This is a genomic window from Rhizobium sp. R711, assembly GCF_002211365.1.
In the GTDB taxonomy this organism is placed as follows: Bacteria; Pseudomonadota; Alphaproteobacteria; order Rhizobiales; family Rhizobiaceae; genus Rhizobium.
The window spans coordinates 1-57266 of record NZ_LOKZ01000007.1 but is presented as its reverse complement, the minus strand read 5'-3'; the positions used below and the strand labels follow the sequence as shown (position 1 = coordinate 57266).

Here is a 57266-nt window from a genome sequence, read left to right as displayed (position 1 = left end):
TTGTTGAGCGGCCACCATTTCGAGCGGGTGCTGCAATGCAAGGCAGCAGTCGCCGTCCAGCAGGACCCGCTGCTCATCGACATTGCAAGACATTATCTCGGCGGCGAGGCGAAACTGATTACCACGCGAACCTGGTGGAGCTTTCCGACCAAGTCGGCTTCGGAAGCCGACCTCAGCCGCGCCTCGTTCAAGTTTCATTTCGATCTCGATGACTGGCGCATGCTGAAGTTCTTCTTCTACCTGTCAGACGTCGATGCGGATGCCGGCCCCCACGTCTATGTCAAAGGCAGTCACAACCGCCGGCGGCTGAAGCACCAATTGACATTGCTCGTCGGACATTCAGCCGAGGAGGTGCTGGGCTTTTATGGCGAGCAGAATGCCGTCACGATGACCGGAAAGGCGGGCACGGGCTTTGTCGAGGACCCCTTCGGATTCCATATGGGAACGCTCGCAAAGCATACACCGCGTCTTATGATGGAAGTCGGATTCGGCGTGTCGAAACCCTCAAAGCGCCGCTATCATGGTGAGCCAGTGATCCGGTAACCGGCTTTAAGCGCCGGATGAGATCATCCTTACGGCCCGATAACTCCGCCCTGCAAGGCTTGTTGGCTGGTGTAGGGCAAAGAGGCCCGACGAGATTGCGCCATGCCTCGCGCCGCCAGGGCTAGCGCGGGGTTGTCCTCACGCGGATGTCGGCCGAGCCGATCTCAAAAAGGCGACCACCTGTGTCTCCTGCAGGTTTTTGACGATCGCTGGAACGCTCGTGCGACAGCCGGCCAGCGCGCGCCGCAAACACGGTGAGATTTACGTCCTGCCCGTTGAGGTGTACAAGCATCAGTAGCATCATGGATGTTGCAACCGCCTCACGTTAACAAGTTGGCCAGAGCAGCTGTTGATCTGAGATCAATGTGCGAGCGAATTCGATGAGCCTGTTCCCGATAACAATTCTGACGGATTTCCTGGATGCTTCCGATGGAACGGTCGATAGAGGCCAGTTGATGGCTGCCGTTGAGGGAGCAACGCGCCAGCTTGGCGTGGAGCACTTTGCGGCCGCATTCCTGCCGCTCGCCCATGAGAGGCTCGACTCCTACTTCATTGGGGAGAACTGGCCGAGCCCCTGGTTTGAACGCTATCTGAAACTCAACTATTTCCACGCCGACCCGGTCGTGCGTTTTGTTCGGCTGTCCGGACGCCCGATGGTTTGGTCGAAATCGCTGAAGTTGCAGAACCTGTCCTCGAAGTCGAGGCGGATCATGGACGAAGCGAGCGATTTTGGTCTCGTCGACGGGGTAACCATCCCACTTCACTCGCAGCACGGCATGGCTGGCGTCTTTTCGGTTGCAGGCAGGCGCCCGAAACTCACGCCTCAAGAGGTCACGCTGTTGGAGTTCGTCGCGACGCACGCACACCGTCGTCTGCTCGCCCTTGCCGCGTTGCCTGTCCGACCACTGGAAGATCTCGCAGTCACGAAAACCGAGAGCGAATGCCTGACATGGTGCGCCTCAGGCAAGACCGATCGCGAAATCGGGGCCATGTCCGGTCGGTCTCCCCGCACGATCCAGGCCCACATCCGTAACCTTCAGCGCAAGCTTGGCGCCGCCAACCGCGCCGAACTCATGGCGGAAGCGTTTCGCAGAGGCTTGCTGCGCTGAAAAATACGACATTTTACGAATAGATTTTGATTATCCGCGGTTGCATCCTCATCAGGTGCACGCGGAGGCTTTGCAATGTTGAGAATTATTCGTGAGGCAGACGACCCGGAGCTGATGGAGCGCGTCTGGCTTTTCCGGCACCGAAGGTTCGTGGAGCAACTGGGTTGGGAAGAGCTTCGCAGACAAGATGGCCGCGAACGGGATCAATATGACAGGGCCGATGCCATTCATGCCGTTCTCGTTCACGGCGACAGAATTATTGGATATTCAAGGTTGCTTCCAACGACACGCCCGCATTTCGCGAGAAGCCTGAGCCGCCATTTGTCGGCCAGACTGCTGCCCTCGGGGTCCCTCATATTCGAGTGGAGCCGCTGCGCAACGGCACTCGATGCGCCCTCGGCAGGCGGTCATTCTGCCGCTGACCTCTTGATGACGGGCGTCCTCGAATGCCTTGTGCACCTTAACGCCAGCGAAATTGTCTTCGTCACCTACACGCCTCTTGTCGACATGATGCAGCGGCGCGGATATCCCGTAAAACGTCTGAGTACCGTTGCGCTCGGCAATGGTGACCGGGTTGAGATCGTCTCCTCAAGCATACCGCCGGACCTTCTTTCGCAGCATCAGCAAACACACGGTATCAGGCAATCCCTGTTGGTTTGGGGGCGTGACGGCAGTGCCACTGCGCAGCGTCCCCCGACCGCTGCGTAGCGTTGGTGCCGCGCGGTGGTCCGTCGCAGGAAATCCCTGCTGGATGACGGCGACGCCCGACGCTTCGCGATCGCGACCGTTCATGAGGAGACTGCGCAACTGCTGAGAATCATCGACGAGATCTGTCTTCGGTATCCCCCGAACGACGACCTGCATTTCGTTCGCTATCTGCTGCGCATGATTGTCGAGGAGACGAAACGGACGATGCGTTCAGACGAACCCTGACGACCCGACAGATCGGTCGGCCAATACATGCGCTAATGTTAGGACACGCTCCTAAAGTTCTTTGCAAACGTGAATCCTGTTGATAGACTACAACTCAGGCGATGCAATCGCCTTGGGGCGTGGAAACCCCATTCAAGCTTATTGCTCATTGTTAGAGCGTATTCTTCGCGACCAATTCGTCGGGGAGCCTGTGGCGTATGCAAGAGGCGTTCGCGCTAAAGACCACGGGGCCGCCAGCTTGACGGTTTTTCACCTCCCCGGCTTCTGGTTGCCAGCTTGTCTGGCCAGCGGGAGCGCTTTTATGTTGCAGAAACCATTGGCTGATGTCGCATCGACCCCTACCGATGCCACCCGTGAAACAAACGCCCAGAACATTGCCGATATAGAAGTCGGCAAGCGCATCAAGAAGCGCCGGCAGCAACTCAGGTTGTCTCAAACGGCGCTTGGCGCTGCTGTCGGCGTGTCGTTTCAGCAGATCCAGAAGTACGAGCGAGGCGCAAACCGGGTAAGCTCGTCGACCCTTTACGAGATCGCCCATGTTCTCGAGACGCCGATCACCTATTTCTTCGAAAGCCTGGGGCCCCGCTCGACACTTGGCAATTGTGAATTGGACCGGAAGGCGGCCGTCCGGGAAGAGTTCGTCGCCACCGATGAGGGCCAGCGGCTGGTGGACGCCTTTCTCGCGGTCCCGAAAAAGATGCGGCCGAAGTTCATTTCGCTGCTGGCAACGTTTTCAAGTGAGCTCTAAGCTGCGCATATCTGAAATGGCATGACCGTGGCTACTAACGCGCAGCCGTTGCTGCCGGACGCAACCACCGGCAGCCCGACCGCTTGTCATTACAGCTCGCTCGACAAAGGACGCCTAGGAACCCGCGTTCTGAAGCGTAAATATCGAATCCAGGATCGTCGCGACCGTCCGCAAGGTCTCGGGCGGAAGAGCCTGGATCATCTTGGTGATGCGCCGGCGCTCCAGGGCCTCTTCCCTCGTCTGACCCCAAAGATGGGGAGCCGCATCGAAGAGCAGATCATCTGGAAAAATGCCGAGGACTTCGCAAAGGTGTAGCACCTGCGTGGCGTGAAGCTTTGTCACGGCCCGCTCATAACGTCCGTAGACCGCCTCGATCGAACCGATAAGCATGGCGAGCTCGGCCCGCGACAAGTCTTTCTGTTTTCGAAACCTGCTCAACGCCTCAGCGATCGTTTCATCCATCGCCTGCGTGGACGCAATCCCGTCGAACCCGGGGCGGCGATAGACAGGTCGATCCACCTTCGGGTCGGCGGTTGGCTCGAGTCCTGTCTCGGTGATGTAGCTGTCAGTCCTTGCCGTCATGCATGTCCGCTCAAATCGATGGCTTGGTTTATAGCACTCATCCGGCGATTGGCTATGCGCTTTCCGAACACAACCGCGCTCGACGAGCCTTTTTCGGGCCTGTGTATCTTGATGAGGTGAACTGGAAGAAAGGGTAACGATGTGAGAGCTGAACTGTTGAGACGGATCAGGGCACACGAACGTTCTCTATCAATGGTGATCGAAATGAACGGAGGCGTCACCGACGGCAACTCCACACAGTTGGAACGAAACGAGGTGCTTGCAAGCGAAGTTGCGACAAGAAATGACCTCGTCGACTGGGAAGCGCCGACAGCCACTCTTGCCGTCGAGAAACTACTTCACCTTCTCGCGCACGTCCTTGCGGGCCAGATCGCTCTCGATGAACAGGCGCTGGCGAAGATAAGGGCGCAAAGCCGGCGTTTTCAAAGCGGTCTTGAAAATTGACGTCGTGTGCCGGAGCTGGCCTGATAAACCGCGACTATCTCGCGCTTCTGACGATGCTATCGTAGCTTTGCATAATCGGCCCTGGTCACCTTAAGCAAGACAAGAGACCAGACCAGGTGACAGACCCGTCGAGCCGGATCGCAGGGGCCGGCGGCAACTCAGTGCCGCGAAGCGGTTAAGAGACGAACGCATCAGCTCACCCTAACCAGCAGCTTCGCCAATCAGTGCGCCGGCAGGAATATTCCAAGCTTTGCTAAGCTTCCTAATCTGGTCCAGGTTGATCTCTCGCTTTCCGTTCAGAAGATCGGCCGCTCGCGCCTTGGAGCCAATGACAGCCACAAGGTCGGCGCGGCTGTATTTGTTCGCAATCATCACCGACCTGATCACCTCGACCGGACTAGCAGTCGGGATTGGGTAATGCCTGGCTTCATACTGTTCGATCAGAAGGACGAGCGCGTCGAAATGAGCAGCTTCATCGGACCCCTCGTCGGGTTCGATTTCGAAATACCGCCGGACCGCCTTCAACGCTGCATCGTATTCGTTTTCGCTCTGAAGCGTACGAAGCGATTTCAAATTCAACATCTCGATCTCCTTTCACCTCAGAGTTTATTCACGTCGATCGCATCATATTGGGCGTGCGTTCCCACAAAAAGGACGTAAATCCGCTTTGAGCGAAACGCGACCAACCCCACTATACGGTACTTGTTGCCGCCAACATCGAAAATTACCTTGTTGCCACCGACGATATCAGCCGAGTTGAAGGTGTTCCTCAACTCGCTGTGATTGGCCCAACTCGCCTTAGATGCGGTGGCATACCATTCCCTCATCGCAGCTTCAGCAGTTGCTCTGGGTGCCCCTTTGGGCAAGCTACTCCAAAACTTGACCAAGGCGGATTTAGCGATGACGTTCATTGTCACCCCCTACCTAGCGCGTTCCCAACCTGGAAACAAGCCCAAAGTTCCCAATTTGGAAACTTCCGGAATTCCGCAATTCTGACGCGCCCGCCCGTCGCGAAACGGATACGGGTGATCGAGGCACCGTTCAGCGCCTTAAGTCGAAATAGATCCGCGACTGTTTGTCACCCGTCTCATCACCGATATCGAAGTAGTAGGGCTGTTCGCGACGTGGGCGCGCCATGTACTCGGTGTAGGCACAGCTGCGGTTGTCGTGGTAGACGCGGGAGGTGCCATCGCGCCTGACCTCGGTTCGATCATGATCGGCAATGCCACGAGACGCCCACTCACCGCCCCTGCAGTCGTTCACCACTCGCATGCAACGCGACAGTTCAGCGCGAGTGCCAGCGCCCCCGACGCCGCCTTCCGTTGCAGACCACCCTGGGGGACAATTGGAAAAGGGCTCGTAGCCTGGTTTACCAGCACCACCTTCCGGGCAGGTCGGCCAGGAAAAACCTGGGGCTTTCATCGCCGAGATCAGGCGACCCATCGGCGCATGGCATTCGGGCACGCTGTGCCATGACGGGTTCGACGAGGCAGCGCAAAGCAGGACCTCGCACCCCCATTCGTCAGCCGCAGCCAGGCGCGCAGGGACGGAGACGGATAGCACAGATACGACGGCAAGAATAAGCTTCATACTCCCTGGTCTCCGTGGGTGGTCAGCGGTCGGTACGCCTCGGCAGGCCTCTGGCGTCGGCAAAGGGTGGCGAAATTTCCAGGCGCCGGCCGACCAGCAGATTGTAGTCGGCAATGGGATGCCGGCGCAGTGTGCGGTCCACAGCACTTGTCCGCCACTCGTTCATGTCGAGAACATACGTGCCCCAGATTCCATATCGGGCGTCCATGGCGTGCTTTTCGGCCGATTGGTATACACTGCCTGAATGACCGTCGGCGACCTTCGCAAGACCGACCCTCAATAGCTCCAGAGCCAGATCACGACCGTCAACCAGACAGCGCCCGAAAACTGGCCGGCTTGCCCTTTTTACAAGACACCTGACCGAATGGTCCTTAATCGTCCTCTTCAGCCAGGCCCGGGCCAGTGCGCCGCACGGCACGGGCTTCAGTCGATCGCCCGTTTCCGCCTTCGGATCGGCCTCAAAAGACCACTGCGGCAATGCGCAAGCGTCGATACCAAAAAGCTTGACGTCGATCCCCGCTTTTGGAAACCGAAGGGTCCGGCCATCGACGGCAGATGCTCTGCCGTCAATTCCTGATATGGCCGCAGATGACCTGGGCGGGCGAAGCTGATCCTGCGAGCAATCATGCAGGCCGCATTGGACAGCATAAACACGGTCGAGCCGTTTGCCCTCAAGCCGGATATCGTCGGCGACCCGTCTCTGGTCGCAATGCGCTGACATTTCGCGGGTTTCAGCGGCTGCGGCGCTTCCGGCCCAGAGCATGATCGAAAATGCCAAGCACCCGTCCCATCTCATCGCTTTGTCCTCGGATCAGCCCACATGCCATACCCGTGGCGACCGATCTTTTCTTCGTCCGCGAGGTCCGGACGCATCAGCGATCCATCAGGCTTCGTTGCCAGACGAAGTGCACCCACAGCCACCAATTGCTCCTCGAAATTGCTGATGCTGTCGAGCGACCCCGGGAAATAATAGTAGCCGAAGCAGGTTACATCCTGCCTTGGCGCATTCTCCTCAGACAGAAAGGCCCGGCAAAGGATGACCTTGGGGTATTTGAGGAGGGTTTTCAGTTGCTGCTGGGCAAAGTCCTGGCAGGGACCGGCAAAACCTTCCCACCTATTGACCATCTCGCCCTGGCAAGGCTCCACGCCGTAAAGATGCAGGGCGGTCTTGCCATCGATGCTGATTTCGGTCGGCGAAATGGCGCGAAACCCGGTCGCCGAGGCGTATCCCTTGCGCGAAACGACCGTCTTGCTGCCGTCATAATATTCGACGACCAGCACGGTTTTTCCCGGCGCGACGAGAGACTTGATATAGGCCGGCTCGGCCGCCCCAGCGGCAAAGGCGCCAGACGCATGGCCGTGTATCCCTGCGAGCAGCGGGACGATCTTGACCAACAGCCTATGAACGATACGAGTTTGCTTCATCCTCACACCCCTTGACGCTCACTGGCGGAAGATACCGCCTTCAACTACGAACTATATTAGTTTGTTTTTGTGGTTGACAGCAAGCGATTTCTGATGTCGTTTACCCCCATAAAGAAGGCATAGGTGTCCGATGACCAGCAAGAACCGGATGGCATTGATTGCGACGCTTTCGTGCCTGCATTCATTCGCAGCAAAATCACAAGACATTGGAAATCATTCATTATACGGCGTCGGCTTATACGCATTTTCACCACGTTCCATGAAGCAGGAACTGGAACATTTCAATGCCGACATCAGCCGCCAGGGGAACGTTGCCGCTGCGGGAACATCCAACGATGGGCGTCAAAATATGGACTATTTCAGTTCTTTACCTGCTCCGTCTGGAAAAGACGGCTTGAAGGTGGCAGATCTCTCGCGATCGGCGAAATCCCAAACCAAAGCAGTTCGTCCTGGTGCCGACCTCGCCTCGGTTTTGACACCGGCATGTGGTGCCTCGCCCTTGTCGGTTGAGGACATCCAGACATTGGTCGCAGCAACCGCTCGCCGTTATGGTGTGGACCTGGACTTCGCACTGGCGATCGTCTGGACCGAAAGCCGCTTCGACCGGCTCCGCAACAGCCCCAAGGGTGCGCGCGGGCCAATGCAGCTGATGCCTCAGACCGCAAGGCGCTTCGACGTCACTGATGTCTGTGATCCAGCCGACAATATCGACGGCGGCATGCGCTATCTGCGGGCGCTTCTCGACGAATTCAAAAGCCCGATCATCGCGGCTGCGGCCTATAACGCCGGCGAACAGGCAATTTACGACAGCGGCGGCATGCCAGCCTATCCCGAGACCGTCCGTTACGTCGCCTCGGTGATCAACCGGCAGCTTGGGCTCGACTTTCCTGCGAAACCAACAGTCAGCAGCCGCAATCGGTCGACCGTGATCGACAAGACGCTGACGGGCGAGGTCCCGGAGGCGCCAACACCGAAGTTCATCGGTGGCGTCATGCAGTTTTGAACCGAAAGGAGAGGACCATGAAGATAGAACTGTCACATCGTCAAAGGAGATGGGTCTGCAGCGTTGCCGTTCTTGGCGCTCTTGGCCTGATGCAGTTTGCCGCAGCCGACCTTGCCATGGCGCAGGCGACCAATCAGGCCTTTGCTCCCCTGCAGACGGTCGTACAGGCGGTCGTCGATTTCATCACCGGGCCGTTCGGACGCCTCGTCGCCATTATTGCGGTCATCGGTCTCGGGTTTCTTGCCTTCGCTGGTCGCCTCAGCTGGTTCACGGCAGGCGCGGTCGTTTTGGGCATCGGGCTGGTTTTCGGTGCGCCCGCCATCGTCGACCAATTGATATCGACGGTCGGAAACTAAAGCCATGGCCGCGCCGGACGAGGAAGAACCCCACCTGACCCCATTGGTGATCGGCCTCACGCGTTCGCCGACGCTTTGGGGCGTACCCTATATGGCAGTCGTCATCGTCATCGGGCTCACGATCATCGCCTGGCTGATAACCAACGAGCTGTGGGCGCTCGTCACCGCGCCGTGCGCCTACGCCGCTCTTTTTTCACTTTGCAGCTTTGACGCGCGTGTCCTCGATGTCTTGCAGGTCTCCACGCGGTTGACGCCCCGTACGCCGAACAAGCCGTTCTGGGGCGCAAACTCCTATGGGCCATGACCATGCTCCGCGTCATCCGTGAAGAACTCGGCTTCGGATCCGTCCACCATCGCGAACGGCCGATGGCCAGACACATTCCTTACCTGCGTCACGTCGCCGACACCGTCATCAAGCTCGAGAGCGGCGCCCTGATGAGCGTGATCAAACTCGATGGACTGTTCTTTCAGACCGAGGACCAAGCCGAGATCAACATGCGCGCGGTGGTGCAGAATACGTTGATCCGGGCGCTCGGCTCCAGCCGCTTTTCCCTTTGGTCGACGGTGATCCGCCGGCAGGTCGATACCGTCATTGCCGGTGAATTCGACGATCCGTTCTGCGCCGAGCTTGACCGCCGCTACATGAATTCCCTTGGCCGCAAGCGCATGTTCAAAAATGAGCTTTACCTGACGGTATTGCGCTCCGGCATGCGCGGCGCGCTGGCGGCCGGTGATCGGGTCAGACGTCTCCTCGGGCAAGCCTTCAGCCGCAATCCCGAAGGCGATCAACTTGTCGAGGCCATCGGCGAGCTTGAAGAGCTTGTCGGCAATATCGTGCGCGATCTTAGCAAGTACGGCGCGACGGTCCTTGGTATTTCAGGCGTCAACAACGAGCCCTACTCGGAGCCCGCCGCGTTCTTGAACACCATCCTGACCTGCGGCGTACCGCGAAAGATGCGTCTTGCGCGCATGAGCCTTGCCAAGTTCGTCGGGACATCGCGACTTCATTTTGCACGCCGCACCATGCAGTCGCAGGGGCCGGTCAAGGAAGAAGACCGCTTCGCAGCGATGTTGTCGATCAAGGAATATCCGCCGTTCACGGGTCCCGGAATGCTGGATGGCCTCCTGCAGGTCAATCACGAGTTCATTCTCACCCAGTCCTTTACGCTCGCCGACAAACCGATTGCTCAGGAACGGATTTCGAGGCTCAAGCGGCAGATCGGCGCGTCAGACGAAGCCGGCAGCGATGTCGAAAACGATATCGATTTCGCGCTGAACAGCCTCCTCAACCAAGAGGCCGTCTTCGGCTTCCATCATCTTTCGCTGCTTTGCCTGTCGCGCGACCTCGATGGCGTCAACAAGGCGGTTGCAGATCTCGGCGCCTGCCTCACCGACATGAACATCAACTGGCTGCGCGAGGACCTGAACCTTGAGGCAGCGTTCTGGGCGCAACTGCCGGGCAATCACGCCTATATCGCAAGGCGGGCGATGCTTTCGAGCGCCAATTTCTCCGGCCTCTCGTCGATGCACAATTTTGCCGCTGGCCAAAGCGACGGAATGCATTGGGAAAGGCCGGTCACCATTCTGGAAACATCCAGCCAGACACCCTACTGGTTCAACTTCCACCAGCGTGATATCGGCCATTTTCTGGTGACCGGTCCAACCGGATCCGGCAAGACCGTCGCTCTTGCCTTTCTGCTGGCGCAGGCTTTCAGGGTGAAACCTTCGCCGCGTGCCGTCTTCTTCGACAAGGATCGGGGTGGCGAAATCTTCCTGCGGGCAATGAACGGTTCATACGAGATCCTCACCCCGGGGATCCCGACCGGTTTCAATCCCATGCAGATCCAAAACACCGGTGAGAACCGGGAATTTCTGCTCCGCCTGCTCAAGGCAATGCTTAGCACGGACAAGGACGCCACATTCGATCAGGAAGAAGAGGATACGCTTGAACGCGCGATCATTCGGCTCATGGGCGAGCCTGCGGTCGAGCGGACGCTGACCAATCTTGCCGGGCTCCTCACCGGACGCTCACGCGCCGGACCAAACGACCTCCATGCACGGCTGCGCCCCTGGACAGAGGGCGAGAAGGCCTGGCTCTTCAACGCACCGCACGACGTCCTCTCCTTTTGCGAACGGCGCGTCTTCGGCTTCGACATGACCAATATCCTGGACAACGACGATCTGCGCACCCCGGCGCTGATGTACATCTTCCATCGGCTGGACGAGCTCCTCGACGGCAACCCGGTCATGATCTTCATGGACGAGGGCTGGCGCCTTTTGAAGGACCAGACCTTCAGCGACTTCATCGTCGACAAGATGAAGACCATCCGCAAGCTGAACGGCATTGTCGGTTTCGCCACCCAGTCCGCTGCAGATATCGTCCGCTCGCCGGCTGCCCATACGCTGATCGAGCAGTCTGCCACGACGATCCACTTTCCCAATCCGCGCGCCGACGAGGAGAGCTACATCCATCGTTTCGGGCTCACCGCCAAGGAATTCGCCTTCATCCGCAACACGCCGCCGGAAAAGCGATCCTTCCTGATCAAGCACGGTCATGACAGCGTCATTGCCAGGCTCGATCTCGCTTCGATGCCGGATCTGATCAAGGTGCTCTCCGCACGCAAGGAAACCATCGAGGAATGCGCCCTGCTTCGCAAACAGTACGGCGATGATCCCTCCGGCTGGCTGGCAAGGTTCTGCGGTTGGGAGGAAGGCCGGTGACGAGCAACGCAGCGCAAAGGCCGCCATGCACCGCCATCCTCGTCCTCACCGCCTTAGCCATCGGCCTGAGTGCGGAGTTCGCAGGCGCAGAGGTTCCAACCTTCGACAAGAGCAATCTTGATCCGCGTGCCGAGCGCCAAAAGACGACCGCCGCCCTCGAGGACACCGATCACGATCGTTATGCGATCAACACCTCGGTTACCTGTTCGATGTACCGGCCAGGCCGGCGCAATGACCCGATCGGCGCCGCGCAAGGCAATCCCGAAATCTCCGGTCTCGTGCGTCGCGTCGCGCGCGAATATGGCGTCGACGAGAACCAGTTCCTCGCCCTCGTCTATCAGGAGAGCCGCTTCAATCCATGCGCCAAGTCCCCTGCCGGAGCGACCGGGCTTGCCCAGCTGATGCCGGACACGGCCGCTGAGCTTGGTGTCGACGAAAACAATATCGAGGAGAACCTGCGGGGGGGCGCGCGCTATTACAAGCTACAGCTATCCAGTTTCGGCGGTGACGTGAACCTCGCCCTTGCCGCCTATAATTCAGGGGCCGGCACTGTCAGCAAGTATGGCGGCATCCCTCCCTTCAAGGAAACCCAAGGCTATGTCGCCGCGATTACCAGGGACTGGCTGCCGGCCTTTGGTGGATCAGACAAGTCGGGCATTCCCTATAATTTCGGGGGTAGGCAAACAGCCTTTACTGGCATGCGCAGCTCGACCCTGAACGCAATGGCGATCAACGCTTCGACGTCTGCCAGCCTTGGCAACGTCGCAAACTGGTACCAGCAACTCTCCGCGTCGCAGACCGGAACCCTGAAGGACAGCTGGGATCACAATTCGACGGCCCGCAACGCCAATCTCGACATGATGAACAATCTCATCAAGCTTGGCGCTGCTATGGCCGATCTTTTGAACGCGCGCAATGCCATGTCGTCGGCCAATCTTTCCGGCTCCTCCAGGACGACGAACAGCAAGCCAGATCGCCAGGCTGCACCCGACACACCTGAACTCTGCGACCCGAGGCAAAATCTGGTCTGGAGCGCCACCGACCAGGCCTGCATCGAAAAACGCCCCGATATCAACCAGATGCAGCTCATGCTGCAACCGCAATGATGGAGAAGAAGAAAATGAGAACCGACGTCCTTACGATGTCCATCCTGCTTTGCATGCACTCGGCTGTTCTCGCCGACGTGCCGGTCATCGACAAGACCAACTATCAGGTCGCCAAAAAGACCGCCGAAACGACGGAGAGGATCCTCGACACCAACAAGCACATCCTTTCGACGGTCGAGGACACGCTGAAGGCCGTCACCGGAGAGCGTGCCAGCACCACAGCCCCCTTGAACAACCTGGCGATCGGAAAAGGCTTCAGCGTCTCGCAGCTCCCCTCGTTTGAGACCATGCTCAAGGAGGGTGCGCCCAATTTCGGAACAATGAGCGGCGACGTCGCCAGGACAGCGGCCTTGTTCATCAATGGCCTGCAGCTGGTAAAAAGCCTGTCAGGCAAGGACAACAGCAGCTTTTCGGGCGACAGGTCCTATGAGCAGCTGGTCAACACCGTGCTCGGGGTCCAGGCGCTGACGAACGGTTCGCAAAAGGCAGCACAAACGCGCCGCAGCGCCTTCGAAGAAGCCGGTGCCCGGATCGGCACTGCCGAGGATATCAAGGGTTCGATCGATCAGAACAGCCAATTGCAGGTGCAGTCTGGACTGACCCTGAACGAAATGATCGGGGTGATGAACGGAGCGGTTTCGTCGCTGCAGGCCGAAAACCAACGCCGCCTCACCGATATTTCCAACACCCGCAAGACGCTGACCTACGGCAACTAGGATGTTGATCGAAAAAATGCTTGGCATTGCCGCCCTTGCCACCGCTTTGCTCACAGGATGCGGCACCGTCAAGGAGAAGACGGCGCCGTGCAAACGGCCGTTGAGCCTTACGTCATTTGCTAGCGACACGAGGCAGGATTGCGCCGTCATGCGACCCGTCAATGACCCGGCCGCAGCCTTTGCAGCAATCGGCGTCACTCTCCCCGACGAGCAATAAGGATCGAAGCCATGCAGGATTTTCTTGGCGATCTCCTCCAGCGCATCGAAGATTCCGGTTCGAGCTTTTCAAAGCAGGCTTACACGGTGGTCGGCAACGAACTGATGCCGCTCCTGCGGCTGATGTTCATGGTCTACCTCGCCTGGTACGGCCTGCAGCTTGTCATGGGCACGTCCCGGCTTTCGCTCGGCGATATTCTTGCTCGGATCGTCAAAATGATGATCATTCTGGCATTGGTCAGCTCCTGGGCCAACTTCAACACTCTGTTCTATCAATGGCTGAACGATACGCCCGAAGATGTCGGCCGTGCGATCCTGGCTGCCTCTGGAACGGGGATCACCGAGCCGACGAACGGTTTGTCGCAGATATGGATGCGGGCCAACGAGGCCGCCTCGGCCTTTGCTGAGCAGTCCGGCTACTTTTCGATCCTTCCGAGCATGGTCGGCATCCTGATCCTCGTCGGGGCCGGCATCTTCATCGCAGTCGCGCTTGCCGTCCTCATCCTTGCAAAGGTGATGCTCTGGGTACTGATCGGCACCGCGCCGGTCTTCATTGCCTGCATGCTGTTCGATCGCACGCGCGGCTACGGCATGGGCTGGTTCAATCAGGTGCTGACCTATGCGCTCATTCCGCTGTTCGTCTACGTCGTCGCCGCTTTCCTGATTGCAGCTGTCAACCCTGAGCTCAGCAAGATCGATGCGGCAAGCGGGTCGCGGACCCTGACGCTTGCCGACATCGCAAGCTTCCTGCTTCTGTGCATCGCGGGCGGGTTCGTGATGCTCTACATCCAGTCGATCGGACAGGGGATTGCAGGCGGGATTGCCGTCGGCGTCGGAAACGCAGCCGCTGGAATCGCGCGCCGGCTTGGGGTCCAATATCCGTTGGCCGCTGCCAAGGGCGGTGCACGCGCCGGCGTTGCTGCCTATCGTGGTGGTAAATGGCTCTCGAACCGCTTCAGCGGCGCCAACAGTCAGGCCAAGGACGATGCCTCCGCCACGCGCTCGGCCATGCAAACGAAGATTTCCCGCCAGAGCCTGCCCAGCTGACAACCACGAAGGGAAGAGATGATCGATGGCTGACACGAAGGAACTCGAGCTTAGCAGCTATTACCAGAGCGGTGACGCCTGGGAGCAGGAAATCGTCAAGAAGGCCAAGCGGTCCCGGACGCTCGCGTGGTTCGTGACGACGGTTTTTGCCGGCATCACGCTCCTCAGCCTGATCGCCTTGGCGATGCTCGTGCCACTCAAGAGTTTCGAGCCATATATTGTCGAGGTCGACAAGAACACCGGCTATCTCGAGGTGAAGAGTGGCCTGACCCGGCCGGCCAGTCTCACCGACCAACAGGCCGTCACGCAGGCCAATATCGTTCGCTATATCCGGTCGCGGGAGGGATACGACCCTTATGCGATCGAGCAGAACTTTAAAATTGCAGCCCTGCTTTCCACTGGCAATGCGGCCCGCGAGCTACAGGAGCTCTATAGCGCGGCCAACGTTCACAATCCCGTAAAGCTTTACGGAAAGGCCAAGCGGGTGATGACCGAGATCGCCTCCGTGACATTCCCAAACAGTTCAACCGGCATCGTCCGTTTTGCAACAAGCGAGGTCTCCGATACGGATCAAATCACGCGCCATTGGATTGCAGTTGTCCGCTATCGCTATACCGATACGCCCGCGACCAACGAGTGGCGCTTCGAAAATCCGCTGGGATTTCAGGTCTATGATTATCGACGCGATCAGGAGACGGTGACGGAGACAAACCGGTGAGAGGGCGCATTCTGCTGGCGGCGATCGTCGCTTCGGTCTTGCCGGCATCATCGCATGCTGCGAGAACGCCTTTGGCGGGCCGGCTCGATCCGCGGGTGACGAGCGTGGTCTATCAACCGGACGACGTCGTGCGGGTATTTGCCACCTACGGCATTTCGACGATGATCATCTTTGACGAGGACGAGAGGTTCGAGACGATCGCTGTCGGCGACACCGACAGCTGGGACATCGTCCCGACCGACAAGGCAAACATCCTGTTCGTGAAGCCGAAGGCGAAGAATGTCGTCACCAACATGAACGTCGTGACGACCAAACGGATCTACTACCTGGAGCTCAACGATTATGCCCCCGAGGACAACAAAAAGGTCTTCGGCATCCGTTTCGTCTACCCCGACAAGAATTTGAACGCCTCACTCAGGAGGCAAGCCGAAGCCCGGGCGAGCTACCCGAACATCTCCGGCATCGACAAGGCCAACGTCAACATCGACTATTCCTTCTCCGGCGATCAGGCCCTGAAACCGCTGATGATCTTCGATGACGGCAGGAAGACCTTTTTCAAGTTTGGCCAGAAGGTGCCGGCCGTCTTTGCCGTCAACAGCGACTTCACCGAGACACTCTTAAACTTCCGTCGTGAAGGCGATTATATCGTGGTTGACGGAACATCCACGCAGTACACGCTGCGCGACGGCAATCAGTGGACCTGCATCTTCAATTTGAGAAAACCGGATTTCGGTCAGCCGGATCCGGCGCCTTTTGCTCCCGCTTTCGATGAAAAGGCGACAACCCGCAATAGGAGTGGCAATTGATGCAGCGCTCACCCGAGCTCGAAGCCATGCTTGCGGCCGACGAAACGGAAGTGGGCGACAGGCGTGTGCGCAAAAAGCAGCTGCTTGGCGGGGCTGCCTTGCTGCTTGCCGGCGGCGCTCTTGCCTATATCGTCGTCTTTGCACCTCACAAAACGACCCCGGATGTCCTGCAAGGCGATGAGGAGTTTGCGACGACGACCTATAGTCCGCCATCGTTCCTGCGCGAGGAAAAGACGCCTGAACCAAAGCCCGCAGACAAGATTATCCAGGTCCCGGAGCCTCCTCCCGACCAGCCGGAAGCGCCGCCGGACACGACCGAATTCAATGTTCCCCCTCCACCGGAAATCGCCGAACCGGCCGTAACCCCTCGCCCTGAACCGGAGGCGTTTCCCGACCGATATCGCTCGAAGCAGATCGTCGTCGATTCGGCCAGGACGAAAGGTGATACGGGTGCCGTCGGCAGCACCGGTAGCGGGCCGACCGTTGCAGGCGAGGACCGCAACAGCAAATTCCTGGCGACAGCGTCCGCGATCGGTGACCGGTCGGCAAAAGCGCGAAAGATTGACCGGATCGATGCGATGATACCCGAAGGCACGCTGATCCCGGGCATTCTCGAGACCGCCATCAACAGTGATTTGCCGGGGCAGATCCGTGCTATTACCTCTAAGGACGTCTATTCCTTTGATGGTCGCCGCCTGCTCATCCCAACCGGCACGCGGTTGATCGGCGAATACCAATCTGACGTGACGCGCGGGCAGAAGCGGATCTTCGTCATCTGGACCCGGCTGCTGCGCGACGACGGCGTCTCGGTCCGGCTCGATAGCATCGGCGCCGATAGCCTTGGCCGCTCCGGTCTTGCCGGCATCGTCGATACCAAATGGCGCGAGCGGTTCGGCTCGGCCATCCTGCTTTCAGTCGTTGGAGCAAGCTCGTCCTATCTGATCGGCTATGGCAGCAACCAGTATGGTTCTGGCGGCGGCAACAGCGAAACCAACGCCGGTCGAGCTGGCGAACTTGCTCGCGAGACGATCGCAAAAACCTTTTCCGACATGGCCAATCAGGCGCTGTCGGAAAACCTCCGCATTCCCCCGACAATCAACGTGAGCCAAGGCGAGCGGATCTTCGTTTATGTCCGCCAGGATCTCGACTTCTCCGCTATCTATCCGGATCCGGTCGAGGAAGCACTGAAGGAGATCAGGAATGCGCGAGGCCTCGATCAAGGTCGCACCCGGTAGGGACGCCCATTACTTTCTGCGGCGCGCGCTTGCGCCACTTGCCGGTCTGCTTGCGGATCCCAGCGTCATCGAGATTTCTGTGAACCGACCGGGTGAGGTCTTCGTTGAACGCCTGGGCGCCTCCGCCATGGAGTTTCACGCCATCGCCGAGCTGACCGCCAGGGACATCGAGCATATCGGTGAGCGGGTCGCTGCAGCAAGCAACCAGTTCATCAGCCCTGCCAATCCGCTGCTGAGTGCAGCACTTCCAACCGGCGAGCGGATCCAGATCGTTTTGCCGCCAGCAGCGCCCGACGGCGGATCGATCTCCATTCGAAAGCAGGTCGTCAACGACCTCACCCTCGCACAGTATCGCGATTACGGTGGATTCGACAAAGTGTCGGTGACCGTCGAGGGTCTGTCGGAGACCGAAACAAGCCTCAATGCCCTTCTCAAGGCCGGACAGGTGCAGGAATTCATCGAAATGGCCATCCGCGAGCGCGTCTCGATCCTCATCAGCGGCGGCACGTCGACGGGCAAGACCACATTCCTGAATGCTTGCCTGAAAAGCATCGACGAGCGCGAGCGCATCCTGACGCTCGAGGACACCCGGGAACTCTTTCCCCCACATCGCAACACCGTGCATCTGTTGGCGTCGCGGGGAAACCAGGGCACGGCGCATGTGACCGTCGAGACGCTGCTGGAAGCATCGCTGCGCATGCGCCCTGACCGGCTGTTCGTTGGCGAAATTCGTGGCGCTGAGGCATTCGCCTTCCTGCGCGCAATCAACACCGGTCATCCCGGCAGCATGTCGACTGTCCATGCAGACACGCCGATCGGCGCCTATGAGCAGCTCGCGATGATGATGATGCAGACCGGCATGTCATCCGGCTATTCGAAAGGCGACCTCATGGCCTACATCCGCATGGTCATCCCGATCGTCATCCAGCTGCGCCGTGACGGGGGACTGAGAGGCGTTTCCGAAATCTATTACGCGCGGCATAAGCCATGAGCCGCCGATACCTCGCCGTCTACCTGTTCTTTTGCGTGATCATCGCGGTCGCGGTGTGGATGCTCGCCTATGGCCTGATCCTGCAAATCGTCTTCAAGGACGGGCGGGTCCTGCACCTGATGACCACCACCAATCCGCTGGCACCACTGCAGCAGTTTGCGGCCTATTTTGGCAACCGATCGCTGCGGCTGGTGGCGCTGTCAGCGGCCCTTCCCGCGATCGCAGCAGTTGCCTTGGCGGCCGCCTTCGGTCTCAGGCGACACAAAAGTCCGCTTGGCGACGCCGCTTTTGCCGACATGGCCGCATTGCGGCGCGGCGGCTGGTTCGGCAAGCAAGGTCACATATTCGGGCGTTTCGGCACTCGTATCCTTCGACGACAGGACGATCGCCATCATCTCATCGTTGGACCAACGCGCTCAGGCAAAGGCGTCGGCTATGTCATTCCCAATGCGCTGATGTTTCCAGGCTCGATGATCGTCACCGATCTGAAAGGCGAGATCTTCGAACTCACAGCGGGCTATCGGCTGGCGAACGGACACCAGGTCTTCCTGTTTTCTCCGGGCTCGCAGAAAACGCATCGCTGGAATCCCCTCGACTTCGTGCGTGGCGATCGAGGCAGCCGGACGATCGACATTCAAAACATGGCCGCGATCCTCATTCCAGAGGCCACTGGCTCTGAGAACGCCGTCTGGCAGGGACTGGCCCAGCAGGTCATTGCAGGCGTGATCAGCTATGTGCTCGAGAGCCGGCACTACCGCAACCGCCGCAATCTTGGCGAGGTCAATTCATTCTTCAATGCCGGCGTCGACCTTCAATCCATGATGAAGCTGATCAAGGAAAACGAAGTCGATCTCTCCCGCTTCACCATCGAGAGCTTCAACGCATTCATCGCCTTGAACGAACGCGCCGCCCGCTCCGCACTTCTCGATATTCAAAAAGCCCTGGGTCCATTCCGCAACGAACGCGTGCTTGCGGCAACGGCGGTGACCGACATGGCCATTTCCTCGCTGCAACGGCGTCCGGTGACGATCTATCTCGCTCCGAACATCACTGACATGACGGTGCTTCGGCCGTTGCTTACCCTCTTCGTGCAGCAGGTGATGGACTTGCTGACGCGCGAGCACAACCCTGACGCCCTCCCCGTCTACTTTCTCCTCGACGAGTTCCGGCAACTGAAGAAAATGGACGAGGTCCTCAACAAGCTCCCCTATGTCGCCGGTTACAACGTCAAGATGGCCTTCGTCGTTCAGGACCTGAAGAGCATCGACGAAATCTATGGAGAGACCTCCAGGCATTCGCTGCTCGGCAATTGCGGGCTCCAGCTCATCCTCGGCGCCAACGATCAGGTCACGGCAGAATACGCTTCACGCGCGCTTGGAAAGCGAACGATCCGCTATCAGTCAGAAACAAGGACCCTTGAGTTTTTCGGTCGGGCTCGACGCACGAAAGTCGAGCAGATCCGTGAACGCGACCTGATGATGCCGCAGGAAGTCCGGCAAATGCGGGACGACAAGGCAATCCTGTTGGTCGAAGGTCAACGGCCGATCCTCGCCAGCAAGCTTCGCTACCATGCCATCGAGCCGTTCAGGTCCGCCGCTCTTACGTCCCGCCAGAACACGCTACCCGTTCCAGACGTCGAAATGGCTCTTGCCTTGCCGGTGCCTGCAACATTGCCCGACTACGCGGACAATGGACCGTCTCCGAGACCTGGAACGATTGAAAGCAGTCCGCAAGAGGTGGTCGACGATAATGCCATCGAGGGCTCTCCTGACACCCGGCGAGCGGCCCAGACGGGACGATCAGAAAACGTCGATGCTGCTCTCCATGCGAAGGAAAGACTGGTTTTCACCGCACGCAAGTTGAAATCTGTCATCGCGGCGTCCCTGACTGCTGCGGACATGCCGATGAACCAGAGGATCAGTATTCAGGATATTCTTGCCAAGACTATTCCGGATCCAGAAGAGGTTGGCCTGGAATGACAGATGATAGCCATTATCGTCGCTGCGGCGATCGACCCCGGTCGCATTCTGATCCTGCATCGGGCGAACATTAAGACACGATGCGCAGACGACGTCGGCTGAATGATCCGCTCTCTTGCTCGAACGCTCCTTCGACGCGTGTCGTCGAGCGTCGCGGGGCCCGCTGAGAGGCTCAGACGACGAATATCGGAGTGAAGTATGACCAAGCGCGGTGCTGGTGCGGAGACGGGCCGCTGATGAATGACGGTAGCGCCCACATCAGCCACCGAGAACCTTGGGTCGTTACTATAATTGTTTTTGTAAGAACATTATAACTCGGCCCAATCGGTGGGCGAGCGTTGCTATCGACAACCAGGCCGCCCGACCTCACGCAATATAGGCCGAATCCGATAGCTCCCCTTTGCGGTCTGCGATCTGACAAAAAAGGTCATGCACTTTCGTCTCGATTTTCCGGGTTTCTCATCCTGCTGAAGCGGTTGACAAAGAACAGAACCGTTATAATGTTTTTGCAGAAAACTTATAACGAGGACTTGCCACAGGTCAGCGCTCGAAGATAACCGCAAAGGATCGTCTGCAGAGAAGCGGCTTACGAAAGCAAATGACTGAACTGGCGGCCGAGGCCGCGGCATTCTCGACGGGGGCGCAACAAATGAAACAGATCGACCTCGTGTACCGAACGATGCTCGCGGAACTCGCTCAGCGATCTTTCGATGCCCAATTCAAAAGCGACTTTCCCCTTGATGGCCGTTTTGTAACTGTTCCGGTCAAGGGGCGCGATTACTGGTATTTCGATCGCCCGACCCCCGAGGGCAAGGACAAGCGAAGCTATGTTGGCCCGCACGACGATCCCGCGATCACGGCGCGGGTGAACGCCCACAAGGACATCAAGGATGACATCCGCGAGCGTCGGCGCATGGTCGGTGTTCTGCGCCGTAGCGCGGGGCTTGCCGGCCCCGATCCTTTCGCGGGCGACGTCACGAAAGCCCTTGCGGACGCGGGATTGTTCCGCCTGCGGGCCGTCCTCATCGGGTCGGTTGCTTTCAGCTGCTATAGCGGCCTTCTTGGGGTCCGGTTGCCCGCCGCGGCAATGCAGACTGGCGACGCGGATTACGCGCAGGATTTCGCAATTTCCGCCGAGGTCGGAGACAGCTTGCCGCCTATCCTGGATATTATCAAAGCAGTCGAGCCATCCTTCCGAGCGGTCCCGCACCAAGCAGACCAGGCCAAGGTCGTCGCCTTTCAGGACAAGAAGGGCTACCGCGTGGAATTCCTGACGAGCAACAGGGGCTCAGACGGATACACGGGCAAGCCCTCGCCCATGCCCGCCCTCGGCGGCGCGTCGGCGGAAAACCTGCGGTTCCTCGATTTTCTGATCTACGAGCCTGTCCGGGCCGTCCTGCTTCATCGCGAGGGCGTAACCGTCAACATCCCGGCGCCGGAACGGTATGCGGTTCACAAGCTCATTGTGGCTTCGAGGCGGGCCCCAGACACGATGGGGCGCGCAAAGCGCGACAAGGACCTCCTGCAAGCCTCGTTGCTCTTCCAGGCACTCTTGAAGACGCGACAGGCCGATCTGATTGACGACGCCTACCAGGAGGCATGGGATCGCGGGAAATCATGGCAGGAGGCAATTGTGTCGGGCCTCGCCTTGATGCCCGACAATGGCAGGGAGGCACTGGCGAACGCTCTCGATGTGTCAGTGGATCAGCTCGGGTAGGCATACATAGAAACGGAAGCTCCCCGGCCTTTTGCTTGAACCGAAACTCGGCCCTTCCATCGAGCGCGCAATCGCGCGGCTGCTTTACCGCGGCAATCTTTTGCAGCTGAAGGCCGCATCGGCCGGAAGCGTACCCACGCAATTTGATCGGACGGGCATGGTCAATTGTCTGGGCGGCGTAGCGTCAGTGCTTGCGTCGAGCCGGTCGGATGTGCGGCGTGCCGTTTGGAGCCATATCCTTGTCCTCGCATGCATATGGCCCGCCCCCGCGGTCTCGATTGGGCATGTCTGACCGAAAACCGCCTCGCGCGCTCGTCTCGATCGTCTTGCCGCAACGGCCGGCTCGTTTTCTTCCCCTGTCCGCGTCGCGGCCATTCCTCGCGGAGGCAAGAAAGCCTCGGCCCTGGCCGTCCTCCACTTCGTTACGTCCCCAAGGGTGCGGTCCGATCGTTTTCGGTCCTGTCGACAGCCATCGAGGCCGCGATGGGCGCGGCCCCGAGCAACGAAAGGAACAAGACAATGGCAACGATCGGCTCTTTCATCGCATCCGAAAACGGTTTCTCCGGTACCATCAAGACCCTGAACCTCAACGTCAATGCCAAGATCGTCCGCGTCGAACGCTCGTCAGAAGACGCTCCCGACTTCCGAGTTCTGGCAGGCAACGTCGAATTCGGCGCCGGGTGGCAGAAGCAGGCCCGCGAAAGCGAGCGCGATTATATCTCCGTCAAACTCGACGACCCGAGCTTTCCTGCTCCGATCTATGCCACTCTGGCCGAAGTTCAGGGGCAGGAAGGTCTCCAGCTGATCTGGTCGCGCAACTCCCGCCGGTAAGCAAACACGGAAAACCCCGCTCCACAGGCGGGGTTTTCTGCTCTCACGCGTTCCGCTTCCCTTAAGGACCTGGCCGCCTGCACGCTCGGCATCTTCGCGGCCCGCTACGATGATCGTCGAGCCGATCGATGCATTGCGCCCTGCAGCGCACGAGTGACGCTTCGTCACCGGCAACAGCGGCTGCCGCAATCAAGGCGGGCGGTGCCTCGACCGCAGCCTTCCTGCCCCGTGCTCACCACCACGTTTGCAAATCAGGCTCCTGCCTGTCGCCTTGGCAACGCGGCGAACATTGGCCTTGTATTGGCACTACGGACAACCGCACCAGCATGCTTGACGTCGGCGCGGCGTCCTGCGGCAGTGTCGATCAATCGCTTTTTGCGGAAATGCCTCTAGTCGGCGATATCTGGCATCTCGTCCGTGCCGACATGCCAGATCCATGCGGCAAGATCCGGTCTCGCCTCCACCATCTCCTTGAGCCCGGCCTCGAAGTGAGAATCGGCGCCTGGCGGAACGATGTAAAGCGCTAATGGCTGAGGTCGCTCCGGCAAGATTGCCGTCGCATAAGGCCGCGCCCGCGGAAGGTCGAAGCGTAGCCCCTTGACCGTCTTCTCGCGCTTGCGCGTCAGGACCCCCAGCAACCGCTGTTCATAAATGCTTTCCACAGGCAGCCACTGTTCCGTTACCGTCATCAAGGCGAGTTCGTGGGCCATGACGATACCGGATGAATTGCCGCCGATCGTCGCGATGACGATCAGGTGAGCATCGTCGGCGCTCTGCCACAGCATCAGCTCGGTTTCGAAACGTCGCTGCAGACGCCGCCACGTCGCCTCCTCGAGATAGAGCCGGAAGCCCGGCATGTGCTTGATCACGACCTGCTGTCCGGTCCTGACCGGCGCCAGTTCCTTGATCTCGCCGACCAGGATCATCAGCGGCTTTGCCCCCGGCTTGTCTTCGAAAAGCGGCGCCAGGGCAAGGGCGCGCCGCTTTTCGATCGCGGTCTTGTCGTCGGCTCGAAATGGCTCGGGCAAAAAGACCCGTTCTGCGAGGCTCTCGCCCCGGACCGACATCGTCCTCGCTGCCTCGACAAGGTGGCTGTGGACCTGCCGCCAATGACGCTTCCCCGCCCAGCGCGCCGTCCACTCGGTCAGACCACCTTCATGCCAGAAAAAATGCAGAAGCCCGCGAAGCGAGAGCTTTCTGCTGTCGTTTCGGACACTCTCCAAGGTCTCCGTCCCGGCCGGCGTAGATGCACCAGAGCCCCTCTTCGACAAGGAAAAATTCAGTCTGAGGGCTGCCCTGCCATCACCATCCAGTTTGATCGCGTGCCCCATTAGCGCACCAAGCCCCGACAGTTCATAAGGTGGCTCATAAGACGGGCAAGCCGAATGATGCTCGCCACCCGTAAGAGGCATCCGTTTGATGGTCGGCTGATCGCTGATCATTGCAATGTACATCGGGATCCCCGGATTGGCGCACAGGCATATCGGGCGCGAGCGATTGCGATATGCAAGCGCGAGCCGCCTGCCGAAGTCTTGAGCTTCGTCGGAGACTGTTTCGCCATCGAGCAGAAACGCGCGCATCAGTCACGCCGCCCTTGTGCCAGCCGTACTGGAAAGGGTTCGTGCCACACGAGAGCAAAACCTGTCTGCTCAGATCGGCCAATCGTGCCAGACGGCAAAAGCCAGCTCAAGGCCATCGCGGCCCCTCCAATTTTCCCTCCGCTTCGCTTCACTACGCTCCGACAAAATCGGGTCCTCCGCGCGCCGGCTCCGCCGGTCGTAACTACGAGCCTTGACCCGCCTTTTACCGCCCAGCTCACCGAAGTCATCTCTCACATCTCTCAAGGAGACGACGATCATGACCATCGAACAGCACATCGAGGAACTGCGCGCCGAGGCCAGAAACGCAAGGACACTTGAGGAACGTCGGGCAATCGAAGCCGAACTCGCGCTGATGATCGCCGAGCGCGAAGTCATCTGGGCCGAGCTCGACGGCCGCATCGATCCCAAGCCGCCCTTCTAAAGCGACTGATCCTTGCCGCACGCTTCGACGGGTCAGGCGCAGGCCCTGGCTCAATATCCATTGTCCTGCAAATAGGTGTCGATCGCCGCCTGCATGATAATCGTCATGCGGATGTCGTTTTCATGGGAGGCGCGCAAAAGCCTTGCCTTGACGTCCTGTTCAAGCGGCACGTTGACGTAGAACCTGATGTTCCGCTCTTTCACGCGCTTCAGGTTCTTGAGCCTTCGTCTCGTTTCCTGCTGCTCGGCCGCGCGCTTGGCCGAATTGCGCAGTCTTTCTTCTTCGGGAAGCCGCGGCAACAGGGCCTTTGCTTCTGCCGATCGAGGAGGGTCGTCGGCCGCGGCGTTCGAACTATCGCCAGGAGACATGTCTTTCAGCATGTCGCCCTGTTCTGGCTGCTTGCGTCTCGGAGCAAGTGAGAAATCAAGCGTGTTCTTGCTCATGACGTAACCTCCGCCAAAGCCCTTGTCCGCCGAAGCTCGATCTCGTCCACCAGCGCCTTGACTTCCAGACGCGCCTTGCGGACCGGCTCTGTCGGTTCCTGCATTTGCAGTGTTCCGAGGCCATTTTGGATTTCCCGGTAGACGTTTCGCTCATAGAGTTCGGTGTCGAGCAGCATCGTCTGGTAGTTGGCTTCAATCAGCCCCGCCACAAATGGCCTTATGTAGCGATAGGCCTCGAGGCTTCGACCCGTCAGTGTAATACGGGTTCGCACATTCATATGAAGGACGACCAGACCCAGTTGATCGTTGACGTCGTTGACCTCTGCAATCGTCTGGCCGGCCGCCTCGATCTCCTTGATTCCGGGCTGGACCGGCGACAGGACGATGTTCGAGGAGCGGATGATGGTGGTCTGCAAGGCACTGTCGACACCGGGCGCATCGATAATGACGATATCGAACGCCTGTGCATAGGTTCGAAGGACGTCCTCGATAGCCCGCTGGTTGGCGGCAATTGTCACCTCGATATTGGCTGGCACGTTGCCCTTCTTGTGACATAGCTTCCACCAGCCGGCGAGATTTTGCCGGCTGTCGGCGTCGATCATCAGGATGCTCTGTTTGGCCAGCGCATATTCGCCGGCAATGAGCGTCGCCATCGTCGTCTTCCCGGCGCCGCCCTTGTTGCTTACCACTGCATAAGTCCGCGTCATGAAAGCTCTCTCCAACGATTGTTGCCTCAGAATACGCCATTCATGCCGAACTATATTAGTTTCTTTTCTTTTCTCGTCCAGCTCTTTTATCTGAGTGCTTTTCAGATGGATGCACGGCCACTACATGTCGACTCGCCGATTGGTGATAGCATGCCCATCTACCAAACTGAAAAACGTCCGTTGGCCATATGTATTTGTAATGGCATCGTATTGCTTCTGTGTTTCCATGGGAATCCGGGCTACGCCATGAACACACGACACTAACGTGGCTCACGTCAACATCTTCATCCTGCGAGTTTCTCATAGGAACCGGTCCCCGAGGATGGCTTGCATCGGTGGATTGAAATGGACTATATTGGTTTGGCAGGATACGCAATTTTGTGATACAAAATTGCTGACGATCGACGGACAAGCCGTCGATGGCGCCTGCGGCGATCAATGAAATGAGGCAGGTGACGTGGCCCGAACAAGGCAGATAGCACCGATCAAGACGGCTCAGAACGAGCGGAAGGCGCATGTCGTGCACGCTCGTTTCACCGCGTCGGAACTGGCTGCCGTTCACAATGCTGCGGAGCAAGCGGAATTGACCGTGTCGGCGTTCATCCGCTCGCTGACGCTCGAAGGCGCCGGGGTCGAACCGTTCTTGACGGCGGAAGATCGGGCGATCTTCGAGTTCCTTCACCGCGACATGCGAATAATCGGTATGAACCTGAATAGTCTTGCGCGGCTCGCCTACCGGCAGTTCGACCCCGGCGAGGTCAGCGAACTTCTAAGTGGCCTCCTGCCCGTCGCCGCCGGTCTGGCCTTGGAACTGAATCGGCTCAAGAGGAGAACCGGGCGTCGGGTTGGAGGGCCTGCCTAATGGAAATCTTTCTCGGTGCTTTTACAGAGGAATGGGAGCGCCGAAGGGCTGCCTTGCTGCACGAGCGGCTGACGGGAAGGACAACAAGGGACGATGAGGAGGAACGTCGCCGTCCCGGAAGTACAGTGCCAGCTGGTGGATCGAGCCCGAAATCCGCGAAACGTTTGAAGCGAAGCTCCCGTCGACATCTGACGCTGAATTCGTCGTCGTCGAGCCGACCGATGGCGACGCGTTTTGCCGGGCTTGCGCGTGGAAGCCAACCAGCCGTCGTGAAGATGGCATCGTTTGGCGGTGGTGGCCGGCTTGGCGCAATGGCAGGGTATATCTCCCGCAATGGCGCGGTTCCGATGGAAAACCAGTCGGGGCAGGAGCTGCAAGGACGCGATGCAATTGCCGCGCTCTGCAACGACTGGGCACATCTGATGGGCAATCGCACTGAAAGCCGCGATATCGGACTTTTCTGCGTCGACATTGCCGGTGGTCCCAAGGAAGGGCAGCCAATGCATGAATGGGCACGGGACATCGTCAGATCCGCTGTCGGCGATCGATCCTTTGCGTTTGGGATCGAGGGGCGCGATGGAACCTACCGCATCGAAGGAGTTGTTGTCTTGCGCTCGAAGGCTGGCGAGCGGCTGACAGCCGATGCCAGGGCCAGCGAGATCGTCCAGGCACGTATGAGAACGAAGGGAGATGATGTCGGTGACGCGGAGTTTCGCTTCACGGGTTGCGGCAATGGCGTCGAATATGGCACGAGCCGTCTGCGCAGCCTGGTGGCGAGGCTCGACGGAGGTGTCGAAAACGATCGCGGTCAAAAAATTGCCGACGCCAAGCAGGCCGGCGATCTCGTGCAACAGCAATGGCGCGGCGAGCTCCACAGCCGCAAATCGCGCGACCTCATGCATCTCGTCATGTCGGCGCGCGCAGGCACCGACGTTGATGCATTTAGGGCGGCGGCGCGCGCTTTTCTCGCAGCCGAGTTTGGCGAACACCGGTATGTTTTTTCCCTTCATGATCCGATCGCGGATCCGAAGGGCGAACAGGACGGTGGCAAACGCCCGCATGTGCATGTCCACGCAATTGTCGCGGCGCGAGCGGAGAACGGCGACCGGATCGAGACGTCGATCGCATCGTTTCGACGCTGGCGCGAGGGCCTGGCAAAAGAGGCCCGAGCCCGCGGCATTCGGATGGAGATGACTGATCGTCGAGACCAGGCAAGCGCGCCGGCTTACAGCCGCAATCAAGTCCGGCCGATCAGCCGCAAGGGTCGGACCGAGCATGCCGGCACGTCGAATTACGCCCGGCGACGGTATGATCGGAAACGACGGGAGGAGCCGACGGCGCCGCGGACTTTGAGAAGCCTGGAGTACATCAAGAAAGTTCGCTCGCAGTGGCTCGAGGTTGTCCGCAATGCAGTCAAGTCCGACGGCAAGAATTTTGCCAAAGCGCAGCTCTCTCGGATGGAGACCGCAGAACTTCTCCTTAAGAAGATGCCGGCCGAGCGAGATCTTCGAAACGCGAATGGCACGGGGGTGCGGGCTGCATTGGTTGAATTGTCAAAACTTACGAAGGTCGACAGCATGAGCACGATGACGCGATCCGAGTTCGAGGCATATGAGAAGCGTGTCGAAGCTGCCTTGGTTCAGGCGGAACGGATCACGCCGGACGCTTGGCGGAACCGGTTCGAGGAGATTGCTTCGGCAGCGCGCGATCATGTCGAGGCCCGCCGTGAGATGATGGAACAGGCCGAGCAGGCCGGCAGCCGTACGAGCGAAAACCTCCGCATCCGACAGGTGAGCGACGCCAAGCAAGAACGGGCCGAAGCTGTAGCGCGCCATGGGCTGGTGTCAGTCGAAACGGGGAGCGATGTCATGATGGCAGTCGAATATTACCGCCAGCTGCTCGGTGCGACTGGTGAAGATCGTTCCAGCCCCGATAGAGCATCGTTGCAGGCGAGCCTGAATCTCGAGCTCGCACGCGCTGGGGAACTTGGCGCCGCCGGGAACACCTATATTCGCGAGATCGCCGACATTGACGATGACCTGCGGGTTGCTATCGAGGCCGCTGAGCGATCGGCCGACCGGAAAGGCAAGAGGCTCGGTAATGCTGACGAGCATCATGGCCCATCGCGTCCCGAACATCGGCTTCATGGCCACAAATCAAAATCCGATGAGCTCATGCGAGCTGATCACACCAAGGAGAGCGGCGACGAACGAACAGACCCGGCCGAAGAGCGTGTCTCTAGGTTGGAAGAGCTTCGGCGGGAAGTCGACCGCGGCCGTGATGGCGGCGAGTTCGAACGATAGGAGCTGGCGTCAGCGACGGGCGCCGACCATTTCATTGCTGATTGGAGCCGAGAGGTGAAGGTCGATTTGTACCCTTCCGCTTTGCTTTGCAGGCGGACAATCACACTTTCCCTCTCGATCGAGAGCTAACGAAGAGCCCAGCGCAAGTTGGCCGCGCCGTGTCGTGATCCTCGCAAGATTTTCTATGCGGCGCAGGCCGCGTTCCCTTACATGACGATGGCCCACGCCCGGAGTTTGATTGTGTTTCCAAGCGCATTCCCGTATAACGTTTAGATGCGCAATCATGACGGAGCCGCTAGGATGGATGCGATTCTGACCGAAGGCTTTGACGCGGCTTTGACCCTGACCGACCATATCGACCATCTGCCGGACAGGAAGCGGCGCGAACTGGCGCACATCCTTCAGATCCTGTTTGCCGAGACCGAACGCTTCCAGTCAAGCAAGCTGTCGGCCAAGCGCCATGCCGGCAAGATTCTGATGGTCCTGCTCTATGGATCCTACGCCCGCGGTGACTGGGTCGAGGATCACTTGAGCGGCTATCGCTCCGACTACGATCTGTTGATCGTCGTCAACAGCAAGTCGTTTGCCGAGGAGCAGGAGCTCTGGGAAGGCATCGAGGAGCGGCTGCTAAAGGAGCAGATCGCCCACCGCATCGAAACGCCGGTCGTGCCGATCATCCACACGCTGGCCGATGTCAACGAGCAGCTTTCGCGCGGCCGGCCCTTCTTCGTCGACATCGCCAGGGATGGCATTCCCCTCTATGAGGAGCCCGGCCATCCGCTGGCCCAGCCGAAGCCATTGACGGCGGAGGACGAGCGGTCCGAAGCAGAAGAGTATTTCTCCGAGTGGTCAAGGAATGCAACTGGCTTTTTGGCGGCACAATCGTCAGTTCAAGGGACGTTTCCTAAGCAGCAGGCATTCTTGCTCCATCAAGCCACCGAAGCGCTCTATCATTGCGCCCTGCTGACGCTAACCCTCTACAGTCCCAAATCTCATCGTCTGAAGGTACTTCGCTCTCAGGCCGAGGGGATCGACAATCGACTGATAGATGCGTGGCCGCGCGACAGCCGGTTTTCACGACGCTGCTTTGAATTGCTGTCGCGGGCCTACGTCGAAGCGCGATATTCGTCGAAATACACCATCAGCAATGAGGAGCTCGCCTGGTTGGTCGAGCGGGTCAAGGTTCTGCAGACTCTCGTCGAAACGGTATGCAAGGAGCGACTTGCCCTCTGAGCGTTTAACCGGATCCTCAGGCACGATCCCTCCGCGAAGGACGCTGAGTTCAAGAGGGGTTAGTTCTCGATCAGGCGGCTACGATGTGAACTGATGCGAACCAGCGTATAATGCGCGCTCGGATCCCCGGCGTGGAGCAAATATATCGCCCCGCTGGGCTCATCGCGGCCTTCCTTCTCGTCCGCGTCTGCGACAATGACTGCCGTGTTTCTTACGCGAAGAGAACCGATCGTCCGCAAAGAACAGCGTAAGGTGAACGATAAGCCGAGTAAGATCTCGCGTAGGAAATGGTTCCCAAGCGCATTTCCACCCGGCTCCTGATTGTTCGGAGCACTTGGTTGATCGATCCGTCGTGACAGCAGCTTGCAAGCGGCCATGCGCGCAAGCGCGTGAGTGCTAGCTATCTCAAGTCGGATTGCTGTGCTATTGTTGATTGAGACTCCGAGGTGATGCTATGCGCTGGCTGCTTGCATCGGTAGCGTTGTTTTTATCAGCGACAGTAGCTGCCGCGGGCGATCCCTTGTTCGACGCCGTCTCAGAGGGAAACGCTCAGGCCGTCGAGCGGTCTCTCGCCGCGGGCGCCGATGTCGACAGCCGCGCACGAGACAAGGCAACACCACTTATCAATGCCGCGCTCGCAAATCAGATCGCCATAGTTGAGTTGCTGATCAGCAAGCACGCCGATGTCATGGCCCGGAATGCTGGCGGCTTCACTGCGCTTCACGCAGCTGCGTATTCAGGAAGCATTCCGATCAGCAAGCTGCTCCTCGATCACGGAGCCATTCTCGACGATGCATCCAACAAAGCCGGTGTTACTCCGCTCATGATTGCTGGCGAAGAGAACCACGTCGCTCTTGCTGAGTTCTTCTTGGCTAAGGGAGCCGATATCGGCCATGTCGAGGTTCATGGCTACACGCCGATCACAAGGGCGATCTGGAAGGGCAGCTTCGATATCGTCCGGCTATTCAAACGGCATGGGGTGGCGTGTCCTCCGACCAGTGTGCTCCGGGGTGAGGAATTCTACACGAAATGCATGGAAATCCACGAATGAAGGAGGCGAAAATGCGCTCTCGAATCGGAACACGATGCATTGTTTTGATGACGGCCGGTCTGGCCACCGCATTGGCTGTCGGCGCGTCGCCGGTGGTGGCGGATGATTCTGTGAACACGGGGTATTTCGGGGGAGTTGCGATCATGGGTTACGACTCGGTCGCCTACTTCACGGAAGGCAAAGCGATAAAAGGCTCGGAAAAATTTTCCTACGAATGGCTTGGGACGCCTTGGCATTTCGCCAATTCACACCACCGCGAGATGTTCATGAGCGAACCGCTCAAGTACGCGCCCCAGTACGGCGGCTATTGCACAGGCGAGGTGAGCGACGGATCTGTCACCGTCAACGTTGACCCTGAAGCGTTCAAGATCGTCGATGGCAAGCTTTATCTGATGTACGACAAGGCGCATGCGGAAGAGTTTGCCGCCCACCCAGCGGATACCGTGGCAAGGGCCGACGGCCAGTGGCCGAAGGTCGCCGCCGATCTTGAACTGGATCAGTATCACTGATCGCAAACGGATCCTAATCGGCGACCGCAAAGTAAAAGACCTTGGTAGAGTTCACGTATGCGTAGGTGGTTCCGTCGGCTGGCTTCGCAAGCCTGTAGACCGGACCGCAATCGGGCTGGCCAAATGCGTTTTCGCTTTGCTCACACAGGACGTCGCCTTTAACAGAAACCGTCTCGGTCATCATCTGAACTGGCGAGCGGAATGCGGCCTTGCCATCCACATGGACCTGCATGATCGCAAGGCTTTTGGTGGGTTCGGTCTTTCCGCGCAGGACCTTGCCCATGACGGTAGCCGCGATCTCGGCACCTGTCAGCCGAGCCTGTTCGTCCCCCCGGAAGCCGAACGGCCACTCTGGCAGGCCGGCCTCGCGTAGCGCGTCGAGGGTAAACGCCAAATCGTCACTGCGGAAATTGGCGTTGGCGAGGCGCCATCCCGCCAGGCACTCGCGTCCGCCTCGAAGACGTCCTACTGCGATCACGGTGGCATGGGCGTCATCGACGCGGCCGGCGCGGACATAGGCCATGGCGAGAGGAGTAACAAAATCGCCGTTGTTCTCGGATTCGTCGCGCGCGCGCTGGAAACTGTCTGTCGCCCTTTGATAGTCGCGCTGGAGAAAGAAAACCATGCCGGCGGTATATCGGTCGATCGCGGAAGGGTTCGGATCATACCTCAGAGCCGTCGTGACGGCCGCGGCGGCGTCGGCGTGATTGCCCCAGACCAATTGGACATATGCGACCGCCATATGGGCTTCCGCATTGGTGGGGCCGAGCGACACGGCCTTGGTGGCCGACGTGATCGCCTGCTCGTAGCGTCGGTCTACCGCCTGCATGATGGCAAGGACTGCATAAGGCGAGGGAAGTCCAGGATCGAGCGTAAGGGCACGACTTGCCTTCTCATATGCTCTCTTTCGCGCCAGCGCACTCTGGAGTACATCGTCATATGTCATGCGAAAGATGAAGGAGCTTGCGTGCGCGTCGGCTGCGAATGCTTCTGCGAACTTGCTGTCCAGCGCTTCCGCCTTGTCAAAGAGCGCCAATGCCTCAAGCATCCGGGAACGACGGCCGGTACGAGCCGCCTGCTCGGCACGCAGATAATAATCATAGGCTTCGAGATTGGCTGTCGGAGGACGCGCGATACGCTCGGTTTCACTTCGTGTCAGTTTTAGTCCGAGGGCATCGGCGATCTGGCGACCCATCTCGTCCTGCATCGCAAACACCTCCGCCGGCCCACCGTTAAAGCGATGAGCCCACAGATGATCCCCATTCGAGGTATCGATCAGTTGTGCGCTAACACGGATCAATTCGCCGCTCCGCTGTACGCTGCCCTCAACGACGAAGCGCACGCCGAGGTCACGTCGTATCTCCTCCAGAACATGGGGTTTGCCCTTGTATGCGAACACGGAATTCTGGGATATGACGTCAAGGTTCGAAAGCGTGGCGAGATCGGTAATCAGATCGTCCGTGATACCATCGACGAAATAATCCTGGGACTGGTCGTCGCTCAAGTTTGCGAAGGGGAGCACTGCGATGGATGGGCGTTGCGGGAAAATCCATTGCCAGGCGCCGAAAGCCGCCGCGCTCGCGATCAGCAATGCTGCTAGCGCTGACAGGATCATGACTCGCGACTTCGCCCGCGGAATCAAGACGACCTTGCCAGACTTGGGAGGGTCAAGCAGAACGCGATAGACGCGCACTGGGTCGGCTATATTCTTCAGCCGCTGCTCACCGAGAGCCGCGAAGCCAACATCGACCTTATGCGCAACCTGGTCGAACGCTGTGCCGGATATGAAAACTCCGCCAGGCTCTGCAATTCCCTGAAGACGGGCGGCTATGTTGACGCCGTCGCCATAGATGTCGTCGCCTTCCACGATGATGTCACCAAGATTGACACCGATGCGAAACCGAATGCGCTTATCGTCGGAAACATCACGGTCGCGACCGGACATTTTCCGCTGGATTACAGCAGCGCATTGGACGGCATCCACGATGCTGGGGAATTCGACGAGTGCGCCATCGCCCATGAGCTTGATAATCCGGCCATGGTACTCCTCAACCGTGGAATCGATCAGCTCCCGGCGGCAGGCTTTCAGCCGCTCCAGCGTGCCGGCCTCGTCTAACCCCATGAGGCGGCTATAGCCGACCACGTCAGCCGAGAGTATCGCGGTGAGACGCCTCTCCATCCTCTGCCCACCCTTTTTGATGCAGGGAGCTGGCCATATTACCACGCCAACGGCGTGCAGGCATCGCAACCTTGGCCCATTTACACAAGAGCGAGACTTTAAATCGCCACCGGATGAAAGTTCAGGTACAGGAGACATCATCGCGAGGATCGACCCACATTCGACACTGCCGATGATCTTCTCAGGGCAGACAGTACAACCCCGTAGTGGCGCTGATTAAGTTGTGCGACCGCGTCGTTGGCACATTTCTCAGAGGGGTAGCGCCCTTTAGGGGCAAGCGTCCTCAACGTTAGCGGAACAGTCATCCCTACCAGCGCTGTAATCGCTCCGGCCTATTCGAGCGGTCCCGCATGATACCTCCGGTGCAGGCGCTGACATCGGGCATGTGATGATGCTCAAACGATTCTCGTTTTTGCGTAACGCCAGCGGACCTCTCGCGCGAAATCAATGCGACTCCGCTACTTCACTTTTTGTCGGCGGCTTGGGACGCGACCAACAGCAGTTCTTCCGGGTTGAGCGCCCGGCACACATTTCGCCCGTCATCTTCGACCTCCGTGAAGGTCCAGCGCACAACACCTTGGCGGTCGAGCAAAAAGTGACCGATAAGCTGCATTTGTCCGGTAAGGCTCACCTGCCGATCGGCTTCTGTGATCTCGTACTGGTCCTTCTTGTTGAGAAGATCACCTGCTAAGGGCGGGGCCATCGGTTCGGGCAACTCTCCCGGTCGATCGACCCGCATTGCCATGACCACGTCCATTCCAACCTTGTGTGGCCAGTCGGTCTCATTGGACGTGAACTCGAGGATGGGCAGGCCGAAGGCGCGATGCGAAGCGCGTTCCGGGTCGGATGCCGCAAGAAGATGGGGTATCGGTTGGTAACGGAAGTAGAGCCGCGCCCGTTCGACCGGGGTGCTTACAACTACCAGGGATTCTATGCCCTTCTCCCGCAGGGCGGGCCTGAGTTGGGCCATTGCCGCAATGTGGCGACGGCAGAACGGACAGTGCAGACCCCGATAAAGGCCGACCAACAGCGGGCTGCGACCGCGAAAGTCATTGAGTGCGATCTTCCCTTGGCGCGAGATCGCGTCCAGCACAAAATTCGGGGCCTGGTCACCCGGTTGCAATAGGTGCTCGACATGGCAGGTAGACATTCACATCCTCCTTGCCGCGTGGGCAAGTCAAGAAAAGCACCATGGCAAATGCGTTCAAGTCGAGCTCGCAGGCGCTTTTGCGGTCGCTGCGGAGCGTTGCAGGACCTGTCATCTTGGCGTTTGCCAGGTTCGACCTTGAGAATGGCCCTACTCTGGCCTACGAGCAAGCGCTAAACAGCGATGCGCTGTAAGGGGCCGCGACGAACCCTCAGACAACCAAGCCTGTAATTGAGCCGAACTGTCCGCAGTCGACGCTTCGCCGCTGTTTGGTCACAGACAGCCAGAATTGCAAAGCCGCTTGAGGCAAGCCAAAGAGGAGGTCGGCCGCGTGACGCCGAACTTCCTTGATTGTATTTCTGACGCCATTCCCGTATAACGTTTAGATGCGCAATCACCATGGAACCGCTAGGATGGATGCGATTCTGACCGAAGGCTTTGATGCGGCTTTGACCCTGACCGACTATATCGACCATCTGCCGGACCGAAAGCGGCGCGAACTGGCGCGCATCCTTCAGATCCTGTTTGCCGAGGTCGAACGCTTCCAGGCCAGCAAGCTGTCGGCCAGGCGCAATGCCGGCAAGATCCTGATGGTGCTGCTCTATGGATCCTATGCCCGCGGCGACTGGGTAGAAGATCATTTGAGCGGCTATCGCTCCGATTACGATTTGTTGATCGTCGTCAACAGCAAGTCCTTTGCCGAGGAGCAGGAGCTCTGGGACGGCCTCGAGGAGCGGCTGTTGACGGAGCAGATCGCCCACCGCATCGACACGCCGGTCGTGCCGATCATCCATACGCTGGCCGATGTCAACGAGCAGCTTTCACGCGGCCGGCCCTTCTTCGTCGACATCGCCAGAGATGGCATTACCCTCTATGAGACGCCCGGCCATCCGCTGGCGCAGCCGAAGCCGCTGACGGCAGAGGAAAAGCGGTCCGAAGCAGCCAGATACTTTGAGGAATGGTTCACAAGCGCGGATGCCTTCAATGCGTCTGCCATATTCCTGTTCGAGCGGGGGAGTCTCAGAGAAGCCGTCTTTAATCTGCATCAAGCAACAGAACGGCTTTATCACTGTGCCCTGCTCACGCTGACCCTCTACAGTCCCAAATCTCATCGTCTGAAGGTTCTTCGCTCTCAGGCCGAGGGGATCGACAATCGACTGATTGCCGCATGGCCGCGCGACAGCCGGTTTGCACGACGCTGCTTCGAGTTGCTTTCGCGGGCCTATGTGGAAGCGCGATATTCGTCGAAATACACCATCAGCAACGAGGAACTCGGCTGGTTGGTCGAGCACGCGAAGGCTCTCCAAACTCTCGTCGAAACGGTATGCAAGGAGGGACTTTCTCTGTGAACGTTTAACCCGCTCCTGAGCGGATAGGAATCCACAACCGTTATCCGATTACGAAGGGTAACCGAGTTACAATTGCGTGAAAGACTTCTTCAAGTGGGTGCGCTTCTGTCATTCCGGTCGCGGCTGTCCCTCCGCTAAAGACTGACCAGGACACTCAAGGGATGGCCAGGGGGTCGCTTCCGATGCTCGGGCTGCGGCTATTCGCGCAGCGAAGGAAGCAGGAAAGTTCCCCGAGCCCGCTACCTTCAGGAGGGCTCGACTATGAAGCGCTGAATCGCGTTGCATGCGAAGCCGAGGAACCTTATAGGAAATTATGATGCCATGGACTGGGCGTGAAGAGCCAATTGGCGAATGGGTTCGTAGCGGCGATAGGTGTAATCCATGGCACTGGGCAACCGACGCTAGGGGTGCTTGCGTTCCTTGAGCGCACTGCAGACCAGCATGTAGTGAGGAAAGTTTTTTCAAATTTGGATATTGAAGAAGTTCAGAAACAATACCCTTATCGGAATGCATCGTTGGATAAAATTTTCCGTCTCAATCGCCATGGACGATGGGACGCGCGGAGGCCCTTTAGTATTTTACAGCGCGGAACCCACTAAATGAACGACATCCGCCAGTCCGATTTCACCATCTTCGCACACGTCTATTACCCTGACATTTGGAAGGACATTCTCGTTGACCTCGATGGTGTCATCCAACAACCATTTAACCTGGTGATTACCCGCCCGGTCGGCTCCCGTCCAGTTGCTCGCCCCACGAGTTCCTATCTGCGGTTTGCGACCGAACTAGAGGTTGAAAATCGGGGCCGCGATATTCTGCCGTTTTTCAAGGCATTAAAGCAACCTCTGCCGTCGTTCGATGTCGGTCTGAAATTGCATACTAAACGATCGCCGCATCGCGGAGACGGCGATGGCTGGCGACGGTTCCTGATCGGTTCGCTGCTACAGGTTGAAAGCAGCGGACGCTTATCGGGTCATAAGTTGCTGGAGTTGGAACCCTCTATCGGTCTGATCGCGCCGCGGGCACACCTCCTGCCGCTCGGTGGTCGTACCTCAATTAACGAGGAGGTCATAGTGAAGACCTTGCGGCGGATAGAGCAACCCACTGAAAAGCGCGATGCAGTTATTCGCCCGCAATTTCGTGAGAACGAAGAGATAGATCATCCCTATGCTTGGCAGAAAAGCGGAGATGCCGAGAGTGCCCTCCCGCTAACGGATGGCCGGTTTCCAGCGGGATCAATGTTTTGGTTCCGCCGCGTCGCATTGAGGAAACTCGTCGAGATCGATTTTGACGATCTGTTCGTTCGCGAGAGTGGCCAACTCGACGGAACAGCTGCCCACGCCTTCGAGCGCCTGTTTGCGCTCATCGTTGAACGAGAGGGATTGATCGCCGCCAGCATGGAGAATGTCGAGCCAATCCTCAGCCGAGGGGGCGCACAACTGTCGCGACGGGAATTGAACGAGCTGATCGGAGAAACCTTGGCGAGGGACAATCCGTTCGCACTGCCCTTGGCGGATCTCTGGCGGCGTTACCCTGCGCTTCTTAAATGTGCGCACGCCATCTATGCGAAACTGCCGAAGAGCACGGTGCGGATGTTGCGGCGAAGCATCGGGCGATGATGATGAAACTGGCCCAAGCGCGAGTGCGGATTGCATTCATAGTAACGGAAGACTGGTTCTTCGTGTCGCACTTTCTGCCGATGCTGCGTGCGGCGAAGGAACTCGATCTCGACGTGGTCGTAGTTACGCGCGTCGGCAAGCATGCGCACGTGATCGAAAATCTAGGCGGGCGGGTCGTGCCGCTCGACATCGAAAGAGGGCACCTTGGATTCCTGTCGATCGGATCGTCGATCGCGCAGATCGCGCAGACACTGCGGCGCGAGAAGATCGACCTTATCCATTGCATCGCTCTGCGCTGCGTGGTGACTGGCGGCCTTGCCGCCACGCTGGCGGGTGTGAAGGGCAAGGTCCTTGCAATCACAGGCGGAGGACTGATCGCTGCGGATCGAAGCGCCAAGGCCGCCGTCGGGCGCGTCGCTCTCACCAGCCTGTTCCGGGTCATCCGCAGTCGCGGCTACAATCATTTTTTGTTCGAGAACGTCAGCGACCCGCATACGTTCGGACTGGACGCCGCAGATCCCGGCGTGACCGTGCTGGGCGGCGCTGGCGTGGATCCGGACTATTATAGCCCGCTTCCATCGCCATGGGGCGACGGCCTCAGGTTGGCAATGGTCGGTCGTATGGTCTGGTCGAAGGGCGCCGATGTTGCCGTGAAAGCTGTGTCGATGGCACGCGAGCGGGGGCACGATGTCAGCCTCTCGCTCTTTGGTCTACCCGACCCTTCGAATCCGCGATCCCTATCGGTCCAGACGTTACGCGAGTGGTCGGACCTCTCGGGCATCGAATGGCGAGGATCGACCAGCGACGTGCGTCAGGTGTGGGCGGAGCATGATCTTTGTTGCATGCCGACGCGCGGCGGAGAAGGCCTGCCCCGCTCCATTCTGGAGGCCGCGGCTTGCGGCCGACCGATTCTGACGACAAACGTACCCGGCTGCCGCGACTTTGTCCGCGATGGCCGTGAAGGATGGTTGGTTCCAGTAGACGACGCAGCGGCACTGGCGGAGCGGATTTGCGCTCTCGCGCTCGACAAAGCAAGCATTGTCGTGGCCGGTGCCACAGCTCGGCAACGCGTTGTCGAGGGTTTTACCGAGGCGCGCGTCATGAAGCAGGTGCAGGACGTCTATCGCAATATCTGCAGCGCCATCGGCCGGCCGCGCTGATCACCGGCCGCTCACCGCTTCCTAATTTAAAGTAGCGGCGGCTGGTGTGTTTCAGAATTCCGAATCGTGCTTGGTCTTTGCGAGCTTCATCAAATACTGCCCATAGGCGCTTTTGCCGAGCTCGGCGGCGAGCTTCTGCAGCTGGTCCTCCTTGATATGACCCATGCGGTAGGCGACCTCTTCTGGGCAGGCGATCTTGAAGCCCTGGCGCTTTTCCAGCGTTCCAACGAAGTCGGCAGCCTCCAGCAGGCTGTCCGGCGTGCCGGTATCGAGCCAGGCGTAACCGCGACCCATGAGCTCGACCGTCAATTGGCCGCGCTCGAGGTAGACACGGTTGACGTCGGTGATCTCCAACTCGCCGCGCGGCGACGGTTTCAGGTTGGCGGCAATGTCAACGACCTGCTCGTCGTAGAAATAGAGGCCGGTGACCGCCCAATTGCTCCTCGGCTTGGACGGCTTCTCCTCGATCGAAAGAGCCGTCATGCTGTGGTCGAACTCCACGACACCGTAACGCTCCGGATCGCTGACGTGATAGGCGAAGACCCGCGCGCCCTTGGCCGTGGAAGCGCCGGAATGCAGAAGCTGCGGCAGGCCGTGGCCGTAATAGATGTTGTCGCCGAGGATCAGTGCCGACGGGCTTGATCCGACGAAATCGGCTCCGATTATGAAGGCCTGCGCCAGACCGTCCGGGCTCGGCTGCACCGCATATTCGATGGAAATGCCCCACTGGCTACCGTCGCCGAGCAGTCGCTTGAAGGCCTCGTTGTCGTGCGGTGTGGTGATGATCAGGATCTCCTTGATCCCCGCCAGCATCAGCGTGGTCAACGGATAATAGATCATCGGCTTGTCGTAGACCGGCATGAGCTGCTTGGAGACGGCCTGGGTGATCGGATAAAGGCGCGTGCCGGAACCGCCAGCGAGAATAATACCCTTCATGCTTTTCCTTCCATGTGTGGGGAGCTCGAAAGCGCCGATCTTCAGAGCAGACGGTCCAGTACGACCTTTGTGGATTTCTTCCAGTCGGGCAGGACGATTCCATAGGCCTGTTTCAATTTGTCGTTCGAAAGCCTCGAGTTGGCTGGGCGTTTTGCCGGTGTCGGATAGTCTGCCGTGGCGATGCGGCCGACAGACACAACCTTACCGCTCTTGGCCTCCAGACCCGCAAAGATCGCCTCGGCGAAATCCGCCCAGGTCGCCTCGCCGCTGCCGGTCAGGTGGAAGACGCCCCGCAGTTTCAGGTCTGGATCGACCGAAAGGCGCTTTGCTATGGCAATCACCGCGTCGGCGATATCAAGCGCGCTGGTCGGCGTGCCGTGCTGATCGGCGACCACATTCAGCGTATCGCGGGTTTCTGCCAATCTCAGCATGGTCTTTACGAAGTTGGCCCCAAAGGGTGAATAGACCCATGCAGTACGCAAAATGGCATGGTTTGAATTGGCCGCAGCGACGCCTACCTCGCCCGCCAGCTTCGAGCGGCCATAGGCCGAGACCGGACCGGTCGCGTCCGTCTCGACATAAACACCCTGCTTGTCTCCAGGAAATACATAGTCGGTCGACAGGTGTACGACCGGGACACCGAGTTCCTTCGCTACCTCGGCGATCGCAGTCGGTCCTTCAGCGTTGATGACAAAAGCCAGTGCCTCTTCGCTTTCGGCCTTGTCGACCGCCGTGTAGGCGGCCGCGGAAACGATCGCATCAGGTTTGATCTCAGAAAGGGCCGCGCGGATCGACGCCCGGTCGATCAGATCCAATTCCGGACGGCCGACAGCGACGATATCGACACCGGCGGCCGAGCCCCGCTCAAGAAGGGCAGATACGACCTGGCCCTGCTTTCCCGTTACGGCAATGCGCATTGTTCAGCCCTTCTTTAGAACGCCCAGACGCTCTCCAGAATAGACGCCCTGACGCAGCGGTTGCCACCACCATCCGTTCTCCAGGTACCAGCGCACCGTCCGCTCGATGCCGCTGTCAAAATTTTCCTGTGCCTTCCAGCCGAGCTCCGTCTCAAGCTTAGTGGCATCGATGGCATAGCGCGCGTCGTGGCCGGGCCGATCGGAGACGTAAGTGATCAGATCCGTATACGGCTTTGCCTGCGGACGCAGCTCGTCCATTAGCGCGCAGATGCGGCGCACAACGTCGATATTGCGGCGCTCGTTGCGACCGCCGACGTTGTATTTTTCACCGAGACGGCCTCGCGACGCGATCACGTCGAGGGCCCGCGCGTGGTCTTCGACATAGAGCCAGTCGCGGATGTTGACACCTTGGCCGTAGACCGGAAGCGGCTTGCCATCCATGGCGTTGAGGATGATCAGGGGGATCAGTTTCTCGGGGAAATGGTAAGGCCCGTAATTGTTCGAGCAGTTCGACACGATCACAGGCAAGCCGTACGTACGGTACCACGCGATCGCCAGATGGTCGCTCGCCGCTTTCGAAGCCGAATAGGGCGAGGACGGGTCGTAAGCCGTAACCTCCTCAAACAAACCGTCGTCGCCAAGCGACCCATAAACCTCATCGGTCGACACGTGCAGGAAGCGAAACGTCCCCTTACGGGCTGCGGGCAGATCGTTCCAGTAGTGGCGCGCGGCTTCCAGCAGCGAGAACGTGCCAACGACATTAGTCTGCACGAAGTCACCGGCACCGCTAATCGAGCGATCGACATGGCTTTCGGCCGCTAAATGCATGATCCGGTCCGGCTGGAAGTCGCTGATGGCCTCCGAAATTTTCGGAAGGTCACAGATATCGGCCTTCAGGAAGCGGTAGTTCGTGGCGCCCTCGATCTCCTTGAGCGAAGCAAGATTGCCGGCATAGGTAAGCTTGTCGACGTTAAGCACTTCAGCGCCGACATTCTTCACCAGATGCCTGACAAGCGCCGACCCAATAAAGCCCGCTCCACCTGTTACGAGAATACGCATGGGATGTCTCCGGTCATCAACACTATGGACGACGTCAGTATTTGAAAGAAGGCGGCAGGTCCGCCAGCTTGGGTTGCATCTTATCTTTGTCCGATAGAACCCCATTGTCGATTAGCATCGGCCACTCGATGCCAATTGCCGGGTCGTTCCACAACAGGCCGCGGTCGCTCGCGGCGCTATAGGGTGCCGTCACCTTGTAGGAGATAATGCAATTCGGCACGAGCGTGGCGAAGCCATGGGCAAAACCCGTCGGGATCCACAGCTGCTCGCCGTTCTCCATGGAAAGCTCGGTGCCATACCACTTGCCGTAAGTCGGCGAACCGACGCGGATATCGACCGCGACGTCAAAAATCTTGCCGGCGATGCAGCGTACCAGCTTGCCCTGCGCAAACGGATCGAGCTGGAAATGCAGGCCACGTACCGTTCCGACAGTCGCAGAAAGGGACTCGTTTTCCTGGACAAAGGCTATGTCAGCAACATTTTCGCGGAACCAGCCCTGCTTGAACACCTCCGAAAAATATCCGCGATGATCGCCCAATCTTGTTGGGGTGATCTTGACCAAACCGGCCAGCGGCAAAATCTCGAACTTCATCACGCACCCGTAAGTTTTATAAAGTTTGTTCTAGTTTGTTGACATTGTGTCGCACTAGCAATCTCCTGTACGTCCAAGACGTTGTCACCCGGCCAACACACTTGGTTTGAGCGTGACGCCATCGAACAGTGACTCAACGAAGCGCCCCACAGTATCCGCACTAAGCGGCGTATCGCTCGCAAAAGGTAACGAGCTAGCGATGACGCCGCTGGAATTCAACGAGGGTTCCAGAGCGAATGTCCTCACGCCTCGAGCTATTGAAATCCTGGTCACATTGCCCGCCAAGCCTTCCGGATCTCGTCTGTAATCGCCTGCCGTCAGGAGACAATCTACAGTACGCAGGATACGATCGTCCCCGGCAAGAATTGTTTCTGCCTCGAGCGCATACGGGACTATCCGCCGGTCGATCAGGGAGCGCGTCGAAGCAGCCAGCGCACGAGGTGTCACTAGGACACGAAGAAGCAAATCGTGCCGGTGACGCAACTCGTCGATCACGGGAAATAGGAGCTGAAAGCTCTCAGGGTCATCAAGTAAGACGGCGATTTCTCCAGCGGACGGCGTTTCGACATAGCCTGGGCGAGATCGAGGCGAGGCATCGTTAATGAGGGCGGCCCACGCCTTGCCAATTTCCTTGGGGGAATAAGTCTCTGCCAAGATCGAACGAGCAGCTGCGATCGCAGTTGCTCGTTCGATGGCCCCGTGCGGGCCAAGGAAGCGGCGCAGGCCCGCCTCCCAGTCGTCAAATGCCACCGCTCCCTCTAAAGGCTCCATCGAAGGAAGACGAGTTGTCACAACAGGTACGCCGTACTGAAGCGCAAGGACAGCCCGGTTCGCAGACTTCGTTACCGAGAAAGCATCTATACCGAACGGAAGCAGGCACACGTCGGCTCCTTTAAGCCCTTCGAATACAGCGTCAGCAGACCAATCGAGGTAGCGCATCGGAACGCGGATTTGGGCAATCGCATTATCGAAGAGTGTTCTGTTGTTTGAAATGACCGTTAACTCAAGGGGAATATCGTTGCACACCGCCTCAAGAGCCGGGCCAGCAAGCATCAGAGCTAACATCCCGAAATCACTATGTGGCGCTCCGTAATTTCCGAACCACAAAACCGACTTTACACCGGCAGTGGCCGGTCTATCACAGTTAACATTATGAGAATCAGATTTTTTTTGAGACGCCCGTGGATGGCTCAAAGTAACAAGGCGCATACAGACGAGCCGGTATGCCAATAAGATCTTGCGCTTGAGCAGCGCCATCGCGTCTCCAGGATCGCGTGCCAGAAAAAGAATGAACCGCAAAGCACGCTGCGTGATGCTAATGGGCTTCTCTGCAGACGGCGCGACCTGCTCCTGAAGCAGACCGGCCGCTGCGTAGCTCTCTTTGGTCTCAACCTGATCGGCAATCACTACAAAGCGCACGCCGGGTCTCAATAGAGGCTTCAACGCCTCAGCAAGCGCTGGGCTGGGAACCACGATTGCGTCCGCAAAAGCACCTATGCCGGCAAGACGGAGTGCCGGCTGCAAATCCGGTACGATGGGATAGTTCGCTACGACGACGTTGTCGCATAGATCGACAAATACTTTCACGCCCCGGTCTTTAGCCAGACCTGCCAGCTTAAGGCTTTCGCGGTCCAGATGCTTAACAAAGATAATCGCATCGAGTTCCTGTAGATGCGGGATTACTTCGTTTGACGCCTGGTAGAATACACTCTCTATCTCAAATTCCTGCAGGGCGAGTGCTGGGTAATAACAGCGATAGCGCGTGCTAGCCACCACATAGCTAAGCTGCGGACTGACCCAGGCAACACGGGGACGGCGGAGATCTGTCATAGAGACTCTTTATGTGGTTAAAATCGTTGGCCACTAACCACAGACCACGCACGTACACAACAGCATTTTGCACCCTCAAGCCCCAGTCGAGTGGTTTTGAGATGCTGTCACGTTAACCTTCACGCGGCTACTTTGCGTTTCGAGCTCCGCGAAATTTTCGGGGATGCAATATTCAGATATCGACGAGCGTAATGGCTTGGGCCGCACATCGTTGCCTCAATCCACGATTGCTATACAGCTGAATGCGACAACAGGGAGAATTGGCTGCTACTGCAATGTAGTTCTCCAATCTATGAACAAGGTCGGCCCGGAAACTGCAAATTCACGGCAGCTACTCCGAATCCGCAACCACTGAGCGACAGAGGGAACATCTTGCTTACCGCACCAAAGCTGCTTAGAAGCTAGATCCACCCCCGTGCGAGGCGTTATTTAGATCGAATTGGAGACAGGCATGACGAACGAGAATGACAGCGATACAGCCTATATATTTGTAGGTTCGGACCGATCACAGCTTCTCGCTGTTCCTGTTCTAGAGCATTCAATCAGGCGCCACACCAGCATGAATATTAAGTTGAGGTCGATGCACGATGTGGTGCTGCCCGACCCCAAAGACATACGGCAAGGAAAGCGTACAGGTTTCTCATTCACTCGGTTCGCGATTCCGCAATTAATGGGATATAAGGGTCGAGCCATTTACCTAGATGCCGACATGCTGGTGTTCCGTGACTTTCGTGAGCTATGGAATCTGCCGTTCAATTCCGCGAAGATAATTATCCAAGAGGAATTGCCCGATCAGGCGCAGAAGCAATCCAAGCCGGGCGCGCTGAAGAAGCGAGTTAAGCAATGCTCGGTGATGCTGCTCAATTGCGAGGCCCTTTCAGATTGGGATCCGGTCAAGATCATCGCTGGGCTTGATGGGCAATACACCTACCAGGATCTGCTCTACGACTTGTGCATTCTGGATGAGTCGGAAATTAACTACGGCGTCCCGTTCGAATGGAACAGCCTTGAGTATTACGACGCCAATAAAACCGGACTGATCCATTGGACTGACATGAACACGCAACCTTGGGTTTATGCAAATAATCCAACCGGTTACCTCTTCTTGGAGGAGGTTCGAATTATGCTGGAGAATGGCTCAATGACGCTGAGCCAGATCGAGGATGAGGTTAACCTTGGCTACGTACGTCCGTCGATAATCCAAGAAATTAAGGATGCTGGAACCGGACCGGTACGGCAGATAACGCCGGAGCAGGTGAAGCGCTACGAGGCACTCGATACGGCGGCGGGTTTTGTGAAACATAAGGCAGTGTACGAGGCTGCTCGCGAGCGGTCGGCTGCGGTGAAGGCCTATGAGGCGAAGCTGGCTAAGGAGAAAGGGCCGGCTGCTTCCGTCGCGCACGCTGCGAGCAGTGGCATTCTTGGGGCTTTGGGCTCGTTGAAGCGTCGAATCAGGCGATGAGCGCGATTCTTGGCTTGAGGCATTGGATACCAGCCGGCTATCCAATGCCTCAGCTTCGAGTGGGTATTGCACAAACACGACTATTCTCACTGCTTGTTGAAGTGCTTGAGTTTATACAGTATTTGTTCCACTCAAATGAGTTCATTCGAGTATTGCCTACAAGCAGGTGATCTGTGGGATTGTCTGCGGCGCAACCAGCCTCTTATCTGAGGGGACAAGATGGCGCAGTACTTGGCATGGGATGGTTCAGACAATATGGACTTTTTGCTAACGGGCACGCCCACTCTAGAAGTTGAGTATCTCTTGTGAATTTGTTCGATATCATCAAACGTAATGACCGCTGTGTGGAGGTTCTCGACGGAGGGGTTGAGCCATTCCGTTATGATAAACCACAATGGTACTGCGGCATAATATTGCAGCCGGGCGCGCGGTTGAAGTTGAAGCGCGCTGATGAGTTCGTTGTAATGGAGACGTTCCCGCGCGACCTGGGCTGGAGCCTCGTGGCGAGCAAACGCATTCCCTCGCCTCTAGAGATCGTAGTTCGTTCCTCCGATAACCGCCGGTCGGCGTCCGTAGCAACGGTAGATCCGAACGGCTCAATCTTGCTCACGTGGCCAAGCTGGGTCGGTTATGTCGACGGCTATGATCTCGAGATCACGAATTCAAGCAACAGGCCTGTCGAGTTGAAGTCAGGTCCAGTATTCGACCCACGCGCCGCCGCACTAAGTTATCTGCAGGGGGCGGGCGTTGAAGTCGGCCCTGGCAGCAATCCTTTCGTGAAACCGAGTCGCAATGTCGATGTGCGCTACCTAGAAGCGCTGCCCATCGATGAATGGCTGCGCAATTATGGAAAGCATATCCAGGTTACCCCTGAAAAGCAGGAACTGTGGTCTCGCTACATTATAGGCGATGCTCAACGAATCGAATGTTGTGCGACAGGCAGCCTTGACTTCATATTTTCGAATCATGTTTTCGAACACCTTATGAATCCGCTTGGGGTACTAGAAAATTGGTCTGACAAACTTAAGCCAACGGGTGTGGTTGTGGGTGTCGTACCCGATCTGCGCTACTGCTTCGACCTCCGCCAACCCGCAAGTACGCCAGCCGATTGGCTCTCGGAGTATGAATCAGGCATCTGGGGGCTGACGCCTGAAAAATACGAAAAGTGGTGCCACTACACTGCACCTTATAATACCCCTGCAGATTTGGCTGCGCGAAATTACTCTATCCACGCGCACTATTACACTCCGACCGGTTTCCGTCAGCTAGCCCGAATTGCGATCGAGCGAGGACTATTCTCACATTTTTTCTTGAGCACCTCGCCAAACAACAAAGACTTCGGTTGGGTGTTGTGGCGTGACCCTAAGGTGGGACACAATTGAGAATTGCGCCCCTCGTCCAGCGGTTGTCGCCTTGCCCAGCTGCTGCCGAGCCACTCATCAGACGGTTGTTTCTCGCAACTACGAGCAAAGGAACTACATGGCTTCTAGTCTGCGCTATCAGATCTTTTGCAATCGTTGGCCGCCCGGCACAAGCTCTTCGATTGGCGCACCAGGGCTATGGCGCGCAGCTACTGATAACCTGAGCGGTAAGGGCACCTAGTCATGGCGCGTTGGATAGAGGCTTCGTATACTCGGCTGATCTCGATGGCCAAGTTGCGCCAACGATCCTCCGCACCGGTTGGACGTTTGCTTGGACCAGCGGATCCCGAAAAGGCAAAACTTCGGCTTCTGGTAATCGCGGATGCTGCTGGGGCAACCCTTCAGATCAACCTTCTTCGTCCTGCCCATGCGGCAATAGCAGCTGGCGAAATGCGGATGCTAATCTTGACGGAAGAAGACGAGCGTCTGGCCGTCACATCGGGCCGTTCGGCACAACAGCTTTTCGTTGACGCCTGGCAGCAGGCCGCGCCACATATGGTATTTGTCAGCCGCTATGGCGGGATACTTGCCGAGACACTTTTGCAAATGTCCGCTAGCAAGAACACACCACTCGTCTATCATATCGACGATAACCTGTTTGAGGTTCCGCCGGAGGCAGGCATCGATAAGGTCAAAAAATATGGTGCACCGGCACGCCAGCAGGCAATTCGAGCGCTGCTCAAAGGCGCAGACGCAGTTTACCTTTCAACGGCGCGGCTCGCCCACCAACTGCGCGAGCACACTCAGCTCGCTGGCAGCGTGTTCGCCGGAGAAATTGCCAGCGCAAGTGATCCAATCCCTTATAACCGCTTGGTCGCTCCGAGCCAACCTCGCTTTGGTTATATGGCTTCCTCAAGTCATGCTGCCGATCTCCAGCTTGCTTTACCCGGAATCATCGCTGGCCTTACAGCCAACCCCGATGTGCATTTCACCGTGTTCGGCTCGTTGCGACCGCCACCAGAGCTGGGAGGGTTTGGCCCACGCGTTGAGCACGTGCCGGCGGTCAGCGATTACGATGGCTTTCTGAGCCAGCTTGCTGCGATGCGCTGGGATTGGGGACTTGCACCGCTCAGGCCTGGCCGGTTCAACGAGGCCAAGACCGATACAAAATGGGTCGAATATACAGCTGCGGGCGTCCCGACTATCGTCTCGGACCATCCCATTTATCACGATTGCAGCCAGAACGGCGCGGCGGTGCGGGTTTGCGATACGAAGTGGGCTGAGGCGCTGCCGCAGGTGCTCGCTAACCGTGCACTGGCTGAGCGAACGCTTGCAGCTGCGCGCGAACGCCTGATACAGCAACATGGGTTAGGTCATATGGCGACTCAGTTGTCGCATGTTCTTAAGCTCGCCGGACTTTCCCCTGAGCGCGCCGAGGTTGTCTCTAAAAGTCATTCTGCGTCCGAAAATCAAGCCACTGTCCTGAAGCCAGATTGACTTTCGTTTTGGACAAATAGGGCGTGTGGTGTGGGATTCGTTCTCCTTGCTTCGCCCTATATTAGCCAAGACATGATCCTTTGCTCGGATGTCAGCGCTCTATTGAGTCGAACTTTGGTCGCAGCTGGAAGATACCCTGCTTCCCACTCTTCTGCAGACGAGGGCAAAATATTGAATCCTGCGGTGTCCGGTTCGAACGGGTCTATTCGCATGACTTCCTGAACGAGCGTGTTGCAAGCTTGCGCCCGGTGCCAACGTCCGAAGCCAGAACAAAAGTCACCGATATCGATACCCAACTGAACCGCGGCACTAGCCTGATCCTGACTTGAGTAACGGGGTCTCATGAGATACAGAGCGTTTGAAGGAAAACGGAAATGGATGTCTTGAAGAAGATTTCGAGTTCTTTTAGCGGTAGTTCTGCGGATCACACCAGCGGGGCGTCAGCCGACTCGAGCGCTCATGCAGCTGCGCATGCATTGGGTGAAGTTGAGCTGCCCGGCGTTGACAATCTTCCGGACGACGAACTCGAGCCATTGAACAGGTGGCTGCCTTGGGCGGCTTTTTTGCTAGATCGGAAGGGACGCCAGTTTGGCGTTACTCAGTCTGCAACCACACGCAATTTGGCGCAGGCAATGCCGGACTCCCGCATCATTGAGCTGGATCGGCGCATCCCGCTGTGTGATCTCACCGAATTCGAAATCGGCTGCTTCGAGGGTATCCGTACAGCTGCGCTCGCAAGGTCGTCTGAGCAATGAGACAAACATTTGGCGGGATAGCGCGCAACGCCCGATTGGCGTGGGATCTCGCATTTCGCGATATTGCGGCCCGTTATGGCAATTCCATCGGCGGCCCTTTTTGGCTTATCATCACGCCCGTGAGCTTCGCGGGTATATATTGGCTTGTTTTCGCATACTTTCTGCGTCTCAAGTGGCTGAATCCGGTAACGGGAGCAGAGGTCCCCTATCTCGTGCCGCTATTTGCTGGTCTGGCAACGTATCTGCTCCTTACTGACGTGATCATGGCCTCACTGTCGACTTTCCGACAAAAGAGGGAATATGTAAGAAGGGCAGCAGTGCCCATTTGGGTGCTTTGGCTTGCGACGTTGATGCGAGTTGCAGTCAGCTCTGCGGTGAATTTCTTGGTGCTAGCTGCGATGGCTTTGATCGCCGGTCTTCTTTCGTTGAAGTCACTGATTGCGATTCCGCAGGCACTCCTTTTGGTGATGATCGCCTCCGTCTCGATTTCACTGTTTCTGTCGTTGCTCGGTCCGTTTTTCAAAGATCTCGACGAACTCTGGCGTATTCTCTTGCGAGTGTTGTTCTACACGTCTCCGCTTACCTACCCTCTGAGTACTGTACCCGAACGCTTCGCTAGTTATCTGTGGGCTAATCCGCTGACTGTCCTGGTCGAGGCAGTACGCAATTCCTTCGTTTTCGGGTTGGCGCCATCGCCGTTGTCTTATGCTGTGACCCTCATTTCTTCCCTGGCACTTCTCGGGGCAGGATTTTGGCTATATTCGAGGCTGAAGGGACCGATTGTTGATGTCGTCTGATCTGCTTCTGGAGGCCCGCGGTGTCTCCAAATCATACTCAATGTCGCTGTCGCCGCGCGAACGCTTTTTCGAAGCAGTGTTTGGCTGGACACCTGATAAACCGCACCATGTCGTGTTGGAAAACATTGAGATTGAGGTTCGGCGGGGTGAAACGCTTGGCATTATGGGCCGCAACGGTGCCGGCAAGACGACGCTCCTTGGTATTCTCGGCAACGTTATCGAGCCATCACCCGGTAGTACCATCACCCGCTACGGTACCATCGCCGTTCTGCTCGCCGTTGGAGCCGGCTTCAATCCACAATTCACTGGTCGCCAGAATGCCGAGCTGTTTTGCAGCCTGATGGGCCTCAGCAGCGCGGAGACTACCGCACGCATGGGTGCCATAGCAGCCTTTGCTGAGCTAGATGATTATTTCGACATGCCACTCAGGACGTATTCATCGGGCATGATGGCACGCCTCGGCTTTGCCTGTGCTATTCACGTAAACGCCGACGTCATCATTATCGACGAGACGTTAGCCGTCGGTGACGCCAACTTCCGTGTTAGGTGTTACGAACGCATCCAGCAGATGCAGCGCAACGGCCAGACATTCCTCCTCGTGAGCCACAGCCCTAACCTGGTCGCTAACTTCTGCACGCGCACGATTGTTATCGAGAAAGGACGGAAGGTGTTTGATGGGCCGCCGCTGGAGGGTCTCAATGTCTATAAGGACATCCGCGAAAACCTCGCAGCCGGGAAGAAGCCGCTGCCCAACGGCGGCTCCGACCTTATCGCGCCGAAGCTCCGGCTTGAAAATGTTCGGTTCAACGAGGTAGTCGGCGGCGACGGTAAACGCGGTATCTTGACCTGCGATCTGGTTGCGGAGGCTGCTGTTTCAGATCCTGTTGTTAGCTTCGGCATACGCAACCAGGAAGGGATAACGATTTGCAGCTACGACAGCGAGCGTGACACGACCGAACTCAAAACAATGTCGTCCGGCGAACGAACTTCGCTGGAACTCGAGTTCAAGAATATCCTGCTTGCTGGAGCGTATTTTATCAGCGCCCGCGTGGCGGAGCGGGTGGGCGACGTAACGCTGACCCTCGGCACCCACCACAACATCGCTCGCTTCGATGTAGTTAGCAAAGGAACGAACGCGGGGCTAGTTGATCTTAGCGTAAAGCTGACTACGCCCAGCACATCACACAATGACCCAGCTGCGGAGGTAGCAATTTCATGACAACGACAACAGCTGCGGAGCCAAAACAAAAGCGACCTCTGGTATACAGTGTTCGGCAAGAACTTCCTCACAATCGCCCCTATGACCTGTACTATGCTGAGAAAGTCCCTCTGCTTCAGGTATTCGAGAAGGCGGCGTTGGCCTGGGACAATCGCTCACGTTTTGGCATCCTGCCAACCCTGGCTCGATCCATTGGCGTTCGGAGACCAATGCAAGCTGCGGAATGCGGTATCTACCGTGGGCATTCGCTAGTGGCATGTCTTCGGGTCGCGCGGGATCTGCGCGTACCAGTCAAGTTCATTGGACTCGATAGCTTCGCAGGCCTGCCAGCGCTGGTCGAAGAGGACCTCGAGGTGGCACCTGAAAACGCACCATACCGAAAAAAAGTGCTTTTTGACGATACGTCCTTCGAGGCTGTTAGTGAACTCGTCAAATCTGCCGGTTTTGCGCGCGATGCTAAGTTGATCCGAGGTTTTTTTGTCGACACTCTGCCGAGGCTTCAGGAAACCCGTTACGATTTCGTCAACATCGACTGCGACCTCTACGCACCGCATATTGAGTGCCTAGAATATTTCTACCCTAAGATGAACTCTGGCGGCATTATTTTCTTTGACGACTATCATTCTCACGATTTTCCGATGGCCAAAAATGCCATCGACAAATTCTTAGAGGATAAACCGGAAACTCTCCTGCACTTACGGTTCGGACCAGACGGCACTAACCACACTAAATGCTACATTGAGAAGCTATAGCAGGACGGCATGTCGCAAAACCAGATCATTGATCCAACTGCTCTCATCGATGAGCGCGCTGTCATTGATGCGGGTGGCGGCAGGATCGCAATAGGACGTAAGACCACAATCGCCTCCTTCGCAATGCTACTCGCCTACGGAGGTCATATTGAGATCGGCGAGTTCTGCAGCGTCAATCCGTTCTGCGTATTATATGGTCATGGTGGTCTTCGAATTGGAAACTATGTGCGTATAGCCACGCATACCGTCATAATTCCGGCAAACCATGTTTTCGACGACCCCGACACCCCAATTACAAATCAGGGGTTAACCAAACTCGGCGTCACGATCGGCGATGATGTTTGGATCGGTGCTGGAGCTCGAATTCTCGACGGTGTGACTATAGGGACTGGGGCGGTTATCGGGGCCGGGTCTGTTGTCACGCAGGACGTGCCTGAGCGGACCATCTTCGCCGGCGTTCCCGCTCGCAAGCTCGGCGAACGTGGCACGAAGCGGTCTTCGACTTAACGAGTTAGCAGGCGCAAAATCAATGGTAAGCGGGGCCGCCACCACCGGGAGTATCCATGTGGCCGAAAGTAACGAAAGTGTCGGGTTCACAGAAACGTCGGCGAAAGCTCCGTCTCGGCAAATGCGGATTGCTGTCTTGGCGCGTGATATCCCCAAGGCAAGTGTGCTTGCATTACGTCGGATACTTTGGGCCGCTTCAGCCTGGCGGGGAGATGGCTTTAAGGTAGACTTTCATTTTGTTCCACCACCGAGAACACGGTTGAAGCGCTATGATGCACTCGTCATATTCGATCCGACATGCGCCGACGATCTAGATTGCTGCGACTCAGCGGTCGAGCTCGGCTTAGCCCTTGTTGTCGACGTCGACCTTCCCGAGACCGTACGACACGGTAGTCAGAGCCGGCTGGCAGCACTTTCAGTGATCGCTCGCAATTGCATGGCACTTGCAACCATCGCAACTACGAGATCACACGCTACGTCTCAAGAACTCGCAGGCTTTTTGCCTGCTGACGTGCAAGTGCTGGTTCTCGGTGATCCACCGGAGGAGATCATCGACACAGCCCGGCTTGTAAACGCCTTCCGCGGCGATCTATGGGGTGCCCGCGTTCGTGGCCGCGTTTCATCTCTGTCACGGCGCTGGTTGTCGCTGCGAAGTCCTCTCGCAGCCCCATGGCGAACGCTCAATATGGCACGCTCGATTCCGCTTTCCTGGTGGCTGACACGCGTACCTCGCGCCTTGGTAAGACGTCTCGCTGCACGACTTCGGTTAACCCTAGCGGAACCATCCCGGCTACCCCCTAAAGTCGAACGCCCGACAGCAGAAACATTGCAGCATAGGGTCGCAACCTTGCCCGCTGCCACTGCTAACTGTGAAGTAGCACCACCGACTGACGGCGAGACGAATGCCCGGCAATGGACCGGAGCTGTCAAACGCGCCCTGCTGAAAGCTGCTGAAACCAGTCTAAAAGGAACACCGCGTATTAAGGTCCTAGTGTTGATGGACCTGATCCAGGATCTCGATGTGATCTTGCCAATTGTGGAGCGGATGCAGACAGATAGCCGCTTCGCATTGACTGTCGTAATTACAGACTGGCTCGACAAAATTTCTCCACGCGTCTCGCGCGAATTACTAGCACGCTCACTGGTCCCACTAGTCATTACAAAGAAAGACGCTATCGACGGCTCTGAGCCCGATCTTAGCAGAATAAGCGCGGTAATCACGGCATGTGAAACCAATCATCCTGCTCATCGCGTGCCGCACGCAGTGGTGCGCCGGGCCAACAATCGCGCCATTCCGACTTACACACTGCAGCACGGGCTGGAGAATGTGGGGCTCACCTATTTCGAACCCTATCCTGATCACGACGGTCCGATCGAGATGGCCTCCTCAACTATCCTGACCTGGGGACCGGTCGAGAACCTGCCTTCAGAGGCAAGCCCGACAACACTGGCACGCTGTTTTGCGGTCGGAACGCCGAAGGCGCCACAACCTTCGACGGTGGAGCTGCCCCTTCATCCAAAGATCGGCCCAATCGTGGCCGTGTTTGAGAACCTGCATTGGGAGCGATTTACCGACACCTATCGCGAGGCATTCATAAGAGATCTACTCGACGTCGCTGCAGCGCGTCCAGCGACGACATTTTTGTTGAAGCCGCACCACGCCGGCAGGTACCTGGTCAAAAATAGCCATCTGCTTGCGCACGCGCCTGCCAACATCGTATTGGCCGACCCTACAGTGCCGCCCTGGGAGCCATACACGGCTAGCGCGATTATCGGCTCTGTGGACGCAGTGATTACAACGCCTTCTACGGTAGCCCTTGATGCCGCCCGTGCGATTTGTCCTGTAGCCGTTGCTGGCTATGGTATCGCTTTGCCAATCTACGAACCGTTGCCAATTCTGACCGACGCTTGCACCTGGTTGAATTTCATCGACGGGGTAAGTGTTGCATCAACCGACCTGCAGTCCCGTCTGGAAGAGTTTCGTATGCGACATGTGATCGAGGGCGATGCCGTTGGCCGAATCCTCGACCGAATTGCTGCGGATGCGCGCCGCATCGGCACAGGGAAACGGTCAGGGCAAAAGGTATGATGGAGATTAACGGCATGCTAAGTCTGCCGCGGCGCCTTTTGACGGCTCTGCGCGCGCGACTTCGCGGGAGCGCCGACATTCCGGTCCGGGCGGCGACCAGTGGAAAGTTGACATACGCTAACTGGGTAAGCCGCTACGCGACAATTGGCCGCCCCGAGCGCCGCCGCCTTATTGAGCTGCAGCAGAAACTTGTCGAGTACCCACTGATGTCAGTGTTGATCGACGGGAACAACGCAAGCCCCGAGCAAATTGAGTTGAGCCTACGTTCCATCGGGGAACAAACGTATGATCGGTGGGAAGCGCTCGTCGTTAATCCACCTGCCCAATTCCAGGCGAAAAAAGGCGGAATACGATACCAAGTCTTTTCAACTAGGCGCGCCGACAGGGTAGCCTTTGAGGAATTGCTGGATGCCGCCTCGGGCATGTATATCGTGCCAATTGCCGCCGGTGATCAGTTATCGCCGGCGGCACTGACGGCTTTCGTGCTCGGATTTTCGGAAAGGCCTGACACCAAGGCAATTTACTCCGACGAGGACCGAATCGATTCGATTGGCCAACGCTCCGATCCGTGGTTTAAAGGTGCCTGGAGCCCTGACCAAGTGCTGGCGCAAGCCTATACCCTGAGATCCTGCGCCCTAAACCGTGAGACCATTCTTTCCGCCCGTTTGCAGGACGCGGATACATCCTCGTTGACGGACGCAGTATATGCTATCTGGTTGTGGCTTGCCGCGCAGGCTGAGGCTTCGATCCAGCATCTTCCGTTGGTGCTCTATCATCGAAGGGCCGATGCACCTCGATCGGAGCCCATTACTTTTGCCGACGCTGTTCAAGCCTCGCCCCTTGCGCGTAAGTACGGTCTTGAAATCCGTAGCAACTGCAGCACCGAAGGCGGTTGGCGCCGTGTCGTCTGGCCGACCCCGAACCCAGCGCCCCGCATATCGCTTTGCGTGCCAACGCGCGACCGTCCACAATTGCTCTCAAATTGCATCGAGGGTCTTCGTCATCGGACCGACTGGCCCGATCTTGAAATCCTCATTGTTGACAATGGTAGTAGTGAAGCCGAAACCCTTGCCTACCTCGAGAGCCTCGTAGGAGATCCTCGCGTGAGAGTGCTGCGCGATGACGGTCCATTCAACTTCTCACGGCTCAACAATTTGGGCGCGGCAGCCTCGACTGGCGCATTGTTCGGTCTCATCAATAACGATCTCGCGGTCAAGGAGCCTACCTGGCTTCGCGAGATGGCAAGCCATGCAGTGCGCGCGGACGTAGGTGCAGTCGGAGCGCTATTACACTATGGCAACGATACGGTGCAGCATGCGGGTGTCGTGCTCGGAATCGGCGGTGTGGCCTCCCACATTCATAAGGGCCTGCCTGCCGGACAAGCGGGCTATCATGGCCGGGTAACGCTAGCGCAGGATGTTACATGTGTTACAGCAGCGTGCCTCATCACTCGGCGCGACGTTTATCAGCGTCTCGGGGGATTGGATGAGCAACGCTTCCCCGTTGCATATAACGACGTAGATTTCTGCTTGCGCGTGCGCAGCAACGGGTTCAGGGTTATATATACTCCGTACGCGCATCTATATCATCTAGAATCCGCTTCGCGCGGCCGGGACGATGTCGGCACCCGGCGAGCTAGACTGGAACTCGACAAGGCAACTATCTTGGAACGATGGGGTACAAAAATCGCCGAGGATCCCTTCTACAGCCCCAACCTTTCCAATAACGCCACAGATTGTCGGCTAGCCTTTCCTCCGCGGGTTGCTCTTCCATGGGCACAAGGATCCCGATAGCCTTGCCTGCTTTCGTAGGATGTCAGCAAATGGACACCCTTCTTCGAAGGTCTAAGATTTTTCGCCCGCCTCGCCGGCTATTCTTAGTGACGTTTCGGTGCCGGCTCACACGATGTCGTTAGGCCGCAGCCAACCTGAGGTTCTGACCTAGAGTCAACTCGATCGACCAGATCGGTGAGGAGCAGCCAATGGACTCGGCCGGTGAAAACCGCTAACCCAGTGCCATGATCAAAAGAGCGGTAAATGTCATCGAGGATGGTGTCCTGGAGTCTGCGAGGCGGACGATCGGCACCGAGAGAG

At 57.9% G+C, this 57266-nt stretch carries 56 protein-coding genes and 1 pseudogene (1 of these 57 running past the window's edge); 41 read left to right on the top strand and 16 right to left on the bottom strand.

The annotated features are described in order from the left end of the window. The 5 genes from ATY80_RS10830 to ATY80_RS10805 form a co-directional block, all read left to right on the top strand. Window positions 1-543, top strand: partial view of a hypothetical protein gene (locus tag ATY80_RS10830; protein ID WP_088692428.1) — the 3' portion only. Its footprint begins 420 nt before the window's first position; only the last 543 of its 963 coding nucleotides appear in the window; its start codon lies off the left edge, out of view; the stop codon is at window positions 541-543. Between the two features lie 380 nt (window positions 544-923). Continuing rightward, window positions 924-1652: a LuxR family transcriptional regulator gene (locus ATY80_RS10820; RefSeq protein WP_245306809.1), complete on the top strand. Its 729-nt coding sequence runs from the start codon at window positions 924-926 to the stop codon at window positions 1650-1652. Window positions 1653-1727: 75 nt separating this feature from the next. Next, window positions 1728-2360 carry an acyl-homoserine-lactone synthase gene (locus ATY80_RS10815; protein WP_088692426.1) on the top strand — a complete coding sequence of 211 codons (633 nt, stop codon included), beginning with the start codon at window positions 1728-1730 and terminating at the stop codon, window positions 2358-2360. A 15-nt stretch (window positions 2361-2375) separates the two neighbouring features. After that, a complete protein-coding gene (locus ATY80_RS10810; protein WP_245306808.1) occupies window positions 2376-2585 on the top strand; it encodes a hypothetical protein in 210 nt (69 codons plus the stop codon). Between the two features lie 79 nt (window positions 2586-2664). Further along, complete coding sequence (locus ATY80_RS10805; protein ID WP_245306807.1) at window positions 2665-3333, top strand: helix-turn-helix domain-containing protein; 669 nt, start codon at window positions 2665-2667, stop codon at window positions 3331-3333. Window positions 3334-3447: 114 nt separating this feature from the next. Here ATY80_RS10805 and ATY80_RS10800 read toward each other — a convergent pair whose 3' ends face one another. Next, window positions 3448-3915, bottom strand: coding sequence for a helix-turn-helix transcriptional regulator (locus ATY80_RS10800; RefSeq protein ID WP_088692424.1), 468 nt, complete (start codon window positions 3913-3915; stop codon window positions 3448-3450). A gap of 204 nt (window positions 3916-4119) precedes the next feature. Here ATY80_RS10800 and ATY80_RS10795 point away from each other — a divergent pair, with 204 nt between their 5' ends. Beyond that, window positions 4120-4359, top strand: coding sequence for a hypothetical protein (locus tag ATY80_RS10795; RefSeq protein WP_141105550.1), 240 nt, complete (start codon window positions 4120-4122; stop codon window positions 4357-4359). 201 nt (window positions 4360-4560) lie between these two features. On the opposite strand, the gene ATY80_RS10790 is transcribed toward ATY80_RS10795, so the two are convergent. The 5 genes from ATY80_RS10790 to ATY80_RS10770 form a co-directional block, all read right to left on the bottom strand. Next, window positions 4561-4941, bottom strand: a complete 381-nt coding sequence (locus tag ATY80_RS10790) for a transcriptional regulator (RefSeq protein ID WP_088692422.1) — start codon at window positions 4939-4941, stop codon at window positions 4561-4563. A 17-nt stretch (window positions 4942-4958) separates the two neighbouring features. Further along, window positions 4959-5270, bottom strand: coding sequence for a type II toxin-antitoxin system HigB family toxin (locus tag ATY80_RS10785; RefSeq protein ID WP_088692421.1), 312 nt, complete (start codon window positions 5268-5270; stop codon window positions 4959-4961). A gap of 130 nt (window positions 5271-5400) precedes the next feature. Next, window positions 5401-5949: a hypothetical protein gene (locus tag ATY80_RS10780; protein WP_088692420.1), complete on the bottom strand. Its 549-nt coding sequence runs from the start codon at window positions 5947-5949 to the stop codon at window positions 5401-5403. 22 nt (window positions 5950-5971) lie between these two features. Further along, window positions 5972-6727, bottom strand: coding sequence for a thermonuclease family protein (locus ATY80_RS10775; protein WP_245306806.1), 756 nt, complete (start codon window positions 6725-6727; stop codon window positions 5972-5974). Window positions 6728-6741: 14 nt separating this feature from the next. Next, window positions 6742-7374, bottom strand: a complete 633-nt coding sequence (locus tag ATY80_RS10770) for a hypothetical protein (RefSeq protein ID WP_245306805.1) — start codon at window positions 7372-7374, stop codon at window positions 6742-6744. 484 nt (window positions 7375-7858) lie between these two features. On the opposite strand from ATY80_RS10770, the pseudogene ATY80_RS29555 reads away from it, so the two are divergent. The 15 genes and pseudogenes from ATY80_RS29555 to ATY80_RS10690 form a co-directional block, all read left to right on the top strand. Continuing rightward, a pseudogene (locus tag ATY80_RS29555) lies at window positions 7859-8254 on the top strand (lytic transglycosylase domain-containing protein); the annotation flags it as partial. Window positions 8255-8394: 140 nt separating this feature from the next. Continuing rightward, window positions 8395-8733, top strand: coding sequence for a TrbC/VirB2 family protein (locus ATY80_RS10760; RefSeq protein WP_088692418.1), 339 nt, complete (start codon window positions 8395-8397; stop codon window positions 8731-8733). 4 nt (window positions 8734-8737) lie between these two features. Further along, window positions 8738-9037, top strand: coding sequence for a VirB3 family type IV secretion system protein (locus ATY80_RS10755; RefSeq protein ID WP_088692417.1), 300 nt, complete (start codon window positions 8738-8740; stop codon window positions 9035-9037). A 2-nt stretch (window positions 9038-9039) separates the two neighbouring features. Then, window positions 9040-11454: a VirB4 family type IV secretion/conjugal transfer ATPase gene (locus tag ATY80_RS10750; protein WP_088692504.1), complete on the top strand. Its 2415-nt coding sequence runs from the start codon at window positions 9040-9042 to the stop codon at window positions 11452-11454. Then, window positions 11451-12560: a lytic transglycosylase domain-containing protein gene (locus ATY80_RS10745; RefSeq protein WP_088692416.1), complete on the top strand. Its 1110-nt coding sequence runs from the start codon at window positions 11451-11453 to the stop codon at window positions 12558-12560. Before ATY80_RS10750 ends, ATY80_RS10745 begins: the two co-directional genes overlap by 4 nt. A 14-nt stretch (window positions 12561-12574) precedes the next feature. Further along, complete coding sequence (locus ATY80_RS10740; protein ID WP_088692503.1) at window positions 12575-13276, top strand: type IV secretion system protein; 702 nt, start codon at window positions 12575-12577, stop codon at window positions 13274-13276. Between the two features lies 1 nt (window position 13277). Then, window positions 13278-13493, top strand: coding sequence for a hypothetical protein (locus tag ATY80_RS10735; protein WP_189637128.1), 216 nt, complete (start codon window positions 13278-13280; stop codon window positions 13491-13493). Between the two features lie 11 nt (window positions 13494-13504). Next, a complete protein-coding gene (locus ATY80_RS10730; RefSeq protein WP_088692415.1) occupies window positions 13505-14539 on the top strand; it encodes a type IV secretion system protein in 1035 nt (344 codons plus the stop codon). A gap of 25 nt (window positions 14540-14564) precedes the next feature. Further along, window positions 14565-15257: a VirB8/TrbF family protein gene (locus ATY80_RS10725; protein ID WP_088692414.1), complete on the top strand. Its 693-nt coding sequence runs from the start codon at window positions 14565-14567 to the stop codon at window positions 15255-15257. After that, a complete protein-coding gene (virB9, locus tag ATY80_RS10720; protein WP_088692413.1) occupies window positions 15254-16063 on the top strand; it encodes a P-type conjugative transfer protein VirB9 in 810 nt (269 codons plus the stop codon). The genes ATY80_RS10725 and virB9 overlap by 4 nt, the downstream gene beginning before the upstream one ends. After that, window positions 16063-17298, top strand: a complete 1236-nt coding sequence (virB10, locus tag ATY80_RS10715) for a type IV secretion system protein VirB10 (protein ID WP_088692412.1) — start codon at window positions 16063-16065, stop codon at window positions 17296-17298. The genes virB9 and virB10 overlap by 1 nt, the downstream gene beginning before the upstream one ends. After that, entirely contained in the window at window positions 17264-18289 is a 1026-nt protein-coding gene (gene virB11 / locus ATY80_RS10710; protein WP_088692411.1) for a P-type DNA transfer ATPase VirB11, read from the top strand. The genes virB10 and virB11 overlap by 35 nt, the downstream gene beginning before the upstream one ends. Next, the gene (locus ATY80_RS10705; RefSeq protein ID WP_088692410.1) at window positions 18286-20268 is read left to right on the top strand and encodes a type IV secretory system conjugative DNA transfer family protein; all 1983 of its coding nucleotides are present in this window, start codon (window positions 18286-18288) and stop codon (window positions 20266-20268) included. Before virB11 ends, ATY80_RS10705 begins: the two co-directional genes overlap by 4 nt. A 649-nt stretch (window positions 20269-20917) precedes the next feature. Then, entirely contained in the window at window positions 20918-21985 is a 1068-nt protein-coding gene (locus ATY80_RS10700) for a GSU2403 family nucleotidyltransferase fold protein (protein WP_088692501.1), read from the top strand. Window positions 21986-22504: 519 nt separating this feature from the next. After that, window positions 22505-22816 carry a DUF736 domain-containing protein gene (locus ATY80_RS10690; protein ID WP_088692408.1) on the top strand — a complete coding sequence of 104 codons (312 nt, stop codon included), beginning with the start codon at window positions 22505-22507 and terminating at the stop codon, window positions 22814-22816. A gap of 389 nt (window positions 22817-23205) precedes the next feature. On the opposite strand, the gene ATY80_RS10685 is transcribed toward ATY80_RS10690, so the two are convergent. After that, a complete protein-coding gene (locus tag ATY80_RS10685) occupies window positions 23206-24396 on the bottom strand; it encodes a DUF1173 domain-containing protein (protein WP_088692407.1) in 1191 nt (396 codons plus the stop codon). Window positions 24397-24673: 277 nt separating this feature from the next. Here ATY80_RS10685 and ATY80_RS28905 point away from each other — a divergent pair, with 277 nt between their 5' ends. Beyond that, a complete protein-coding gene (locus ATY80_RS28905; RefSeq protein ID WP_189637127.1) occupies window positions 24674-24838 on the top strand; it encodes a hypothetical protein in 165 nt (54 codons plus the stop codon). Between the two features lie 50 nt (window positions 24839-24888). On the opposite strand, the gene ATY80_RS10675 is transcribed toward ATY80_RS28905, so the two are convergent. Next, a complete protein-coding gene (locus ATY80_RS10675; protein WP_088692405.1) occupies window positions 24889-25281 on the bottom strand; it encodes a hypothetical protein in 393 nt (130 codons plus the stop codon). Further along, on the bottom strand, window positions 25278-25988 hold the full coding sequence (locus tag ATY80_RS10670; protein ID WP_088692404.1) for a ParA family protein: 711 nt from the start codon (window positions 25986-25988) through the stop codon (window positions 25278-25280). Before ATY80_RS10670 ends, ATY80_RS10675 begins: the two co-directional genes overlap by 4 nt. Window positions 25989-26445: 457 nt before the next feature. On the opposite strand from ATY80_RS10670, the gene ATY80_RS10665 reads away from it, so the two are divergent. From ATY80_RS10665 to ATY80_RS10640, 5 genes are all read left to right on the top strand, one after another. Continuing rightward, the gene (locus ATY80_RS10665) at window positions 26446-26850 is read left to right on the top strand and encodes a hypothetical protein (RefSeq protein WP_245306804.1); all 405 of its coding nucleotides are present in this window, start codon (window positions 26446-26448) and stop codon (window positions 26848-26850) included. Window positions 26851-27071: 221 nt separating this feature from the next. Then, window positions 27072-29153 carry a conjugal transfer protein TraA gene (locus tag ATY80_RS10660; RefSeq protein WP_141105549.1) on the top strand — a complete coding sequence of 694 codons (2082 nt, stop codon included), beginning with the start codon at window positions 27072-27074 and terminating at the stop codon, window positions 29151-29153. Window positions 29154-29453: 300 nt separating this feature from the next. Then, window positions 29454-30386 carry a HEPN domain-containing protein gene (locus ATY80_RS10655; protein ID WP_088692402.1) on the top strand — a complete coding sequence of 311 codons (933 nt, stop codon included), beginning with the start codon at window positions 29454-29456 and terminating at the stop codon, window positions 30384-30386. Window positions 30387-30840: 454 nt separating this feature from the next. Beyond that, window positions 30841-31437: an ankyrin repeat domain-containing protein gene (locus ATY80_RS10645; RefSeq protein ID WP_088692400.1), complete on the top strand. Its 597-nt coding sequence runs from the start codon at window positions 30841-30843 to the stop codon at window positions 31435-31437. A 47-nt stretch (window positions 31438-31484) separates the two neighbouring features. Next, window positions 31485-31946 (top strand): YHS domain-containing (seleno)protein, encoded by a 462-nt coding sequence (locus tag ATY80_RS10640; protein ID WP_088692499.1) that lies wholly within the window; start codon window positions 31485-31487, stop codon window positions 31944-31946. 13 nt (window positions 31947-31959) lie between these two features. Here the strand turns inward: ATY80_RS10640 and ATY80_RS10635 are convergent, their stop codons facing one another. Continuing rightward, window positions 31960-34125, bottom strand: coding sequence for a tetratricopeptide repeat protein (locus ATY80_RS10635; RefSeq protein ID WP_088692399.1), 2166 nt, complete (start codon window positions 34123-34125; stop codon window positions 31960-31962). 463 nt (window positions 34126-34588) lie between these two features. Further along, window positions 34589-35275: a peroxiredoxin-like family protein gene (locus ATY80_RS10630; RefSeq protein ID WP_088692398.1), complete on the bottom strand. Its 687-nt coding sequence runs from the start codon at window positions 35273-35275 to the stop codon at window positions 34589-34591. A gap of 41 nt (window positions 35276-35316) precedes the next feature. Here ATY80_RS10630 and ATY80_RS28900 point away from each other — a divergent pair, with 41 nt between their 5' ends. From ATY80_RS28900 to ATY80_RS10615, 4 genes are all read left to right on the top strand, one after another. Further along, complete coding sequence (locus ATY80_RS28900; protein ID WP_189637126.1) at window positions 35317-35466, top strand: hypothetical protein; 150 nt, start codon at window positions 35317-35319, stop codon at window positions 35464-35466. Between the two features lie 219 nt (window positions 35467-35685). After that, entirely contained in the window at window positions 35686-36621 is a 936-nt protein-coding gene (locus ATY80_RS10625; protein ID WP_088692397.1) for a HEPN domain-containing protein, read from the top strand. A gap of 599 nt (window positions 36622-37220) precedes the next feature. Continuing rightward, entirely contained in the window at window positions 37221-38240 is a 1020-nt protein-coding gene (locus ATY80_RS10620) for a rhamnan synthesis F family protein (protein ID WP_088692396.1), read from the top strand. A gap of 2 nt (window positions 38241-38242) precedes the next feature. Beyond that, window positions 38243-39400, top strand: coding sequence for a glycosyltransferase family 4 protein (locus tag ATY80_RS10615; RefSeq protein ID WP_348626631.1), 1158 nt, complete (start codon window positions 38243-38245; stop codon window positions 39398-39400). A 51-nt stretch (window positions 39401-39451) separates the two neighbouring features. On the opposite strand, the gene rfbA is transcribed toward ATY80_RS10615, so the two are convergent. From rfbA to ATY80_RS10590, 5 genes are all read right to left on the bottom strand, one after another. Next, complete coding sequence (rfbA, locus tag ATY80_RS10610) at window positions 39452-40336, bottom strand: glucose-1-phosphate thymidylyltransferase RfbA (RefSeq protein WP_088692395.1); 885 nt, start codon at window positions 40334-40336, stop codon at window positions 39452-39454. 41 nt (window positions 40337-40377) lie between these two features. Further along, window positions 40378-41253, bottom strand: a complete 876-nt coding sequence (gene rfbD / locus ATY80_RS10605) for a dTDP-4-dehydrorhamnose reductase (protein ID WP_088692394.1) — start codon at window positions 41251-41253, stop codon at window positions 40378-40380. Between the two features lie 3 nt (window positions 41254-41256). Continuing rightward, the gene (gene rfbB / locus ATY80_RS10600; protein ID WP_088692393.1) at window positions 41257-42312 is read right to left on the bottom strand and encodes a dTDP-glucose 4,6-dehydratase; all 1056 of its coding nucleotides are present in this window, start codon (window positions 42310-42312) and stop codon (window positions 41257-41259) included. 34 nt (window positions 42313-42346) lie between these two features. After that, on the bottom strand, window positions 42347-42904 hold the full coding sequence (rfbC, locus tag ATY80_RS10595) for a dTDP-4-dehydrorhamnose 3,5-epimerase (RefSeq protein WP_088692392.1): 558 nt from the start codon (window positions 42902-42904) through the stop codon (window positions 42347-42349). An 84-nt stretch (window positions 42905-42988) separates the two neighbouring features. Then, a complete protein-coding gene (locus ATY80_RS10590) occupies window positions 42989-44734 on the bottom strand; it encodes a hypothetical protein (RefSeq protein ID WP_245306803.1) in 1746 nt (581 codons plus the stop codon). A 451-nt stretch (window positions 44735-45185) separates the two neighbouring features. Here ATY80_RS10590 and ATY80_RS10585 point away from each other — a divergent pair, with 451 nt between their 5' ends. The 10 genes from ATY80_RS10585 (at window position 45186) to ATY80_RS10540 (ending at window position 56966) form a co-directional block, all read left to right on the top strand. Further along, a complete protein-coding gene (locus tag ATY80_RS10585) occupies window positions 45186-46196 on the top strand; it encodes a glycosyltransferase (protein WP_088692391.1) in 1011 nt (336 codons plus the stop codon). Window positions 46197-46501: 305 nt separating this feature from the next. Continuing rightward, window positions 46502-47578: a methyltransferase domain-containing protein gene (locus tag ATY80_RS10580; RefSeq protein WP_088692390.1), complete on the top strand. Its 1077-nt coding sequence runs from the start codon at window positions 46502-46504 to the stop codon at window positions 47576-47578. Window positions 47579-48013: 435 nt separating this feature from the next. Next, on the top strand, window positions 48014-49054 hold the full coding sequence (locus tag ATY80_RS10575) for a glycosyltransferase (protein ID WP_245306817.1): 1041 nt from the start codon (window positions 48014-48016) through the stop codon (window positions 49052-49054). A gap of 374 nt (window positions 49055-49428) precedes the next feature. Then, on the top strand, window positions 49429-49809 hold the full coding sequence (locus tag ATY80_RS10570; protein WP_245306802.1) for a hypothetical protein: 381 nt from the start codon (window positions 49429-49431) through the stop codon (window positions 49807-49809). Beyond that, window positions 49806-50606 (top strand): ABC transporter permease, encoded by an 801-nt coding sequence (locus tag ATY80_RS10565; protein WP_088692388.1) that lies wholly within the window; start codon window positions 49806-49808, stop codon window positions 50604-50606. Before ATY80_RS10570 ends, ATY80_RS10565 begins: the two co-directional genes overlap by 4 nt. After that, window positions 50596-51825, top strand: a complete 1230-nt coding sequence (locus ATY80_RS10560) for an ABC transporter ATP-binding protein (RefSeq protein WP_088692387.1) — start codon at window positions 50596-50598, stop codon at window positions 51823-51825. Before ATY80_RS10565 ends, ATY80_RS10560 begins: the two co-directional genes overlap by 11 nt. Beyond that, window positions 51822-52577, top strand: a complete 756-nt coding sequence (locus ATY80_RS10555) for a TylF/MycF/NovP-related O-methyltransferase (RefSeq protein ID WP_245306801.1) — start codon at window positions 51822-51824, stop codon at window positions 52575-52577. Before ATY80_RS10560 ends, ATY80_RS10555 begins: the two co-directional genes overlap by 4 nt. 9 nt (window positions 52578-52586) lie before the next feature. Beyond that, window positions 52587-53084: an acyltransferase gene (locus tag ATY80_RS10550; RefSeq protein ID WP_088692386.1), complete on the top strand. Its 498-nt coding sequence runs from the start codon at window positions 52587-52589 to the stop codon at window positions 53082-53084. An 847-nt stretch (window positions 53085-53931) separates the two neighbouring features. Next, window positions 53932-55173 carry a hypothetical protein gene (locus ATY80_RS10545; RefSeq protein WP_088692496.1) on the top strand — a complete coding sequence of 414 codons (1242 nt, stop codon included), beginning with the start codon at window positions 53932-53934 and terminating at the stop codon, window positions 55171-55173. Then, window positions 55170-56966 carry a glycosyltransferase family 2 protein gene (locus tag ATY80_RS10540; protein WP_088692385.1) on the top strand — a complete coding sequence of 599 codons (1797 nt, stop codon included), beginning with the start codon at window positions 55170-55172 and terminating at the stop codon, window positions 56964-56966. The genes ATY80_RS10545 and ATY80_RS10540 overlap by 4 nt, the downstream gene beginning before the upstream one ends. Window positions 56967-57266 lie beyond the last annotated feature (300 nt).

Excerpts from the sequence above, each read along its gene's own strand:
- ATY80_RS10570 (WP_245306802.1), top strand. The coding sequence starts at position 49,429 with ATGGATGTCTTGAAGAAGATTTCGAGTTCTTTTAGCGGTAGTTCTGCG.
- ATY80_RS10655 (WP_088692402.1), top strand. The coding sequence starts at position 29,454 with ATGGATGCGATTCTGACCGAAGGCTTTGACGCGGCTTTGACCCTGACC.
- ATY80_RS10590 (WP_245306803.1), bottom strand. The coding sequence starts at position 44,734 with ATGACAGATCTCCGCCGTCCCCGTGTTGCCTGGGTCAGTCCGCAGCTT.
- ATY80_RS10785 (WP_088692421.1), bottom strand. The coding sequence starts at position 5,270 with ATGAACGTCATCGCTAAATCCGCCTTGGTCAAGTTTTGGAGTAGCTTG.
- ATY80_RS10820 (WP_245306809.1), top strand. The coding sequence starts at position 924 with ATGAGCCTGTTCCCGATAACAATTCTGACGGATTTCCTGGATGCTTCC.
- ATY80_RS10540 (WP_088692385.1), top strand. The coding sequence starts at position 55,170 with ATGATGGAGATTAACGGCATGCTAAGTCTGCCGCGGCGCCTTTTGACG.
- ATY80_RS10770 (WP_245306805.1), bottom strand. The coding sequence starts at position 7,374 with ATGAAGCAAACTCGTATCGTTCATAGGCTGTTGGTCAAGATCGTCCCG.
- ATY80_RS10585 (WP_088692391.1), top strand. The coding sequence starts at position 45,186 with ATGACGAACGAGAATGACAGCGATACAGCCTATATATTTGTAGGTTCG.
- ATY80_RS10635 (WP_088692399.1), bottom strand. The coding sequence starts at position 34,125 with ATGGAGAGGCGTCTCACCGCGATACTCTCGGCTGACGTGGTCGGCTAT.
- ATY80_RS10660 (WP_141105549.1), top strand. The coding sequence starts at position 27,072 with ATGGCGACGCGTTTTGCCGGGCTTGCGCGTGGAAGCCAACCAGCCGTC.
- rfbB (WP_088692393.1), bottom strand. The coding sequence starts at position 42,312 with ATGCGTATTCTCGTAACAGGTGGAGCGGGCTTTATTGGGTCGGCGCTT.
- ATY80_RS10620 (WP_088692396.1), top strand. The coding sequence starts at position 37,221 with ATGAACGACATCCGCCAGTCCGATTTCACCATCTTCGCACACGTCTAT.
- ATY80_RS10725 (WP_088692414.1), top strand. The coding sequence starts at position 14,565 with ATGGCTGACACGAAGGAACTCGAGCTTAGCAGCTATTACCAGAGCGGT.
- ATY80_RS28905 (WP_189637127.1), top strand. The coding sequence starts at position 24,674 with ATGACCATCGAACAGCACATCGAGGAACTGCGCGCCGAGGCCAGAAAC.
- ATY80_RS10800 (WP_088692424.1), bottom strand. The coding sequence starts at position 3,915 with ATGACGGCAAGGACTGACAGCTACATCACCGAGACAGGACTCGAGCCA.
- ATY80_RS10645 (WP_088692400.1), top strand. The coding sequence starts at position 30,841 with ATGCGCTGGCTGCTTGCATCGGTAGCGTTGTTTTTATCAGCGACAGTA.
- ATY80_RS10685 (WP_088692407.1), bottom strand. The coding sequence starts at position 24,396 with ATGCGCGCGTTTCTGCTCGATGGCGAAACAGTCTCCGACGAAGCTCAA.
- ATY80_RS10740 (WP_088692503.1), top strand. The coding sequence starts at position 12,575 with ATGAGAACCGACGTCCTTACGATGTCCATCCTGCTTTGCATGCACTCG.
- ATY80_RS10755 (WP_088692417.1), top strand. The coding sequence starts at position 8,738 with ATGGCCGCGCCGGACGAGGAAGAACCCCACCTGACCCCATTGGTGATC.
- rfbC (WP_088692392.1), bottom strand. The coding sequence starts at position 42,904 with ATGAAGTTCGAGATTTTGCCGCTGGCCGGTTTGGTCAAGATCACCCCA.
- ATY80_RS10625 (WP_088692397.1), top strand. The coding sequence starts at position 35,686 with ATGGATGCGATTCTGACCGAAGGCTTTGATGCGGCTTTGACCCTGACC.
- ATY80_RS28900 (WP_189637126.1), top strand. The coding sequence starts at position 35,317 with ATGGCAAATGCGTTCAAGTCGAGCTCGCAGGCGCTTTTGCGGTCGCTG.
- ATY80_RS10730 (WP_088692415.1), top strand. The coding sequence starts at position 13,505 with ATGCAGGATTTTCTTGGCGATCTCCTCCAGCGCATCGAAGATTCCGGT.
- rfbA (WP_088692395.1), bottom strand. The coding sequence starts at position 40,336 with ATGAAGGGTATTATTCTCGCTGGCGGTTCCGGCACGCGCCTTTATCCG.
- ATY80_RS10565 (WP_088692388.1), top strand. The coding sequence starts at position 49,806 with ATGAGACAAACATTTGGCGGGATAGCGCGCAACGCCCGATTGGCGTGG.
- ATY80_RS10815 (WP_088692426.1), top strand. The coding sequence starts at position 1,728 with ATGTTGAGAATTATTCGTGAGGCAGACGACCCGGAGCTGATGGAGCGC.
- virB11 (WP_088692411.1), top strand. The coding sequence starts at position 17,264 with ATGCGCGAGGCCTCGATCAAGGTCGCACCCGGTAGGGACGCCCATTAC.
- ATY80_RS10735 (WP_189637128.1), top strand. The coding sequence starts at position 13,278 with ATGTTGATCGAAAAAATGCTTGGCATTGCCGCCCTTGCCACCGCTTTG.
- ATY80_RS10780 (WP_088692420.1), bottom strand. The coding sequence starts at position 5,949 with ATGAAGCTTATTCTTGCCGTCGTATCTGTGCTATCCGTCTCCGTCCCT.
- ATY80_RS10690 (WP_088692408.1), top strand. The coding sequence starts at position 22,505 with ATGGCAACGATCGGCTCTTTCATCGCATCCGAAAACGGTTTCTCCGGT.
- ATY80_RS10550 (WP_088692386.1), top strand. The coding sequence starts at position 52,587 with ATGTCGCAAAACCAGATCATTGATCCAACTGCTCTCATCGATGAGCGC.
- ATY80_RS10640 (WP_088692499.1), top strand. The coding sequence starts at position 31,485 with ATGACGGCCGGTCTGGCCACCGCATTGGCTGTCGGCGCGTCGCCGGTG.
- ATY80_RS10670 (WP_088692404.1), bottom strand. The coding sequence starts at position 25,988 with ATGACGCGGACTTATGCAGTGGTAAGCAACAAGGGCGGCGCCGGGAAG.
- ATY80_RS10575 (WP_245306817.1), top strand. The coding sequence starts at position 48,014 with ATGCTAATCTTGACGGAAGAAGACGAGCGTCTGGCCGTCACATCGGGC.
- ATY80_RS10760 (WP_088692418.1), top strand. The coding sequence starts at position 8,395 with ATGAAGATAGAACTGTCACATCGTCAAAGGAGATGGGTCTGCAGCGTT.
- ATY80_RS10630 (WP_088692398.1), bottom strand. The coding sequence starts at position 35,275 with ATGTCTACCTGCCATGTCGAGCACCTATTGCAACCGGGTGACCAGGCC.
- ATY80_RS10705 (WP_088692410.1), top strand. The coding sequence starts at position 18,286 with ATGAGCCGCCGATACCTCGCCGTCTACCTGTTCTTTTGCGTGATCATC.
- ATY80_RS10675 (WP_088692405.1), bottom strand. The coding sequence starts at position 25,281 with ATGAGCAAGAACACGCTTGATTTCTCACTTGCTCCGAGACGCAAGCAG.
- rfbD (WP_088692394.1), bottom strand. The coding sequence starts at position 41,253 with ATGCGCATTGCCGTAACGGGAAAGCAGGGCCAGGTCGTATCTGCCCTT.
- ATY80_RS10790 (WP_088692422.1), bottom strand. The coding sequence starts at position 4,941 with ATGTTGAATTTGAAATCGCTTCGTACGCTTCAGAGCGAAAACGAATAC.
- virB10 (WP_088692412.1), top strand. The coding sequence starts at position 16,063 with ATGCAGCGCTCACCCGAGCTCGAAGCCATGCTTGCGGCCGACGAAACG.
- ATY80_RS10555 (WP_245306801.1), top strand. The coding sequence starts at position 51,822 with ATGACAACGACAACAGCTGCGGAGCCAAAACAAAAGCGACCTCTGGTA.
- ATY80_RS10615 (WP_348626631.1), top strand. The coding sequence starts at position 38,243 with ATGAAACTGGCCCAAGCGCGAGTGCGGATTGCATTCATAGTAACGGAA.
- ATY80_RS10560 (WP_088692387.1), top strand. The coding sequence starts at position 50,596 with ATGTCGTCTGATCTGCTTCTGGAGGCCCGCGGTGTCTCCAAATCATAC.
- ATY80_RS10700 (WP_088692501.1), top strand. The coding sequence starts at position 20,918 with ATGAAACAGATCGACCTCGTGTACCGAACGATGCTCGCGGAACTCGCT.
- ATY80_RS10750 (WP_088692504.1), top strand. The coding sequence starts at position 9,040 with ATGCTCCGCGTCATCCGTGAAGAACTCGGCTTCGGATCCGTCCACCAT.
- ATY80_RS10795 (WP_141105550.1), top strand. The coding sequence starts at position 4,120 with ATGAACGGAGGCGTCACCGACGGCAACTCCACACAGTTGGAACGAAAC.